Here is a 57671-nt window from a genome sequence, read left to right on the forward strand (position 1 = left end):
ATAATTATTTATCAGTGATATGTTGTGACATGAGGATAAGGACTCCACTAAACAATAAAAAAGATGATCTGATTTTCAATATCATTCAAGGAGACGAAAAAGCCTTTCGCCAACTTTTTGATATGTATTATCTCAGATTATACCATGTGGCTATCTACTATCTATCCTCCAAAGAATCAGCTGAAGAAGTTGTATCTGATGTTTTTTACACGATTTGGAATAGAAAAGAAACACTCCATGAAATAGAAAATATAGAAAGTTATCTCTACATTTCTACCAAAAACCAGGCTCTACATTATATAAGAAGATCTAATACTCCAGAGTGTTCACCCTTAGACTTATATAATATAGAGTTGATAGCAGACAATACCAATCCAGAATCTGTTTTACTGGACCAGGAGCAACAGGAACTGATACAGAAAGCAATCAACTCCTTGCCGGAAAAATGCAGGGAAGTATTCAGATTGTTCCTTTCCGACAAACTCAAGCAAAAAGAAATCGCCACTTTACTGAATATATCACAAAAGACAGTAGAAGCTCATATTGCAACGGCTTATAAGAAAATACATGCTTATCTGAAGAAAAGGTATTAACAAATTTCCCTTTAAATGAACCGAAATCTCGTTTAAAAGGAGTTTTTTCTCGTTTTAAACGAAGTGAGGGTCCGTTTTAAACGAATTTACACCTCGTTTTAAACGAACCCACCCTATTTTTAGAAAAGAATTATCCCATATTCTTTCAAAAGACTTTAAAGTAGTCGACATCGACAAAGCCTTTGCCGTCTGTTACGTCCGGGTTAATGCAGAAAAGTCCGACTTTAGCGCCGATCCACTGTCCTTTCGATATTTCGAAACGGTCATCCAATGTCGTAAAATGCATACCGTCCATGCTGTAAGAATACCGGCAAGTCGCATCTGGATAGACCTTTACCTGCAGCCAAACATCATTCGATGGACAGTCGGCATTCTTTATTTCATGAGGGATATAACCACAATTCTCTCCCTTTCCCTCGCTAAGGACAATTTGTTTCTTTCCGCCTTTTTGCTGTACAGACAGATAAGAGTAATTATTTCCCATCATGACCAGACCAGCCCTTTCGCCTTCCTGCAAATGACTGACATTCATCTTCACCGTCGAAGTAAACTCCGGAGCAGGTAATTTCTGAAGTAACAGATTCCCGGAATAATAAAGATTCCCGTCTTCTGTCGGAGATGAAACGGCATACAATCTCAATGCCCCTTCCGAAGCGGTCAGGGAATACCATTTAGACTGACCTGCGGCCTGCCATTGCCACTGTAAACCCAGTTTGCTGTCGTTGAATTCATCGGAAGTCTGTGGCGATTCGACCGGATATGTTTTACCGACATTCGGCTTTTTGTGAGACAGTACAGGCAACCCGCATCCTTCCCCTTTTTCATCTATACCCATAACAGGCCAGTCGTTTTTCCAGTCACCGGGTTGAAGATGGACAATACGGCCATACACCCCTTTGTCCTGAAAATGGATGAACCACCATTCACCGGTCTGTGTATCGACAAAACCTCCCTGGTGAGGTCCGTTTATGCCGTTGCCTTCCTGCAAAACTTTCTTCGATTCATACGGTCCTTCGATATTCCTTGAACGCAGTACTGTTTGCCAGCCAGTCGAAACACCGCCCGCCGGAGCCAGGATATAATACCAGCCATTCCTCTTCATCGTCTTCAATCCTTCGAGCACCGGATTTTCTTTTTCGTCCCAATAGATGATCTTCCCGTTATCGAGGATGCTCAAACCATCTTCCGACATACGGTGCAGATAGACCGGACCACCACAGAGCTTGCTTCTCACCAAATAAGCCTTTCCGTCTTCATCCCACAAAGGACAAGGGTCCTCCCACTGCGACACATGCAAAACATGCTTCAAGGTCCATTCTTTAGCAGGATCGGTCGTATAGGCAGCGAACAAACCCTCCTGCGGAGTGCAAAAATAGACATAATACTTTCCGTCGTGATAGCGGATTGCCGGAGCCCATGACCCTTGTCCGTGTGCCGGATAATCATAACGATCTAAAGGCAGACGCGGATAAACATGGTTGATGATCTTCCAGTTCACCAAATCTCTGGAATGCAGGACCGGAATACCGGGTGCACAGGTAAAACTGGATGCGACCATATAATAATCATCACCGACACGGATCACATCCGGATCAGAGTAATCGGCATGTATGATCGGGTTACGATAGGTTCCGTCGCCGTTATCGGCAACCCAAACCTGGGCTTTCAGACAGCATGCGGTTAACAGCATACCGATTAAGAGTAAGAATTTTCCTTTATTCATCTTCCTATTTATATATTAAACATTGTCCTGAATTGAAATACTTTTCACGATGAATCAGATGCACAAAGATAATATAAAAAGACGTACCTCTATATAATAATCGTTTGGGAACAGAGAGAAGCATCAACAGGCTCGTTTACCTAATCTATAAGGTTGTCTGAAAACTGTAAGTGGATACAACGTTATCCGACGTACGGATGGTCAGGACAAAATCGTATGTTTTTCCTTTCTCAAACTTTATTTTGTTGGTTAGTGTCACATTTGTTTTGCCATAAGGAGCCAGAGATGTTAATTCAGCTTGTCCTATTGCTTTCCTGTTGCCATCCTGCAGTTGCTCCAGTGTCAGAACAGCAGGTGCAGAAGCTATCTGTCCGAAATTCTCTACCACGACACTTATATCCGGGCTGTCTGATGCAAATACCGGCATCCGGGCAGAAAGAATCGGATCGTTATAGCTGATCCAAGGCAGACGGGCATATCCGTAGAGCAATTTACCGGAAGTCGTTTTTCCTATTAATTTAGGGGCGAACTCTTCGGCAGTTATGCCGTTACCTTTTGCATCGAAAGTAACAATCAGGTCTTTCCCGTCATTCTCCGTACTTTGAACTTTACAGCCTCTGCCATAATTGACCTCTGTAGATGCACCGAAACGCAAGGAATTGAGATCGATATCCGTCTGCGGGTTAAATCCTTTCTCGGCAGCAATCTTTACACGGATCGCTTTTGTTTTATCCGTAACAGGCTGAGTATCGAGAACGGTCAGCAGCAGACCCGGATTCAACGGGATACTTATATTCTTGGAGCTATGATTGTCATTCGGAAGGTCTTCATTTTTCAATGTATCAATCACGGCAAAATTAGCCTGGATAGCACGACCGTATTCATCCTGTAAAATCTTGATACGCTCATACTTGAACCAGTTTTCCACCTTTCCGTCCTCATGCACGGAAACACCCGGCAGATAAGCCTCTCCCGGATCGGTTACCCAGTTCACGCCGTCTTTTGAACGGAGATAGAAGGCGATACGTCCCAACCAGTCATTTACGATCAGGTGATACTGGACATGATCTCGCCAAACGACAGGGTCTTCAAATTCTCCTTTTACCGGAGGATATACCCGTTTGTCCGTAATCTGATTGTAAGGGGAAAGTCCGGTTTGGCTGATCCATACGCCACCTCCACGGCATACCATCAGGTAAGAGCCGTCCTCACGCTGTGCGAATGTCAGATTTGAAAGGCCCTCGATAATGCGGCGGTCGCGGTTGTCGAAGTCAAACTTCTTACGGGTCCACGGACCGTTCAGGTCGTCCGCCAGGTAATAGCCGTCGATAACATAAACGACCACACGTCCGTCTTTCAGGCGGAAAGCCTCCGGGTTATGTCCCGAACCGATGGTATCTTTGATTATGAACGGGCCGATAGAATTATCGCATACGGCATGATAGACCGTCGAGTTGGGCCAGAACATATGTCCTTTCGGAGAATTTTCCGGCCAACCGCAAACATACAGATGGTATTTATTATCCTCATCTTTCAGGATATTTCCTCCCCAATAGGAACGGACATTGTCTTCAATCCCGTTATCCACATAGCGCGGAACAACTTCTTTGGCTCCCCATACATCGGAGCTCAGTTTTCCGGCAGGCATAGGAAGAAAACGGTCTATGAACCGGGCACCTTCGACAAGATTATCCCACTCAGCGGGACGCGGCCTTTCTGTGATCTGTGCAGTCATACTCTGCGTTCCGATACAGAAAGCGACAGAGGTACACAATAATAAAGAATAGAGTTTCATAGTATTAATAATTAAGCTTTTAATGCTTCAAATGTATAACATTTACAGATTGGATACAGCCGGTTATATGAAAAAAAACTACGCAAAGGTTTGCGTAGTTCTGATAGTCCGGCACTATAAAGCTATGGAGGTGATATGGTTAAACCGGTCGCTTGACATAGTAATGGTAACCGGCTGATACAGTAGTGCCAGCCGGTTACCATTACTAATAAAGAGAAATTTCTCCCAAACCGGCACGTCCTTCGGAGACATTTTCTATTGTCAGACGAAGATATTTTATTTCACGGTCGACAGTCATCGGTTTGAACTCCCAGCCTGTACATTCCCGTTCATACAAAAGTTCCCAGCGTTCGCCATCCTGCGACGTCTCTACTTTGTGCTTATAGGAAGAGCTGTCTTTCTGGAAAAGAATACGGCTGGCTGCCACATAGCCCGGACGATCCAACGTCAGCGTGATTACCTGCGGAAGTTTATCTTCGCCTGCGATCCACCAGGTGTGATCATCATTATCTATGATATTCGAGGACGGATACCCGCTCTGACTGCTGCCTACCTGGACGGAAGCGATCTTCAGGCGGGGTCTTTCCAATATACGCTTCTGCCAGGAAGAGGGCTTCACGACTACATTATCTTCTTCCTGTCCTTTGAATGCCGCATGTTCTCCATCCGGCAAATAAGAGTTACGGAAAGGTTCCGTCATAACCTCTGCCCTACCGGCTGATAAACCGTCCGCGGTAACTTCCACAACGATCTTACCGGCCTTTTTCGTCGTACGTATAAAGGCAAAACCGATACCGCCTTCGACTTTTTGCGGATTGATACCGATACGGCTGATCGTATCTCCGATCAGTGTACCTTCTCCCGATACCTGTATCCGGATCTCCTGCCGGGAGTTGTAGACTAAAGTGCCATTCTTATCGCAAACCTTAAAATAGACAGGGATCATATCTGAACCGTCTGCCACGGGAATAATACCATTCGTTTTGATATCTACTACCAGATGATCCGGCTGTTCGGGTGTCGTCACATGATGTGTAGCCACTACTTTTCCATCCACAAGGGCTTCCGCTTTCAATGTCCCGGCTTCATATTCTCCGGCATTGAAGATGAATACGGGGCTGCCTCCTTTTTCAACGACCGGACGATACAGCGGTGTCCTTTCCTCGCGTGTCTGTTTTCCGATTAATTGATCGTTACGGTATAATTTTACTTCATCGCAATTGGAGAAGACCGTAATATCTGTTGTAGAAGAGGTAAAACCGGCAGATGCATTATAGGAAGCGATAAAGACCATCGGCCCATCGTACAATCCCGGCTGGGAGACAGACTTGTCGCGCATACTCTGCAACATGAAATAACTGAACTTCGGATAACGGTTGATGTCGACCACACCGCTGTACATCGTTTCATCCTGGCTTCCACGTGCATAATCGTTGTAACTCCATACAAAATGCCCTCCCATATGCGGATTGGCATCCAGCATGCACCAGTCGAAATACCCTTTGCCATTCAACTGTTCGATACGGCTGCGACACTGACGCATCTGTTCTTCTTCATTCTCTTTCAGACTGACACGGGGCTTCTCTCCTACACCGTCTCCCCACTCGCGGGTAAACAAGGGTTTGACCACGATGAAGTCTTCGGGATAATTACTCATCACATCGCCATCCTTCGGGAATTTGGATACCTGTTTGTAAAAGACATCGTAATAAGGTTCCATATCGGCATGCCCGAAGTAATCGCCAGCTGTGTACATCTGGTCACCCGGATATTCCGCATGGGACAGTTCCTGGATTTCTTTTGCCAATGAGACCGGATAACGGGATTCATTCAGCGCCGTTTCCCAAAGTACGACGGAAGGGTGATTCCGATCCCGGCGAATCATCCGGCGTCCAACATCATAAAGCCGTTTGATAAACGTGGAATCGGGATTATAAAACTGCCAGCCGGGAATACATTCGACAACCAACAGACCATACTTATCGCAGGCATCCAAAAAAGCCGGATCACTCGGATAATGGGCGGCACGGACGGCATTGTAGCCCCCCTGCTTCAGGTCGATCGCATCCCGTACCTGCATCGAATTGGAAGCGGCATCACCGACATTGGCAAAAGCCTGGTGACGGTTGGCTCCGCGCATATACAGTTTTTCTCCATTGATAAAGAACCCCTCCTCCGCTGTGTAACGGATTGTACGGATACCGACTTTTTCCTCTGTCTCATCCAGTACTTTTTCACCGGATAGGATTTGTGTCTGCAAGGTATAAAGATGGGGCGTGTAAGGATGCCATAAGGCGGGATTGTCGACAATCAAATCCTGCGCTACTGTTTCGTCCGACTGCTGCTGCAAATCGACCGGAGTCTTCACTTCGGCAACCACATACCCCGTAGAATCTTTTAACTGAGAGAATAAGGTCAACGTTTCATTCTTATCCGATTGATTACGGATATGTGTGGAGACATGGACTCTTGCCCTTTCTTTCGTCACCTCCGGAAAAGTGATGAACTGGCCGCCACCGGCAACTATCTCTACCTGCAAAGGATCGGTTATATATATTTTATCGGTAATAACCATCCTGACATCCCGGTATATACCGCTATAATAATAGAAGTCCATCTTATCCTGCGGCTTTCCCGGAGGAGTCAGCGGATCATGTTCAGCAGAAACACGGACTGCCAGTACATTATTACCGTTCCAGTCGACATGATCCGTCAGATCAGCCACAAATCCCATATAACCGCCATGATGTTCCGTTATCTTTTTTCCATTCAAATAAACATCACAGTTTGTCATAACTCCCTCAAAAGAAACAACGATTCGTTTATCCTTATCTGTTTCCGGGAGCTTAAAATAACGGCGATACCAACCGACACCGTCATATATTGAGTTTCCTCCGCAATGCTTTGTTTCCAGTTGCATGATATGCGGCAGGACGACAGGCATCCAGCCGGAATCATCCAAATCCATCCTGCTGCCGTCATTTACATCGCCCCGGAAGAAAGCCCAGTCAGTGTTCATATCCAATACCTGACGGCCGGAAGAGGCAGAGCTACAGCCATATCCCGAAAGCAGACCGGCAAGCAGGAAAAGGGAATAGAGTATGTTTATGTATTTCATGTCTTCAAGTCTTTTCGATACATTTTCGATACAAAAGAAGGGATATATCAGAAATAATCCAATATATCCCTCTACTTAATCCAAATATAGTTGTTAATACCTAATTAATAGCCAGTATTCTGTTTCAGATTTGGATTCTTATCCAGGTAATCCTGCTTGATAGGTAGATAACGGTTATGAACGGCAAACGAACGGTTTTCGATCAGAGCAGTTCCGGATATCGTTGCACGCATGAAAGGATTCGATTCGCTCGCATTCACAGTTCCTGTTACGCGGGTCAACGGGCCGTTCATCAGAGTTTCGGCCAACATTTTACCACTATCGTCTTTCCAACGCAGGATATCGGCACGGCGAAGACCTTCACCTGCCAGTTCAGAAGAACGCTCGCGGCGGATCAATTCACGCAATTTTGCTTGCGTAGCATATTTACCACGGTCTACTGCCGGCATACCGACACGGTTACGAACCTGATCCAACATACCGTATATTTCGGCAGACGGGCCATTCAATTCGTTTTCCGCTTCGGCATAACTTAGTAATACTTCGGCATACCGGAAGATAATTACGGAGGCATTCGTAGCCCACATATCAGCATATTGTGACTTATCCAACAGATATTTTCCCCAGGTTAATCCTGTCTTGGAAGCATTATCGGCGTCGTCCGGGTTATTCGGGTTTTTACTTCCGTCGATCGTAGCATCCAGTGTATTTAGGATACCGCCTTCCCAATCCATACCGGGAAAAAGAACGGTCATGGCCATACGCGGGTCACGATTTGCATACGGATGGGTAGCGTCGTAACCGCTTCCGGCTTCTTCCTTGGTCAAACCGTTACTCATTTCGTAGGCATCTACCAGGTTTTGAGTCGGAACCATCGACGACCAACCGCCGTCTGCATTGTTATACATTGTTCCGATCATCCAGTTATCATACAGGTTCTCGTCACGCTGGAAGGCCGCGATAATTTCTTTCGAACCTTGTCCTGCTACGGTGAAAAGATTGTTATAGTCAGGATCCAATTCATATTGTCCCAAGTCCATAATCGCCTTTGCCGCCTCTTTCGCACGCTGATAGTCACCATAATACAAGGCCGAACGCATCTTGAGAGCCATAGCTGTTCCTTTGGCGATATAACCTCTTGCCGCAGGTGCATCGTTTAACAGAGGAATGGCCGCATCGATTTCGTCGTAAATAAATTTCTTTACTTCTTCTTCCGTATTGCGGGCTACTTTAGCTTCCTCGGCTGTCTCATACGACTCGATGATAGGCACACCGCCATACCACCAGTTCTTCAAGAAATATTGGAAAGCACGGATCGTTTTTACCTGGCCGATCATATTACTCTTCTTACCGGCATCGGCAAATTCAAGAGGTTCGATGTTCTTCAGAAAATCGTTACAACGACGGATCAATGAGAAGCCGTAATAATCTGCCACCTGGTTACTGGCTGTCATACTGCCGTTACCGATGTTTTTCCAGTTTTCATGGATATGGTAGTTGAAACCGAAATCGGAACCGCAGTCCCAATACATGATACCGGTCTCATCGCCCCAACCGTCGTAACAGCCGATCAGGAACTTTTCTGCATCGGCTTCCGTCTGCCAGGTAGTGGCGGGCGAGAGTGCATCCTTGGGTACTGTATCCAAAAAGTCTGAACAGGACGTTCCGGCCAATGTCATTCCGGCCAGCATATATATAAATAAGCGTTTCATGTTATATTCTTTTATTTTATTCATAACTAATCGTTCCTATTAGAATGTTATATTCACACCGAAAGCATGTGTCTGAGTCAGCGGGAAGCTGGAAGCACGTTCGCTGGAGATTTCCGGATCAACGCTGACAAGCATGTTATGGATCGTAAACAGGTTTTCCACAGAATAATACACGCGCAGGTTCTCGATACCGGCCGATTTCAGGATATTCTTCGGAATCGTATAACCGAACTGAAGGTTCTTCAGACGCAGGTAACTTGAATTCTGTAACCAGAAAGTCGACATTACATTTGACGATAAGCTGGGAGAGGTAGTGGAATATGCGATACGAGGCATTTTCGCATCCATATTATCCGGCGTCCAGGCATCCAGCCATACGGTTGCAGGGTGAGAGTCGTCGCCATTGAAGTAACCGGTCACTTCCTGGTTAATCAAACGGTGTACACCGGCGGCACCGGCAAACATCATGGAAAGGTCGAAACCTTTATAACCGGCATTCAAACTCAAACCGAATGTAACGGAAGGGTCTGTCGATCCGCCCAGGATACGGTCGTCGGCAGTTATCTTACCATCATTATTCGTATCGTGGTAAATCAAATCACCGGCTTTAAACTTGCGGGTACCGAACGGATAACCGTCCTGTTTTGAATACTTATCCATCCAGGCCTGAGCTGCGTCATCCGATTGGAAGAAACCGTCGGCTTTATAGACGCGGTAAGAGTTCAGACGCTCACCTACACGGCGAAGTTTGTTTTCATTATTCGGGTCTACCATGTCAGTCACTCCTCCCAGGTTCAATACTTCGTTCTTGTTATAGGCAAAGTTACCGGTTGCACCGAATGACCAGTCACCCCATTTATTATTGTAGCTCAATACGATTTCGATACCTTTATTGACCATTTCGCCTACGTTGTCTTTATAGGCTTCCAAACCAAATTCCTGCGGAACAGGAACGTCCATAATGATACCGGTCGTCTTGCGGTCGTAGTAATCGATCGTGAAGTTGATCTTGTTATTGATCGTTGCATCTAGACCTAGCCCCCATGTACGTGCTTTTTCCCAGGTGATGGTAGACAATTTATAAGACTTCTGATAATAACCCGATTGCAGAGAGCCGCCCAACGGATACTTTGCATCCAGATTATAGGTATTCATCCAGGGATAATAATCCGTCAATGCATCCTGGTTACCCAGTTTACCCCATGAAGCACGAACTTTCAGGTTGTTCAACCAATCTTTCGTGTTTTCCATAAAACCTTCTTCACTGATACGCCATGCACCGGAGAAAGAGGGGAAATAGCCCCAACGATTACCGTCGGCAAAGCGGGAAGAAGCGTCTGCACGGATATTGGCTTCCAGGATATATTTACCCATAAAGTCGTAGTTGATACGTCCGAACCAGGAGATCATAGCCAGCTCGCGTGAGAAACCTTCATTCTTCTGAGTAGCTGCATCACCGGCATTCATGTCGGTCAGATCGTTGGTCGGGAAGTTCTTACGTTCCATCTTATGTTCCGTATAGTCGTACTTTTCAGTATGCCATCCGGCCATTGCTTTCAAGCCATGTTTACCGAACTGTTTGTCGTAATTCAATAAAGCGTCGAAAGAGGCACGATGCCAGCCGCGAAACTCTTCGTTCAGCTTGTTCGGCTCCGTCGCTTTGTTCGGGTTATACTGGATAAACTTTTGGAAAGCCTTATAATACTGCTGGTTATTCACATACGAGCCTGTCAGCGTGGCAACCAGTCCGTCGATAATCTTATAATCGGCAGCCAACGTTCCGGAGAAGTTCTGATTCTTACGGTCGACCGTCTGATCTGCATCCAGCCAGGCAATCGGGTTACCATCGGAGATAGTGCCGTATGTGCCATCATCGTAACGATTCACGATCCACGGAGCGATACGGTTCAACTGACGGATAATTTGGTCGGAACTACCGCTCGCATAGGATGAGTTCGGATCGGTATAGTCATTCTTGATATAAGCCAAATTGAGGCGTACATTCAGGCGCGAATTGAGCTTCATATCCATATTGGTACGACCGTTGAACTACTGCCGTTCGGCATGCGGCAGGATACCCGTCTGATGCAGGTAACCGACAGAGCCCATGTACTTGGCTGTTTCCGTACCACCTGTTATGCTCACGTTATGAGAGTGCTGAACACCTGTTTGATATGCTTCGTCATACCAGTCCGTATTCGGATAATCAGGATCTGTTCCGCTTTGGAACAAATTGATCTCTGCATCTGTGAAACGCGGGTTCAGGCCTTCGTTAATCAAGGATTGATTGTAAAGACGGGCATAATCGTAAGAGCTCATGCGGTCGATCGTTTCAGTCGCTTTCTGAACACCTACATAACCGTTATAAGAGATACGCGGCTTACCGGTCTTACCCCGTTTTGTCGTGATCAGGATAACCCCGTTAGAGGCTTTCGATCCGTAGATGGCAGCCGAAGCAGCATCCTTCAATACGGAGATACTTTCGATATCGTTCGGATCGACCGAGTTCATCGTACCGGTTTCGACACCGTCCACCAGGATATACGGGTCGGCGGTATTCAATGTACCGACACCACGCACACGGATCGTTGCCTGGTCCTGTCCCGGACGTCCTTGTCCGGAGGTTACCATCACACCGGGCATGATACCCTGAAGGGCTGATGATACGTTCTGCACGGGACGGCTTTCCAATACTTTGCTGTCGACTGTTGCAACGGCTCCCGACATATTGACTTTCTTCTGTACACCGTAACCTACAACGACAATTTCTTCCAGTTTCTGTGTATCTTCCACCAGATTAACCGATAATGTAGCTTGTCCGCTGTAAGGAACTTCCTGCGTCAGATAACCGATGAAAGAAACTTGGATCACATCACCGTTTTTGGCTTCCAGCATAAATTTGCCGTCGATGTCGGTGATACTACCGGTCGTAGTTCCTTTGATAATGACGTTCGCTCCGATAATAGGGTCTCCACTGGCATCAGTAACGACACCGCTTACCATCTTGTTCTGCTGTGCCACACCGGCAACACCATTCATCGCTTTCACCGAATTGTCTGCTTTTACCAGTACCTGACGGTCTATGATCTGATAATTATATCCGGTATTCTCGAATACTTGCTCAAGCACCTCTTCCAAAGAGGCGTTCTTGGCTTTCACACTAGCTTTCCTGTTGACGTTTACATTATTGTCGTTAAAGAAAAACGAGAACTCACTGTTCTTCTCGATATCCTTCAGGATTTCAATGATACTACTGTTCTTTTTGTTGATCGACACTTTGTAGTTCTGCGCGTAGGTAGAGGCAGAAATACAACAGGCCACACCAAGTGAAAATAAGGTTGTGATCTTCATAATACGAATTGTTTTTCTAAATAACGGGACACAACAATCCCTGTCATTGTTTTTTTTCATAACTTTGTATTGTTTTTGATGAATACTAAATGCAAGTCCTTGGCTTCGACTCCTTTGTGACATGCATTTTTCGAAAACTCACGGATTGGAAGGTACTTGCAGGTATCTTCCAATTTTTTTAGGTTAACCCCTCTATTTGTCCATAGGCTATAAATTTAAGTTATTAATTATTTGAGCTTTATTACAAAATTTCCATTAGTGGTCTTCTGATATCCAAGCGGAGAAGATTCTCCCATTATAAATAAGATACGTTCCAGCGATTCGTCCCTCACTTTGAATGTAAAACGGTATTTATCTGCCAGATCCTGCTGGCACATGACCTTGCGCCCGTACCATTGTTCAAGGCGCGGAATGATCATCGATAGTTTTTCATTCTCAAAGCTGAGTATTTTCTGCTTGCGCCAGGCGGTATATTTATCGGCATCGACAGGCTGGATGTAAGTCGAGTCGGCCCATCTATCATGTACGATCTTTTCATCCGGTGAGAGGATAAAGTCCTTCATATCTCCTTTCGGATGATTTAAATTGATTTTGACGCTACCGTTCAATAAAACAGTTTCCGATTTATTCTCTATTTCATAATCGAAAATTTCGAAGGCCGTACCCAGCGCCTCGATCTGCATATTAGAAGTATGTACGATGAATGGCTTGGCGGGATTTCTGTAGATATCAAAGAAAGCCTGTCCGTTTAACTGTATTTCGCGGGTTTCTCCGGTAAAGTCGGCGGGATAAGTCAACCGGCTACCGGGGCCCAGCTGTACAAACGTACCATCGGGCAAAGAAACCGACTGCATATTCTGAATACCGGAAGTTACGATATACATTGCAACTTCTTTTTTATTGCCGGCTATATAGAAAGCCATGCTTCCCGCTGCCAGCAATAACAGCAAGGAAGCTGCTATACTGTAAATTTTATAATATAAATATCTTCTGTCAGAGACTCTGGAGTAGAGTCTCTGACAGATATGGTACCATATCTGTCTACCGTCGGCGTGATCGGAGCTGACAGCGTCAGGTGCATTCTCCCATTGGCTGAACATTTGCCGCTTCACGGTCTTCCGATCGTTCAGGGCAGCCTGCTCTTCCTCCGCCAATGCATCCTGCATCAGTTTTTTCAATATATGTTTTGTATCCTTCTGATCCATCTCTATTACTCGCTTTATAATAAATACACCCGAACAGATAGGTTCCCCCTATCCGGTCACAACTTTTTTCAGAAAATAAAAAGGGGGATGGTTTTGTCTTATACGAACAGAGATAGTAAAACGATATTCTTCCTAAGATATTTGAGTGCCTCGCTTATTTGATTCTCAACGGTCTTCTCCGATATATTCAATAAAAGCGCTATTTCCTTATAAGCTTTATTCTCTTTTCTGCTCAGATTAAAGATTTCACGGCGACGTGGCGGCAACTCGGCAATCAATAGATCGATATATTCGCTCAGGTTCTTTGCTTCTATCTCTTCTTCTATATCATACGAACTTTCCATAGCGGAAAGGACGGTTATTTTATAGAAATCTTCATTTACATTCTTTCGATGGATATTAAAGATAAGATTACGGGTGATAATGAATAATAATCCTTTGAAATTCTCCTCCTCACGCAGGAAGTCGCGCGATTCCCATACCTTTATAAAAACCTCCTGTACAACTTCTTCCGCTACACTCTGACTCGTCAGGTAAAGCCGGCTGAAATTGTACACCTGCTTCCAGTACTTTTTATATAAAGTCGTGAAAGCCTCCTTGCTACTCTGTTTTAGTAATAAAATAAGTTCGTTTTCTTCCATCTGTTTCATTCAGAATAGTACAAAGATAAGAGAATTATTTTTATCGTTAATAAACAAAAATAAAATATACCCTCTTTATGGTATGTCCGGCAACCAATTCAATGCTTATCTTTGTTGTATAAATAAAGAACAACTAAAATTAAAAAGAATATGGCAAACGTAGCACAAAAACTAACTGACTTAGTGGGTAATACTCCCTTGTTAGAGTTCTCCAATTTCAATGCAAGCAAAGGTTTAAAAGCTAAACTGATCGGAAAGCTGGAATACTTCAACCCGGCAGGCAGTGTGAAAGACCGCATCGCCCTGGCAATGATTGAAGACGCCGAAGAAAAAGGTATCCTGAAACCGGGAGCCACCATTATCGAACCGACCAGTGGCAATACGGGTGTCGGCCTGGCCTTTGTCTCAGCTGCTAAAGGATACAAACTGGTACTTACCATGCCGGAGACGATGAGCCTGGAACGCCGTAACCTGCTGAAAGCGCTCGGTGCACACCTTGTCCTTACCTCCGGAGCAGAAGGTATGAAAGGTGCTATTGCCAAAGCGGAAGCCTTGCGTGATGAAACGCCGGGATCTGTTATCCTTCAACAATTCGAAAATCCGGCAAACCCAGCCGTGCACGTAAAGACAACGGCGCAGGAAATTTGGCGGGATACGGATGGTAAAGTCGACATCTTCGTTGCCGGCGTAGGCACAGGCGGTACGGTCAGTGGTGTCGGAGAAGGGTTGAAAGCACATAACCCGAATGTTAAGATCGTTGCCGTAGAACCCAGCGACTCGCCGGTGCTTTCGGGAGGAAAACCCGGTGCGCACAAGATACAGGGTATCGGTGCCGGCTTCGTCCCTAAAACATATAATGGCAAGTTTGTAGATGAAATCATACAGGTAGAAAATGACGATGCAATCCGTACCAGCCGTGAGTTGGCACAGACGGAAGGCTTACTCGTCGGAATCTCTTCCGGCGCAGCAGTATATGCAGCGTTGAAGCTGGCTGAACTGCCAGAGAATGCGGGCAAGACAATCGTGGCTTTATTACCCGATACAGGAGAACGGTATCTGTCAACGGTCTTGTATGCATTTGAGGAATATCCGCTATAAGTAATGTGCTAATGGAGATGTCAATAGAGGTGGCAATAAGCTTACTATTTATCTTGTTTGCGTCATTGTCTTGAAGGCTGTAAGCCTGACCCCAAATTAGCTCAGGGTTTTAACCCTGGGTAATAATAATCATACTCTCCCCCCTCTAGCCCTGTAAGGGCGTCACAAGGATATATATCTTCTTGTGGCGTCCTTACAGGACTTAAAAAATACACTTAACTTACTTATACCCAAGGTTAAAACCTTGGGCTATTTTGAAACGTCCTTACAGGACTCTCAGACACTCCATCCATTTTATATACTATCCATTTCATCTGCTTTATCCATCTGTGTTTAAAAAACATATTAGTCAAACATTAAACTAACATCAAAGAAATCCATATCTTTGTCCCCAAAAACAGCAAGTATGACGGATAGTGAAACAGCCCACGAACTAAACTTATTAATTTTAAAGACCCGGATGACATTCCGGCAAACGATACAACGACTGCTGAAAAGCAACAATGTCGATATGACCTTCGAAATGCTACAGGTCATGCACTGCCTGTGGAAAGAACAGGGAGTCAGCCAACAGACACTGGCGGAAAAGACAGCGAAGGATAAAGCATGCCTTACCAATCTGATCAACAACCTGGAGAAAAAAGGATGGGTCGTACGCCGGGAAGACACCAGCGACCGACGCAACAAACTCATCTTCCTCACCCCCGAAGGAATAACCGTGGCGGATAAGGTAAAATCCATCCTGAAAGACATGTACACCCTGGTAGGTGAACAGATGAACACCCGCCACATGGAAGCCTGCATAAAGCATTTAAAAAAACTGAATGAGATATTTGATAAGGTATAGTTTATTATTGTTACTGTTTATTTGTAAGCCTGTTGCGACTTATTCCCAACAGGCTTACATGCTTTCACCCGACGAGTTATTCCATTTGGGGATGGAAAAGTAGATTCAAATATAATACTCCGTCGTATCGACAATCCCGGCACGCAACGCATACTTGGTCGCTTCGTGCACATTATTGACTTCCAGTTTACGGAAGATATTCTTTCGGTGGGTGGTGATGGTGTGGATGCTGGAGAAACGTTCAGAGGCAATCTCTTTGGTCGTTTTTCCCAGGGCGATGGCTTTTAATATCTCTTTTTCGGTAGAGGTCAGTACAGGATGCTCTTTGGGTTCGCGAATGAGATTCTTATTCGAAAGCAGGTGGTGAATTTGCTGGCAGATGAAGCGCTCGGAACGCAGAGCCGATTGCAAGGCAGCCCGTATCTCATCCGATGAAGCATCTTTCAAAACGATGCTGAATGCTTCGCTGCTGAAAAGTATCCGGCGGATGAAATCCTCGCTCAGTTCGTCGCTGAAAAGTATCCAGGATACTTGCTTGAAACGTTCCTGTATGATAAGCAGTTCGTCGGCACCTGCCAGGTCGAAAAGCGTATAGTCGAGCAGTACGACAGCCTGCGGATATCGTTGCAGAAGCTGAAGCAGTTCCTGTTTATCGGCAGCTTCAGTCACAAGCGGGAAGTCCGGTATCCTATCAGTGAGATATAAGATACCGGCTTTCGTAATATCCTGATTGTCGGCTATGATCAGTGTTCGCATCAGCTGATTAGGGATAAAGCATGTTCAATATCATTGTACAAATGTATGATTCATTTACATACGAAGTATACAAAATGAGCTTTTTTTACCATCCGCCCGGTCTTCCGCCACCACCGATATTCCCTCCACCGCCCGGTCCGCTGGAATAAGAGCCGACAGTTGTGACCATCGAACTAACGGTAAAAAAAGAATCTGTAAACGGGAGCTTTTTATCAATGAAATAAATTTTATATCGCATTATTTCATTTATTATCAATAATGAGCCAATATGCCAATTTGTTCCCATATCAAGCACGGAAATAGGATAGCCCAATTCTTATACCGAATCGTTGTTAATTAACTTATTATCAATTGCTTTACACAATATAGCCAACTAGAGAGCCCAAATCTCGTTTAAAACGAGTGAAAACTTGTTTTAAACGGACTGTAAGCTCATTTAAAACGAAAAAAATCTCGTTTTAAACGAAGTGAGGGTTCGTTTTAAATGAGTTTTTAGGGAATCTATGTCATTTGTGTTCTCTAAAATAAATAGCTCGCATTTTTCTACTAATGAATCTTTCTCTCCTACTTATATCTCAAAAAATATTTTCATGGGATAAAATCCTCACTTCACTGATTATTTTTTCCTATCAATAAAAGCATCAGTCCCTATCCGCGAAATGACGTATCTCTTCATCATTATCGCCCTATCCGTTATCAATGCCTTGTCTGCACAGATCAGTTATGTCGAACTGATTGTGACAAACTGTATCTTTATTCTTGTCACCTGGCTGCTGGAAAGCGAACGCTGGCTAAAACATGTATCCTGCAAACTGATCCTGTATGATAAAATCCAGCTGATCGTTCCGGAAAAACGCGAAGAGCTGATAGCAGACCTCCGCCACCGTACCGGACTGAATATACAAAAGATTGAGATCGGGCATATCGATTTCCTGCACGATGCGGCACTCATCAAGGTATATTATGAATCCGAAGTGAGGGAGATCAATTCGGTCGATACAGTAACCCGCTTCCTCGGGAAATAGATATTATTTATCTGTAGATATAAGGCATCTTACAGAATTATCAAACAAATATTAGCAGATCCAAACGTTAAATCGTATCTTTGAATTCATATAAAAACGGACAAACAAACAGTTCATATGAAGATCATCACATACAATGTAAACGGTCTGCGTGCAGCCGTTGGAAAGGGATTGCCCGAATGGCTCGGTGAGCAGCAACCGGATGTACTTTGCCTGCAGGAAACCAAACTGCAACCGGACCAGTTTCCGGCAGAAGCATTCGAGGCTCTGGGCTATAAAGCCTATTTATTCAGTGCACAAAAGAAAGGATACAGCGGTGTCGCCATCCTGACCAAGCAGGAACCCGATCATGTGGAAACCGGCATGGGAATAGAGAAATACGATAATGAAGGACGCTTTATCCGTGCAGATTACGGCGATATCTCTGTCGTAAGCGTCTACCACCCTTCAGGAACCAGCGGCGATGAACGTCAGGCGTTTAAGATGGAATGGCTGGAAGATTTCCGGAACTATGTAGTGGAATTACAGAAAACACGCAAGCAACTGATCCTTTGCGGCGACTATAATATCTGCCATGAACCGATAGATATCCATGATCCTGTACGGAATGCGACCAATAGTGGTTTCCTTCCTGAAGAACGCGAATGGATGACACGGTTTCTCGATGCCGGATTTATCGACACGTTCCGTTTCCTGAATCCCGACAAGCAGCAATATACCTGGTGGAGCTACCGCTTCAATGCGCGCAAAAACAATAAAGGCTGGCGTATCGACTACTGCATGGTGAGCGAACCGGTAAAGCCGTTACTGAAAGAAGCCTACATATTGAACGATGCCATACACTCGGATCATTGCCCGGCGGTGTTGGAAATCAAATAAAAGACAAGAAGAAATTGTATCAAAAGACGATATTTACCGGACGCAGAATTCTAAGATATCTGCGTCCGGTTTATTTGTTTTGATATATCTACTTAAACCTACTCCCGCCAATACTCCGGCTTATCCAACGCTTCGGCACATTTAACTTTCCCTTTGGGGAAATCTTTCGTTTCCGGGATGAGGAACTGATACATCCAACAGTCTGCATAGATACTTTCGATCGGATAAGGAGGCGGATAACCGGCCTCTTCTGCCTTTCCTTTAAATCCGTGACGGGGATAATATTCTTTATGCCCCAGAACAAATACCAACTCCACACCCATCTCCTTCAATATCCGATGCCCTTCGCGGATCAATAAACCGCCAATTCCTTGCTTCTGATATGCTGGTTTTACAGCCAATGGAGCCAGGATATACACAGAAGGAGAAGGATTGGATCCCTCCAGTAAGGCCTTGGTGAAAAGAATATGCCCTATGGCTTCCCCCTGGTAACAGGCAAGTAGCGAAACAAATGGTTCGGCACTCGCATCTGCAAGCAGATCCTTCACCAGTCGAGCTTCGTCTTCCTCGCCGAAAGCAAGCCGTTCGACGTTCATTACGTCACTGAAATCGTCGGAAGTAGCCTTCCTGACATGTACGTCATTCAAATTCATGATTATTTATATTAATGGTTATTATGCTCCCTTATGGGAACACTTTATTCGTACAAAAAAGGAAATAAAAATAAAGTTCGGATAAAGATATATATCCGAAAAAGAAAAGTGGCCAGCCTATAAAGAGTTATAGGCTGTTATTACGCACTTATAGATGTAGAATGTAGTGTTTTCAAAAAACTGTTTTTATAATTCGGGAGCAAATATAATAAAATAATCCGGTCAATAACGTTTCAGTGCCGGAAGAAGTATTTCTTCCATTATTTTATATCCATCCAAAGTGGGATGTACACCGTCCTTTGAATATTTCTCGGGCAATCCTCCCCTTTCATCAGCCAGTCGGGAATGATAATCGATATAAGTCAGCTTGTTACGGTCGGCATAAGCCTTGATCATTTTATTCAGTTCGATAATCTTACCGGCAGGTTCCAAGCCTTTACGCCATCCGAATTCGTATGCGGGTAATACGGAACAAAGGATCGCATCTATATTATTAGCCTTTGCCAACTCAACCATAGAGATTATATTTCCGAGGATATTCTCCATTGCTATATATCCGTTATTCTGCGCGATATCATTCGTACCGGCCAGGATCACGACAGCCTTAGGTTTCAGGTTGATTACATCTGCACGGAATCTGACCAGCATTTCTGCCGTTGTCTGCCCGCTGATGCCTCTGCCTATAAAGCCATTTGTCTTAAAGAATAACGAATCGGTCGACCACCACCCATCTGTAATCGAGTTTCCCATGAAAACTACTTTGGAGGGAGTTTTCACTGTCTTGTTAGCCTCTGCGTAACGACCAAACTGTGCCCAATCTTTCTGCTGGCCGAAAAGAGACGATGCAGTGAATATACATACTGCCAGCATAAAACATTTCTTAATGTTCTTCATAATATGATTTTATTAAGTTCCAGAAGAAACAAAAATAACGCTTTTATCTTTATCTTTGCAAAGAATCTAAATCAAAAACACGTCATATTCTCATGAAAAACTATTTCAGAAGAAATCGTTTCTTTATTCTGTCTACTTTTTGGATACTTCTGTTTCATTCTTCCTTATATGCAATAGACGGAGCCGGTATGGCATTTAAGGTCAGTTTGTCGGGAAAGATTTATCATAAGTTTTCCTTTTTATTTGAAGAAGACATCCGCCCTAAATCCAATTTCAAGCAAGCAGAATGGTTTCTGACTACAGGGGAAGTCAACTATACATTCAATCCGTATGTAAAAGCCGGAGTGGCCTATATGCTGCTTTGCCAGTATAAAGTTTCGGAAGAATTACGCAATCGTTATTATGTGTATGCTTCGGCATCTTATCCGATCGGCAACCTTTCTTTCTCTTTACGGGAAAGATTTCAAAGTACTTTTAAGACGGGTGGCCAACATCCTAAAAATTATCTCAGGACTATGTTGACCGTTTCATACAAAATCGGTAAAACAGGCTTCTCCCCTTTCGTTTACGGAGAATTGTTCAATAACACCGGCCACCAAGGGAATATGTACACAGAGCGTATCCGCTTCTCTACCGGAAGCGATTATAAGATCAATAAGCAAAATACGTTACAGCTATATTATCGTTACCATATATTTAATGTATATGATCCTGTCAACTACAAACAAGCAATAGGGCTGACCTATTCGCACAGATTCTAAAAAAATAACTATCTTTGCAACCTGAATAAATAAAAAGACATGATACGGAAAGCCCGTGCTTTCCCGAGTGCTTGATAAACCTCGTAAAAAACAAGAATTATGCAGAGAACAACTGTCACAATCCCGTTCATGCTGCTGGGTATTCTTTTTAATATATGCCTGGTAGCTTCCAATCTTTTAGAGACAAAAGTCGTACAGGTATTCGGCATCACCGCCACTGCCGGACTGATTGTATTCCCTATTTCCTATATTATCAACGACTGTATAGCCGAAGTATGGGGATTCAAGAAAGCACGTTTGATCATCTGGAGCGGGTTCGCATCCAATTTCCTGGTTATCGGATTCGCCCAACTGGCTGTTATGTTGCCTGCCGCCCCTTTTTGGGAAGGCGAAGAAGGATTTAATTTCGTCTTCGGGATGGCGCCGCGCATAGCCATTGCCAGCCTGATCGCTTTCCTGGTCGGTTCTTTCCTGAATGCATACGTTATGAGTAAAATGAAAATTGCGTCGAACGGGAAACACTTTTCCGTACGGGCAATCGTCTCGACCTTAGTCGGCGAAAGTGCTGATTCGATGATCTTTTTCCCGATAGCTTTCGCCGGACTGATACCGGCTAAGGAACTACTGATCATGATCGGAACACAGGCAGTCCTGAAGTCTTTGTACGAAGTGATAATCCTGCCGGTAACCGTCCGTGTTGTGAAATACATAAAGAAAGTAGACGGCAACGATGTGTATGATATAGGAACGTCCTATAATATATTAAAAGTGAAGGATATATAATTGAATCAGGATGCCGAAGTAGAGAAATCTATATTTTCGGTCGTTTCCGTCCAGTTCTCCACTTCAAAACCATCGGAAGAGGTCTCTTCGGAATACAGTTCACCTAATGTTATATTGAGCGTTAAGCGGTTCCCGGCTACCAAAGCATTCGTCAACGGCTTACTGAAATGTTTCTCCTGCCCGTTCTTCAGAGTCAGGAGGATGGTCAACGGAGGATTGTCGGCGGAAGGGAATACCATTACTGTCGAATTGGCTGACATAGACAAGCTATCGGTAGACATAGACAGAGGGAACTCGATCGTCTTCGTGAAATCACTGGGTTCGGCTGTATAATAATCCAGCCGGGAAGCAATATTACCGATCAGAATACGGGCGGAAGCAATGCTCGAGTTCATTTTATCACCGTCTTTATTTGTCAAAGTGATCTTCAGACCTGCTACAACATGCTTCAAAGTCGCCTGCATCTTTTCTGTTCCGACCTTAATAGGATTGACCGCATGCAGGAAATCATATACCGGCATATAAGTCGTATCCTGATAATTATCTTTCTGTAAAGTCATATATAATCCCAACAAGTCCGCTCCCAACCGTAACCCCGGTTCCCGGATAGCAGCCTCATCATATACGGAATCGGTCTGGCTGTTTTTAGCCAGTCCCCAATATAAAAAATTATAATCGCCCAGGGGCAGCCTGACAGGAATGGATGCTTTATAAATGGAACCGTCTTTGATGGTATATGTTGCATTAAAAGGAACCAACGTTCCATTACCGGAATAATTTCCATGATACAAACTGGTATCTTCTATACAAGGATAGACCATCAGAACACCGGTAAAAGCGGTTGTAGAAGTTCCGGTCGAAACCATCATTTCGGCCAGTTCCGGACTTATTAAATCGTCATTGTTCACACAATGACAATCATCGTCTTTTGAACAGCTACCCAAAAACAGGGATAATAACAATGTAGAAAAAACTAACTTATTCATAATCACCAAATGTTTGTTTAGATTTATGCCTATAGAAACAGCATACAAACAGATTGGTTCTCTGAATCGGTCTTATTAACTTTTCGGTCAGCAGCTAAGATTTATTTAAACAGATGCGACCAGTCTTCTCTGGCCTGGGGTGTATACGTACGGATACCCAGCGATTCTGCAGTACGGCAGTTAGGGACGGAATCGTCCAGGAACAGGGTCTCTTCGGGTTTTATCACAGCGTCATTCAATACATATTCAAAGATATCAGCATTGGGTTTCAGCATATTCAGCTCGTAAGAAAGGTAGATCTTATTGAAAAAATCCCCGGCATGGTGACCCTGATAAGCAAAGCTGTTCTTTTCCGCCCATTGCCAATGGATCTCGTTCGTATTGCTGAGCAGCATCGTGTTGTATTTCTTACGAAGTTCCATCAGCAGTTCCAGCTTATAAGCAGGAATATCGTCGAGCATGGCGATCCAGGCGGCATCGATCTGTTCATCGGTCAGATGCTGACGGGTCAGGTGGCGGATCCCATCCCTGAACTCCGTCGATGTGATAGTGCCTATTTCTATCTGCATGAATAAGTCCTTACTGTTCAAAATACAGTCGCGGACATTGGGTACACCGAAACTTTCAAAGGCCTCCACACAACGGTTACGGGTCAGATTGATAATCACCCCACCAAAGTCTATAATCAAGTTTTTAATTCCATCCATACTTCATAATAATCTATTCACCAGCGTCTGCGACGTCTGTGATAACGCTTTTTCTGTTTATATTCACGTATTCTGCGGTAAAGTACCCAGACCAATAACAGGCCGAAGACGGCAAAGATCAACAAAACGATCCCCGTATTCAGGTTATCCCCTTTTACGCGGCTCCACATTTCCAGTACCAGTTCGGTCTCGTCGCCGAAATCACGGATCATGGCACACCGCTCCACCACCTTGTGGTCGGGATATTGCACCGGATTGATTTGGATACTATCGTTTCCGGGGCCAAAGAAATAGCTGAGGTTCGAGAACTCTTCAACCGTCGTGTCTATCTTTGCTTCCAGTATTTCGGGAGTAGCCACGGCACTCACATACCCATTGGCATCCATATTACGCAAAGCAATATCCGCACGACAAAGATAATCAAGAAAATAACTGGCAGCTTTTACATTACGGGCATATTTAGGGATCGCCCAGCCGTCATACCAGATATTACTGCCTTCCAGAGGGACTTCGTACCCCAGTTCGACACCGACAGCATCCGCCTCTTCCATAGCCCAAACGGCGTCACCGCTCCAGGTCAGGTTCAGCCATGCTTTGTTCTTGGTCATCATCTCCTTACCGAAGTCGGCTTCCCATCCGGCGATATTGGGTTTCATCCGTTTCAGATAATCTTCTGCGATGGCGATGGCTTCCGGCGAGTTGTCGTTCATCAGCTGTTCCACCGTAACGGTTCCGTCGGCCAACTCTTTGGCATGGGCGTAGATAATAGCCGTACCATAGGCATCGCGATAGCTGTCTTTCATCAGGATCTTGTTCTTATACCTAGGATTCCACAAACAATCCCAGGTCATTACTTCATCCTTCGATACAAACTTTTTATTATATAACAAACCGGCCGTTCCCCACATATAAGGAACCACATAGTCGGTCGTTTTCATGCCCGGCTGGCTCAGTTTATTCAATTGTTCCTGAATATAGGGAGATATGTTATCCAGATAATCGGGAGTCTTACCGAAATTACGGTCGATAGGAAGCAACAAGCCCTTTTTCAGCATTCGCTCGATAATATATTCGGAAGGACAAATCAGATCGAAATCTTCATGGCCCCGTTCGATCTTGGTCAACATGATCTCGTTGATATCGAAAACCTGGTAGATGATGCGGATGTCTTCACCTGTCTGTTCTTTATACCAGACCGGGAACTCGTCCAAGATATCTTCATCGATATAATCTGCCCAGTTGTATATCTTCAATATTTTGCTGCGTTCCTTCTCCGTGCGTGCACAGGAAGACAAAACACCCAGACAAGCAACCAGCACACATATTATTTTAATCAATCTATTCATTCTTCTATACCTGTTTTTGACGCTACTTAGCGGATGATTTATCGGCTCTCTTATTGATCACGATCAGCAATACCAGTACGGTGACAAAGATGATCGTCGACAACGGACGCAGTTCAGGGGTAAGCCCTCCCTTCCGGGCATCCGCATAGATAAAGGTGGAAAGTGTTTCCAGCCCTTCGTTGCCAATCGTAAAGATCGTAACGGCAAAATCATCGATCGAAAGAGTAAAAGCCAGGATAAAGCCACTGATCATTCCCGGACGAATCTCCGGCAGAATCACTTTACGGAGTGCCTGGAACGGGGTTGCTCCCAGATCGAGTGCCGCTTCATACACATTCTGGTTCATCTTTTTCAGACGCGGCATCACGCTCAATACCACATAAGGCGTACAAAAGGTGATATGCGCCAGCACGACAGTCGTGAATCCCTGGGAAACTCCCAGGCTGACAAACAGCAAAAACAGGGAAACACCGGTGATGATATCGGCATTCATCATCGGTATGGCATTCGTAAAATTCATTACCTGGCGCGGACGGGACCTCAGGTTAAAGATACCTACAGCCGCAATACTTCCCAAAATTGTCGAGATCGATGCTGCCAGCATAGCGATCGCAAATGTATTCCACAAAGCCCCTACCAGCGAGCGTTGCACACCTCCGGTAAACAGCGAACTATACAGTTTTGTTGAGAAACCGGTCCAGTTACCGAGCACCTTCGCCTCGGTAAAAGAAAAGATCATGATGATCAGGATCGGAGAATAAAGCAGGATAAGAAGCAGCCACAGGTAGGCTTTCGCCATTATTTTCGTCATCATATCACACCTCCTCCTTCATTTGAAGCATTATCTTCCTCATTGGTGAACAAGATCGTAATGCCGATCAGCAGCAACATGATCAGAGAAAGGGCGGCTCCATAGTTCCACATTCCGTTATTGATATTTTCCTGAACGGTCGTACCGAACAGCTTGATATTATTCATTGTCAACAACTCGGCAATGGCGAATGTCGATACAGTCGGCATAAAGACCATCACGATACCACTCATCACACCAGGCATCGACAAAGGAAAGATTGTCTTCATAAACACCTGAAAAGGATTAGCCCCCAGGTCCTGTGCCGCCTCGATCAGGTTACGGTCCATCTTCTGCAACGTATTGTAGATCGGATAGATCATAAACGGCAGGAAGTTATACACCATACCGAAGATCAAAGCTCCCTCGCCCAGCGGCAGGTTCAGAAAGTCGAACAGGGCGACCGTTGCCAGCGTACGGATCAGGATGTTCACCCACATCGGCAAGATAAACAGTACGACCATTGTACGGGAAGTATTGAACCGAGCCTGGCTCAATATATAAGCGGCGGGATATCCCAGTATCAGGCAAACCAGCGTGGTTATAATAGCAATCCCGATCGAATAGACAAAAGTATTCATCGCCTCGGGATGCATCATAAACTTACGGAAATTGGCAAAGGTAAAGGCTCCTTCCGTATCTGTAAACGCATACAGGACGATCAGGAGCAACGGCATGACTACGAATACTGCCAGAAATAGTGCGTAAGGAATTGTCCAGTTCCTGCGACGCATGAAAAAAGCTGCAACTTTATTTATCACTTCCTTCCCTTTTAGTTATGAATAATACGTATATTTTCAGGGGCAATCCGGATACCGACACGGTCACCGTCATCCCAGACATCTGTCGTATCGACGAAAATATCTTCGTCCCAGTCTGTAAACACAGTCAGATGATAATGGTTTCCTTTATAAAGGATAAACTTCACTTCACCCGTCAGTGTACCGTCTTCCTCATTGTCTTCCAGAATGACATGGCGGAAATCGACCTCGACTTTTACCGGAGTATCGCCTTCCACATCCGTCACTTCCTTACATTCAAAGGTTGTTCCCAGGAACTCGACATGCGTCGGATCGATCATTTTACCTTCAAACGTATTGCAGACGCGCTCTTTCTTCATGACATGAATATCGAAAGGTTTCACCAGTAATCCGACTTCCTGTCCCGCATCGAAACAATGATAGTCCTGCACCATGAATTCATAACCTTCGGGAGTCTGTACCATCATTTCATAATGGACTCCTTTAAAGATAGAAGATGTCACCGTACCGGTCAGCATCGCCGCTTCCGACGGATCGAAAATATAGATATCTTCCGGACGGATCACGACATCTACCGGTGTCTGCTCTCCAAAGCCTTCATCGACACACTCAAAGTCATGTCCGGCAAAAGAGACTTGTTTATCTTTGATCATCAATCCGTTCAGGATGTTACTTTCACCGATGAAGTCGGCAACGAACGAATTGATCGGTTCGTTATAAATATCGATGGGAGTTCCGATCTGCTGGATACGGCCTTCACTCATAACGACGATCGTATCGCTCAGAGTCAATGCCTCCTCCTGGTCGTGAGTTACGTAAACAAAAGTGATACCGAGCGATTTATGCATTTCCTTCAACTCCATCTGCATATCCTTGCGCATCTTCAGGTCGAGGGCAGCCAGCGGTTCGTCGAGCAGCAACACTTCCGGTTCGTTCACAATGGCACGGGCAATCGCCACACGCTGTTGCTGTCCGCCCGAAAGGGAATCCACATCGCGGTATTCGTAGTCGGTCATACCTACCATCTTCAACGCCTGTTTGACCTTTTTCTCGATCACGGCAGACGGTAGCTTCTTCAGTTTCAGACCGAAAGCAATATTATTAAAAACGTTCAGGTGAGGGAATAATGCATATTTCTGGAACACCGTGTTGACCGGACGTTTGTGCGGCGGCGTTTGCGTTATTTCTTTTCCTGCAATAGAGATCTCCCCTTCCGAAGCTGTCTGAAATCCGGCTATCAGACGTAACAAGGTTGTTTTTCCACAACCGGAAGGTCCTAAAATAGTAACAAACTCGCCCTTGCGGACAAACAAATTTACATCATTCAGCACGGCCTTGTCGCCAAAGAACTTGGAGACATGTTCCACACCAATAATGCAGTCGGACTTTTGCATAAATTTATCCCTTTTCCTTACAAGTTAAACATATAATCGCTTGCTTCCTTAAAAAGCGGCACAAAGGTATACAATTTAGGGGACATACAAAGGGTTTGGACCGTTAAGAGATGGATATATATAAAGAACAATATCCAACTTTATTGGCTTCCCTTGGGCAAGACCAGGTTCAGGATTACTCCCAGCAGAGCCGCCAGGCCGATCCCCGCCATCGTAAATTCACCAAACTCCAGGGAGGCTCCGCCGATACCAAAGGTGAGAATCAACGAGACTATGATCAAATTACGGGTATCTCCCAGATTTGTCCTGTTCTGTATCAGACTATTTATACCGACAGCAGCGATCGTTCCGAACAACAACAGCATAATTCCGCCCAGTACGGCAGGCGGGATCGATTTAAGGAAAGCACTGACCTTGCCGAAAACGGAAAAGACAATCCCTGCCACCGCTGCAATACGGATAACGGCCGGATCCGTGATCTTCGTTAGCGATATAGCTCCGGTCACCTCTGAATAAGTGGTTACAGGAGGTCCGCCGATCAGCCCGGCAGCCACGCAGGCCAGACCGTCGCCCAGCATAGTCCGATGCAATCCCGGATCTTTCACAAAATCTTTACCCGTCACTTCGTTAATGGCATATACATCTCCGATATGTTCTATGATCGGGGCGATCGTCACCGGGATCATAAAGATCACAGCTTCCCACGACAACTCCGGCTTGACGAACTGAGGCAACGCAAACCAGGGGGCCGCAATGATCGGCTCGAAGTCGATCACCTTAAAAAAGCATGCAGCAATATATCCGACGATAATCCCGCAGAAGATAGGAATCAGCTTGATCATCCCTCGTCCCAACAACGATGCCAGAACAGCAGTAAACAAAGCGATCAGAGCCAGCGGCCAGTTCTCTTTCGCCATATTCACACCCGAACCCGCCAACGACAGACCGATCAATATGATGACCGGCCCGATCACAACCGGCGGAAATAACCGCTTGATGAACCCGATGCCACGCCACTTCACCAACATGCTCATCAGTCCGTAGACAGCACCGACAGCCACCAGTCCCGACATTGTCCCCGGTAAACCATATAATTCAGTCGCTTTAATGATGGGTGCCACGAAAGCGAAGCTACTTCCCAGAAAAATCGGCACTTTCCCCTTTGTTACCAAATGAAAGATCAATGTTCCTAATCCGGCAGTGAAAAGGGCTGTCGAAGGATCTAAACCCACCAGTAGAGGGACTAAGACGGTGGCACCAAAGGCTACAAAGAGAAATTGAACGCCTACTACCGTCTTTTGAGCAGGGCCCAGTGATTTTTTGCTGTCCATTGCGAAATAAAAGATTATATTTGCACAAATATAATCAGAATAATCCAAACGCTAAGAAAGAATATGACACAGAATAATTTTCATAAGGAAACAGCTTATTTCGCTTCCGGCTGTTTTTGGGGAACACAATACCATCTCGAAAAAGTAAAAGGTGTAGACAGTACGCATGTCGGCTATATGGGTGGAACTATTGATAATCCGTCCTATCCCGAAGTGAAGACCGGTACTACCGGCCATGTGGAAACAGTGGAAGTGATCTTTGATCCGTCTCAAACCAGTTTCGAACAATTAGTACGTCTTTACTTCGAAACACATGATTTTACACAGGTTGGCGGACAAGGACCGGATGTCGGCAGTCAATACCGTTCGGTTATCTTCTATTGCAGCGAAGAACAGAAAGCGATCGCAGAAGAATATATCAGCAAATTATTCGGAATGGGATTTAAAGTGGCTACGGCATTAGAACCTGCCGGAAAGTTCTGGATCGGGGAAGATTATCACCAGCATTATTACGACAAAAAAGGAGAAACTCCTTACTGTCATATTTATCGAAAGATATTCCATGACTGATTCCATTCCCTTCGGAAGAAAATAAAATTCCTTTCGGATGAAATTGAATTTTCATCCGAAAGGAACTATAAGAATGTATTTATCAGAAATTCTTCTTTTCGTCGATAATATATTCGGGACGCGCCTTGATCTCATCAAAGAGAATCCCGACATACTGCCCCAGGACACCCACCGTCAGCAACTGAACGCCGCCAAAGAAAATAACCGATGTCATAATGGAAGTCCAGCCACTTTCCGCATTACTGAACCCGTATATCTTCCCGAGCGTAAACCAGGCAGCCAGAACGATACCGACCACGACGGCTATAAAACCTAAACTGGTGGCCAGACGAAGCGGTTTCTTGGAAAAATACAACATGGCTGTCGAAGCGAACTTCCACATCTTGCTGAAAGGATATTTTGTCTCACCGGCAATACGTGCTTCCCGTTCATAGTAAAACGGCACTTGCTTATAGCCGAGCCAACTTATCAGCCCTCTGATGTATTTACCCCGTTCCTGGAAACGATCGAACTGATCCATGATCTTCCGGTCGACCATACGGAAATCACCCGTATCCAACGGGAAACTGACATCACTCATATAATTGAGCAAACGGTAAAAGGCTTTTGCCGTAAACTTCTTGAAAAGACTCTCGCCTTCTCTCGACCTACGCACACAATACACGACATTGGCATTTTCCTTCTCCTGCAGTTCCAGTATGCCGGGGATCAACTCCGGAGGATCCTGCATATCGGCATCGAGTATAACGGCCAAATCCGCATCACAATTATTGATACCGGCAGTAACCGCCGGCTGATGTCCGAAATTTCTGGAAAAATGGATTACCTTCACATGCGGGTCGGAGGCGGCAATGCCATCCAGCAACTCCCGGGTTTTATCCCGGCTTCCGTCATTTATATAAATGATCTCAGTATCGATGGGCATGGACTGCAAAGCAGCTTTCGTACGGCGATAGGATTCACCGATGACTAACTCTTCGTTGTAACAGGGAACTATGACTGCGAGCTTCTTCATTTCCGTTAAGCCTTAAAGGTATAAAACTTGTTTATTAAAAAATTGATCGCTGTATAGAAAACCATTCCTATTAAATGGTTGTAGTAATGATCGATCGTTAACTGGGAATTTAATAGAAGTACCAGTCCATATTGCAGGACATAACATACCGCAAACGCAATACCGAAGCGGATTGCACCTTTCGTCCACCCGGTAGAACTTCCCTTGAAAGTCCATTGCTTGTTCCAGATGAAACTATTCAGCAATCCTGCTACATATCCCGTTAAATTAGATAAACCTTCCCGACATCCGAAGAGTTTCATCATCACCCAGATAACAGCCATTGTTATCAAGGTGTTACTCACCCCTACCACGCCATACTTAATGGCTTGTTTTACTGTTTCCATTCTTATTTATAATATCAGTAATCTCCTGCTGCGTAAGTTCTTTTACGTTCGTTATCGTAAAGATATCCGAAAGGAAATCACCGTACTGATTACATTCATTGATAACCCTGTCGAGAGTTAACTTGATGTCTGCACGCACCGGTATCAAAAACACCAGTTCCACATATTGTTCACCGATCGTCAACCGTTCTATCTCACAGTCTGCCTGCGGCAAAAAGTAAGCGAATTCACGTTCGATCACTTTACGCTGATAGTCCAGAAAAGGATTCCTGTCCTTGGACAACATCAATACGTAAAAGCGCAATTTTTCACCTTTGCCTCCCAGCCCTGTAGAAATATATATTTGTTTCTCATCCGACAATTCCGACTCCAACGAGATACGGCTTTCCATCAAAGCCATATATGCCCAATTGCTGACATCTTCATCGGGGTGCTGCACATAATCTTCCAGCATCCGATAGGCCTTCACTTCCTTTGAAGTGGCCAACATGGATAAAATATATTTCTTATAATCGGTTGTCGCCTCCGGATTAGACAGACTTTCGCGGAAGGCTGTATAATCCATATCATCCAAATCTTGCTTCACTTTGCCTTTACGAACCTGTTCGGAATATTTGAAATATTCCATCTGAAGTTCTACCGGAACACGCTGTTCTAAAATATGGAAATGTCCGTCCATCTTACTAAAAGAGTCACGGAACCTCTTGAATACATCGCCTTCTTCTTTCATAGACCTGTTTTTTTAGTTATATACTATACCCAATAAACAAGAAACTAAGACAAAAGTAAGGCTTTTTCCCGATATTTTTGGTATTATCGTACAAAAACGGGGATAAAGGCCCATAAAAAGCACTCTATCCCCGGATTTCTTTCAATTACAAAGTATCAGGCACCCGCGTAGATGAGGAAACCCAATCCTATGACGAAAAAGATAAACATACCCAGATTCAAATAATCGGAAGATTTAGGTGCTCCCCGGAACTCATGCCAAACCAGGATCCCCCATAAGGCGGAGACTAACGTCGCTCCCTGCCCTAAACCATAGGATATTGCCGCTCCTGCCTTTTCGGATGCGATCATACTGAATGATTGCCCGATACACCAGATAACGCCTCCCAATACTCCGACAAGATGAGTTCGGATATTGCCTTTGAAATAACCGCTTATGGAGACAGGCGCACCTTCCACCGGCTTCTTCATCGCGATCGTATTGAACAGGAAATTACTGGCAAAAACACCCAAAGCAAAAATGAATACAGCCGTATAAGGTGTCAGTTTTCCGGCTGCCGGAGAGGCAAAATTATCCAGGTCCATCGAAGCAGCTACAAAACGGTAGAAGAAAGCCATAATCACACCGGCGGCAACAGAAATAAAGATGCCTTTACCAGATACTTTCTTCGATCCGACCAGGGCTTTTTTATAAGCCAGACCGTTCAATATAATGGCAACCGTGATCAAAGCTACACCTGCAAAGATATAGGACGGTTCTCCTTTTGCCGCACCGAAATAATTGATCAGCACGCCCAGCACCAGGGCTAACCCAACTCCCACTGGAAAAGCGACGGACATTCCGCATATAGCGATTGCCGCCGAAAGCAGAATATTGGAAGCATTGAAGATAATACCTCCCAGGAAAGCACTGCCTATATTGTTCCAGTCCGCCTGCATCAGGTCGGGCAGGAAACTGCGCCCTTCCGAACCAAAACTACCCAGAGTGAAAGCGGAAAGGATGGAGAATAAAAGTACTCCGATCACATAATCCCAATAAAAGAACTCGTACCTCCATGTTCTGGAAGCCAACTTCTGTGTGTTTCCCCAGGAGCCCCAGCATAGCATGGTAACGACACAGAAAACGATTGCTAAAGTATAACTTTGTACGATAAACATAACTTTTCTATTTTAATACAGGTTGATGCATCATATAATTATCCAGCAAAGCTGCCATCTGGCTGGCCGGAACTTTTTCGATCAGCCGAAGGTCCCGGCCGTTCTCATCCGGGATCCAGGTGTTGCTACCTTCTTCATCGATTACCTTAAAGATTCCCCGTTCTACGTTATAGTACGGTTCATAACCTTTGATCGCAACCAGAACCGCCGTCAGGTCCCAGCTCATCCGACCGTCCGGATCGCCTTCTGCAAAACACTGTGCATAGGTGTCTTTGACAGGACTGTTATCTATATCGGATGCCACCAGTTTCTTCCCGGTAAAAATGACATTACCGATCTCAAAGCCACTGAAAACGATCTCTGTAGGCCATTGTTCGGCAACTACTTTCGATGCCGGTGTGTCACAAAGCACATTAAACTCACGTCCCTGCGGGAACAAGCCAGCCATCGCCACGACTCTTTTTACCTTTTTAGCAACCAGTTCCTTTCCTGATAACGGGCTGTATTCATCGCCGACAGAAAGCAGCAGATCCTTCAGATTCGTGAAAAAGCCGACAGTACAAATAACAACGCTGCCATCCGGTTGCGAACTTAATATTTTACGATATACCTGGACTGCATCCGGAGCGTCCGATGTCTTTTTGGTCTTATGCGGATATTTAGCCGGTAATATCTCCGTCCATTTTATTTTATGACCGGAAGTCATTGTTACACCACCTTCGCTTTTAGGTGCTCCCAACGGAATATCAGGGCGGTTGAAATATGTATTCAACACCTCTATACAAGGAATAACCAACTCATCGTGGTTAGAAGACAAGGTTGCGAGTATATTCACATAACCGCTGTCGGCTAGTGCATGCATAACAGCCATTGCCCCTACGTCGTCGTAATCAGGGCCCAGATCGGTATCCAGAATCAGATTCACAGGTTGCACGGCAGCTTCCTGCGTAGCTTTCTTCGCTGTTCCGTTACAGGCGGCCAGCAGGGATAATACACAGATTAACAAAAAGGATTGTTTCATGGTCTACTTTATTGATAAGATTATAATGTTTACTCAAATATATCGACTTCACTCCGGTAAGGGACAGAAGATTGTGCCCCGACCCGGGTTACCGAGATTGCCGAAGCCTTACAAGCAAAACGGACTGCCTCCAATTGACTCCGTCCTTCCGATAAAGCAACAGTCAGTGCACCGTTAAAGACATCACCGGCAGCGGTTGTATCCACGGCTTCCACTTTCAGAGCCGGTACAAAATCCGCTTCCTCAGCACCATACACCAATGCGCCTTTCGAACCCAGCGTAATGATAACATTCTCCACTCCCATTTCAGAAAGTATACAGGCTGCCTTAACTGCCGATTCCCGGTCGGTTATCTTCACACCGGAAATCATTTCAGCTTCCGTCTCATTTGGGGTGATCATGTAGAGATGTTTCAGTAATGACGGAGACAATGGATGCGCCGGAGCAGGATTCAGTATCACTTTTTTATGCTTGCGATAAGCTATTTCCGCAACATACTCGACTGTTTCCATCGGAACCTCCAACTGCATCAGGACAATATCCGCCTGGTCGATCGCCTCTTCCGCTTTTACCAGGTCGGCCGGTAATAAATTGGCATTTGCTCCCGAGGCAACAACGATACAGTTTTCGGCATGATCGTCCACAGTAATCAAAGCGACCCCGGAAGGATGCTCCGAATCAGAAAAGATATACGAGGTATTGATGCCTTCTTCCTCAAAAAGTTGTTGCGACTGATGACCGAAAATATCACTGCCCGTTTTACATATAAAAGTGACGGAAGCTCCCAAACGGGCAATAGTGACTGCCTGGTTGGCCCCTTTACCACCGGGGTTCATAAAGAATGTTCCTCCCACAATGGTTTCCCCCGGACGGGGAAGATGTCCGGCTTTGATAACCATATCCGTATTGCTGCTACCAACCACCAGGATATTATGCCGGTCTAATTGTTCAGTGTCCATATCTATAAAATTTAAAGTCTGCAATGAAGCGATACAAATATAACTTTATATTCTCTACCATTCTATGAATAATTCGAGTATACAGATAAACCCAAATCTAAGATTTATTTCTACTACAGAACAATAAATCACTAATAAACAAATGAATATAATTCACAAAACAAGTTATAAATATCCCTCTTTCCGAGAGTAAAACAAGAATAGAAAAAACATTTTTACAGTCCTCATATGAAAAAGTTTATTTAATTTCGTCGTGCAACAGGAACTAATATCCTGAAAGAACAATCCGATACAGATATGAAATACACAAATTCGGATCATCTGATCCTGCTTATCCAATCACTTACCAAAGCGGAAAAAAGATATTTCCGCCTGTACGCGAATTTGCAAAGCGGTGAAAAGAACTATCTCCTTCTGTTCGACCTGATCAATAAAGGGACCTCCTCCGAGGATATCTGTAAACTTTACTGTCAGGAACAGAGCAAAGGCAACTTTGAGATGGCAGCAAAACATCTTTACCGGGTGATCATGGATTGCCTGGCCCATCTACGAAAGAAAGAAGATGTACAGACAGCGATCTTCGACCATATCATCAAAGCCGAGATACTTTTTGAAAGGGAACTCTTCGATGCCGCTTTCAGCCAGTTGGATAAAGCCAAAAGCCTGGCAGTGACTTATGAGAACGACCCTCTTCTCCTTCTCATCCGGCGAACAGAACTGAAATATCTCAGTTCGCTTGGCTTTAAGGAGATTTCCGAAAGGGAGTTAGTCAGTAAGCAGATGAAAATAAACGACATTATGAAGTATTCAAGAAATACGAACCTTCATCTGCAACTATATGATATTCTAAAGCACCGCATCACCTATAAAGGATATATCCGGTCGGACAAACAGAAAGATAACCTGAACGATTTGGTATTGAGCGAACTCAATCTGATAGCCAATAGTTCATATAAAGGTTTTGAGGCCAAGAAACTACACCTGCTGTTCCAGGCAGCCTACTATCTGAATACAGGTAATTATAAATCAGCGATCCGCTTTTATCAGGAACTTATCGCTCTTTTTGAATCGAACCAGCATCTGATCCTGAATCCTCCGATCTATTATCTAAGTGCAATAAAGGGTGTACTGGACAGCCTCCATACGGCAGGTTTATATAAAGAAATGCCCTTCTTTATCGAACGATTGAAAAAGATACAACAAGGCGACTACGCTACCGAATTTCTTCTGGAAATAAGTGCTTGCATCTATCAATACGAACAGGCTGCTCTGATAAATACAGGGAAATTGGAAGAGGCACTCCACCTATCGGAAGAAAACGAAGACTGCTTATTCAAAAAGGTCGGTTTACTCAGGCCGGAGACACAACTTAAATTGTATCTGAATACTGCGATCCTTCATCTATGTCTAGGAAATCCCGGTAAAGCACGTAAAAGCATGAAGAAGATATTCAGTGCTGGCAAACAATTCTATGCATTACCATCCTATAAAACAGCACGTTTGATCAACCTCCTTATACAGGCGGAACTCGGGGATTACAGTTTCTTTGAGAATGAGATCAACTCCATCAAACGGAATATGCGTTATGAAAAGCAGACGTACCAAACAGAGAAACTTTTGTTCCGCTTTGTCATGGGGTATCCGTTGCCATCTTATGAGAAAGCCCGAAATAAATTGTGGATGCAATTTCAAAAAGAAACAACGAAGATCAGGCAGGATAAATACGAAAAACAGTTACTTAAAACATTCGATATCCTTTCCTGGATAGAAAGCAAACTGACCGACAGAGCGTTTGCTGAGATACTGGTGGAAAGGAATACGGAGTTACAATAGCCTGTAACTCCATATTTCAGAAACCCGAAAACATATCATTTCCCAATTATGTTCTATCTTTGTAACAACGATATGGGAAAATACTGGCAAATTCTTAAACGATATAAAGTGGGATTGTTGATCAGCCCGCTTCTTGTACTGATCACTGTGCTGTGCGAAACGGTTCAGCCGATGTTCATGGCTGAAATCATTGACAACGGGGTCATGCCGCGTGACCTGTCGGTTATTACCCGGATCGGGACCTATATGGTGTTGGTATCTGTCGGGGGATTATTAGTCAGTATTGTGAATACTTACATTTCCTCCCGCATCGGAATCGGCTTCGGTACAGATCTACGGGGAACACTCTTCAATAAAATACAACAACTATCCTTTTTCGATATCGACAAATTCAGTTCAGCTTCGCTTGTCACAAGGCTTACTAGCGATATATCCCGCATACAGCAGATCGTTCTGATGTCGATGAGACTTCTATTACGCTCTCCACTGATGCTCATCATGGCCGTTTTCTTTGTCGTCAGTATCAATAAACAACTGGCATTGGTTCTGATAGCTGCTATCCCGATCCTCGGAGGAAGTGTCTACCTGATCCTGAGTAAAGGATTTCCTTATTTCCTGAAAGTCCAGCAGAAAGTAGACCAACTGAATGGCGTGGTCAGGGAAAACCTCATCAATATCCGTGTCGTCAAATCTTTTGTCAGAGAAGATTTTGAGACGGATAAATTCGTCAAAAGCAGCGAAGAACTGCGCGATATGGTGATCCGTGCGTCCAACATCGTCGTTTCCATCTTTCCGGTCATGCAGTTAGTCATGAATTTATCCATACTGTTCATCCTTTGGCTGGGTGGGCAAAAGGTGATGGACGGCGAACTGAAGGTGGGCGAACTAATCTCATTCGTCAATTACGTTTTCCAGGTACTGATGTCATTGATGATGCTCTCAATGGTCATTATGTCGTACTCCCGCGCTTCCGCTTCCTCTAAACGGATCATGGAAGTGCTCGATACGGAACCCTCCCTGACAAACACCCGGGAAGGGCTTCAAAACAAACACCGGGTAAAGAAAGGAGAAGTGACATTTAATGATGTCAGTTTCCGTTACATCGGTGGAGAAAATGACATTCTACAGCATATCAGCTTCCGGGCCAAACCCGGCGAAACGATTGCGCTGGTCGGTGCTACCGGCTCTGCTAAAAGTTCCCTGGTACAACTGATACCACGGTTATACGATGTTACCGCCGGAGAAATCCGGATCGACAATATCCCGATAAAAGACTATAACCTGGATGAACTTCACCAGGGGATCGGTATGGTCCTTCAAAAGAACGAGCTATTCACCGGAACGATCGTCGAGAACCTCAAATGGGGAAAGCCCGACGCATCGATGGAAGAGATAGAAGAAGCCACCCGCGCCGCCGAAGCACACGATTTTATCCAGTCCTTCACGGATGGTTACAATACGTTACTGGGACGCGGAGGAATCAATCTTTCCGGCGGACAGAAACAGCGTATCTGCATCGCCCGTGCGTTGCTCCGTAAACCTAAGATACTGATCCTGGATGACAGTACGAGTGCTGTCGATACGGAAACAGAATTGAAAATACGGAACAACCTGAATGCGTTGTTACACGACACGACTGTATTTATTATCACCCAGCGGATCAATACGATGCAATCGGCCGATCGGGTGATCGTACTCGAAGACGGTGAGATCAACGCCATAGGAACTCCGGATGAATTGATCGAAACATCTACCGTTTATCAGGAAATCTATCATTCACAACAAGTATTATTATAGGATATGGCACACGGAGATCATTTAAAAGAGAATGCAAAGCCCCGGGAAGGAAAGAAAACTTTCTTCCGGCTGATTTCGTACCTGTCCTGCGACAAGCGGCTGTTGTTCGTGATCGGCTTCCTGATCATTGTCAGTATCGTGGCTAATCTATTGGGGTCATACATGTTGCGACCGATTATCAATGATTATATCCTTCCCGGAGACTTTCACGGATTGATCAGGGTCTTAGCTATCCTTGCCGCCATTTACCTGACAGGAGTCGCCGCCGTCTATATCCAATATATCCTGCTGAATAAAATAGGTCAGCGCACCGTTACCCGTATGCGTGCCGACCTTTTCCAAAAGATGGAACATCTGCCTGTCAAATATTTCGATACACACCAGCACGGCGACTTGATGAGCCGTTACACGAATGACATAGACAAGATCAGTGATGCACTGACCGACAGCCTGTCGGATATGTTGTCGAGCGCTCTTACCCTGATCGGTATCTTCTGCCTGATGTTATATATCAGTCCGATACTTACTCTGGTAACTCTGATCACCGTTCCACTTATGTTTCTCTTTGCCAAAGGGATCGTTCAGCGAAGCCGCAAATACTTCAAAGCCCAGCAGGAATCTATCGGTACCCTGAACGGTTATATCGAAGAAATGATAAGCGGCCAGAAGGTGATCAAAGTATTCGGACACGAAAAGAAAGTACAGTCCGACTTCGATACGCTCAACGACGACTTAAAAGGCAAATCAGAGAAAGCTCAGTTCTATTCCGGTATGATGATGCCCGTCATGCAAAACCTGAACACATTGAATTATGTCTTTATCACGATTGTTGGTGCCCTACTCGCCATCTTTCGTGGTTTCGATGTCGGTGGTCTCGCAGCCTTCCTGCAATATTCCCGCCAGTTCGGACGTCCGATCAATGAATTGGCCAGCCTTTACAACAGTATCCAGGCAGCCATCGCCGGAGCCGAACGTATCTTCGAAGTGATCGACGAAGCACCGGAAACACCGAACTCCCCCGAAGCCATCGCTTTACAGCAGGTACAGGGAGATGTTTCCATGAAAGACGTTTATTTCGGATACAAACCGGAGAAAACAATCCTGAAAGGTATCTCGCTCCATGCCTCTGCCGGTTGTAAAATAGCATTAGTCGGTGCCACCGGAGCCGGAAAAACAACCATCCTGAACATGCTCCCCCGTTTCTTCGATATCCAGTCGGGCGAAATTGCCATAGACGGTCACCCGATACAACTGATCAAACGAAACAGCCTGCGCCAATCCATGGCGATCGTTTTACAAGACACTCACCTGTTCACAGGAACTGTCCGCGAAAATATCCGCTTCGGACGTCTGGACGCGACCGATGAAGAAGTTGTACAAGCAGCCAAACTGACTGCCGCCCATTCTTTCATCAAACGTCTGCCCCAGGGATACGATACCTTGCTGGAAAACGACGGTGCCAACCTTAGCCAGGGACAACGTCAGTTGCTCAATATCGCCCGTGCCGCTATTGCCGACCCTCCTATCCTATTATTGGACGAAGCAACCAGCAATATTGACACCCGTAGCGAGATACTCATTCAGAAAGGTCTCGACCAACTGATGCAGGGACGCACCAGCCTGATCATCGCCCACCGCCTCTCTACCATCAGAAACGCAGACGTGATCCTGGTACTCGAACACGGACAGATCGTAGAACGAGGAAATCATGAAGAACTTCTCCGCTTAAAAGGGAAATATTACTCGCTAAATCAGGAGCAGTTCAAATAATTTAATTGTATTTACCTATATATCATCCCTAAAAAAAGTATATCTTTGTGAGAAGATTTATTTAATAGAAAGGAGTTATATATGACAGCAGTAGAATTAAGACTTACCCTCTTACAGGAAATTGCCACTATCCTCGATGATGAAGCACTTGTCAAAAAAGCTTTAACTTCTATCCGCCGTATGAAACAAGCGGCCTCCAATGTTGACCAGGAAGACCGGGAGCCAACCAAGGAAGAGATGCTGGATAGTATAAAAAATGGATTATTAGCCATTAAAGCTCGCAAGGATGGAAAAGAGACTAAGGGTATGTTCAAAGATGTAAATGAGTTACTCAATGAAATATAGGATAGACACATATATAGAGTTTGACAAAGAATTCAAACGCTTGAGTAAAAAATACCATTCACTAAAAAGCGATCTGGCAGCACTAGTAAAAGAGCTTGAGCAAAATCCCACCCTCGGTGCCGACTTAGGAAACGGACTTCACAAAGTCCGTATGTCTATTGCCTCCAAAGGAAAAGGTAAAAGCCATGGAGCCAGAGTGATTACCCACACAGCAATTGTCAGTGTAGAAGACGGAGTAATCACTTTACTCTATATTTACGATAAAGCCGATCAGGATACTATATCAGATAAAGAATTAATAGATCTTATGAAGCGTTTTTTGTTATGACAAGACGAAGACTATCCATTCAACGAATAAGACAGTCTCCATCAAGTATTTATTTAGAAATAAAAAGGTTTATCAGTAAACGAGCAACCTCAAACCCTCCGATAAACATCCTCAAACGGCAGCCTGCATCGTTCTCCCCAGATTCCTTTATTTCCGTCTCGTATTCCGCAGGGAATAGCCATATTTATTTCAGCCCCGTGAGGTAACTTCAGTGCCTTTTTCAGCCGCCGGCTGTCCAGCCCTTCTAAAGGACAAGTATCATACCCTTCGTTTGCCATCGCAATCATAAACGTCTGGGCGGCAAGTGCACACGATTTATGGGCAACCACACGCACATCATTCTCGGATACTTCGAGCATCATCGGACGAAAGAGACTGATGGTATTAGCCAGCAGTTTCCTAAACAACCCCAAAAGCCCGAAGAACCGGGCATAAACAAACGGCATCAATTTCCCGTAGTATAATTCCCGGTCTTTGATACGTTTATCCTGACGTCCTTTCGGACTGTTTCGACGAATATTCTCCCGTTCGAAATCGAGAACGAATCGGGCATGTTTCTTGTACAAGTCTCGCCGTACAACGAAAACAACGATTTGCGAAGCAGTCGAAGCCGCTTTCTGATCGAGACAAGCTCTTGAAACTTCCGCCAACAATTCAGGCTCCGTAATATGGTAAAACTCCCACAACTGCATATTCGAACTGTTGGGAGCCAATGTTGCCAGTTCCAAACAATGCTTCACCCTTTCCGGATCTATCGGTTTTTCTTTATCATATGCCCGTACCGAACGGCGGTAATCGAGGACTTCTTCTAAATTCATAATGCTGATTTATTTAATTAAAACACTTTTCTATATCACTACAAAATTAAAACATTCCCGCAATATGTTTGTTTACCAGTACAACATCTCCATCCTTTACTTTATGTTTCTTTAGCGAATAACCCTCAGGACTGAATATCGCTTTTGCCTCTATCAGCCGATTTAACTGATTTGCAGACAACCCTAAACAAGTTCGAATGACAGAAGACAACTTTAATCCAAACTCAAAACGGGTTTGAATCTTGAATGTTACAAACTCATCATCCGCATTCAAGATATCATTTATCGAAATATCGTCATGCAATATCTCATATTCAACACTGCTATAATCTAACTCAACACTATTTTTTCGCCCTGTTTCAGAAGAAAAAGCATACTCCCACGCAAGTTCTTCATCGTTTTCCGAAAACTTACGAAATAACTCTTTCTTTATCTGTTCAGGTTTTGTGCGTGACAAAATCGTTAGGTTATATGTACTATCACATTCTACGCATCTATAAATCAACCAGACATCGATATTCCTTTTTTGCGCATTCATTCTGAATTTGTTACTACAATAAAACCGGTCGCAATTACAATGATTACATTTTCTTTTTAAGGCAGGAGTATTTTTAGGCTTTATCTCCCATATATATTCAGTTTCCATTCTTTATACTGTGCTTGATATTCTTTGAAATATTTGATTATGATCCACAGCATTACAGTTATAGCAAACTCAGAAGTCGCCATAAACAACCACATCAAAGACCTATGCCCTTAAAGTTCAACGCTGCGAATAAAAAAATTAAATAAGAAACCTGTTCAAGTAGGACTACTCGAACGAAAGAATTATCAGCCTGCGGTTTATAAGGCTAATATTAAGCCAGTATAAATTTAAGAATTGCTCCCAAAACGTGAATATTTATAATTTCGGAGCAAAGATAATGATTTATTGCTTATTTCATCCATATCACTCCATTTCTATATTAGCCTTTATATTCTCCGCACATTATGCGGTAAATACAGATATTAATACCCGCAAAACTCCACAATCGTCATCTTCCCCACCAACACCAATGCCTCTTCATAGGCAATCTCCCCTTTGCCAAGATGTCCGGCAAGTGTACCGATCTTGCCACAAATCTGGAAGCAGATCAGGACGGACATTGCGATATGGTTTACAGAGGTTTGTGCTGTGCGTTCGACAATTTCGGTTAGGTGGAGCATTCGAATAAACAAAACAGGGTAACGGAGAGGACAACGGAGGCAGGACATGACGGTTCTTTGTTGGATGAAGTCGACGTATGACTGGCGGTCGTGGATGATTACTTCCCGGATGAATTTCTGGTGCTTTTTGGGTAAGGTGGACCAGACGGTGAAAGCTATTTTGTAGATTTTTTCAAGGAAATGGTTACGACCTTCTTTCGACATTTTGTCGAGGCTTCGGTTAAAGACCTTTGCGTCCGGCACTTTTCCGTTGGGGAATAGTGCTTCTAATTTGTTTTGCTTCTTCATGATATTATGATAGGCGTTGAATAATTAATTGAGGGAAAGTCAAAAACAGACATTTAGGGACACAGAATAAAACCCATTATATGAAGATATCTGTGCCCCTATATTATCTATTTACTGGGGTTCAACTCTTCGAGTAAAAACTTTCCGGGTTTGAACTTGACACTTGTACGTGCCGGTATCATACATCCTTTGCCTGTTCGAGGATTTCGCCCCTCCCGTTCTTTTTGTTTCCAGGGAGTAAAAGCGCCAAAGCCTTGTAACATCACGGAAGTATCCTGTTTTATAACCTCTGTCAACACCTCCTGAAAGATATTGAGAAATTGTCGCGACTGGCATTGCGTAATTTGCATTTTCTCGGCCAGTTCATTTACTAAATCTGCTTTGTTCATAATTTTATTGTCTTTAATCATTATATTCACGTGAGAGCATAAAAAAAGCCCTCAATATCTCTATTGTTCGAGACATTGAGGGTTTAAAGAAAAATATTCTTACAAAATAAATGTATTACAGCTTCGCTATTTCTTCGGAAGTCAAACCGGTCGCCTGCGAGATAAGCCGAATATCCAAACCTAACTTCTTCATATTGGCTGCAATTCCATAACGTTCTTCCATACGACCTTCCAGCTTGGCTCCGTCCAACGCATCATTCTGTATCATGATATCGCTGAGGTGTTCGTCGTAGGCGCGGCGTTCCTCATCGCTCATATTGTGATAGAGCAGCTTTTCGCGAGCCTCCTTCAAACCGGGAGCGGTGGTATCGGCACGAATCGTTCCGTCTTTCAGATATTCTATCCATTCCTCCAACGGAGTGACGGCTACCTGGTTGAACTCGTTCACACGAATCAGAAAGTACTCCGGAAAAATCTCCGCAGGTAGTTTATGCACCAGGACATCTTTCTCCTTTACGCTCACCTCCAGACGATCCCCGGTATGTACGCCGGTGAAGATATTTTGACCGTGATACAGATAATCGTTTCCCTTGCCGATATCGAAGTAAAGAATATTTACGGAGTAGATTTTCTTCACCTCGTAATAACTTTCACCCAAAGAGATATGCTCGGTAATGGCTTTCGCCACCCCATAGAGGATACGTTCCAGGAAAGTCAGTTCACGAGTGTTCTGTACTTCCACGATGATGATCTCCCCTTTACTGTTTTTAGCCTTGATATCTACCCGGTTGAATTTGTCGTCAAAGGTTTGCTGGTTGCCTTCGCTTTCCAGCAGTTCGATGATCTCCACCTTTTCATCCAACAAGACCGTCAGTAATCCTTCCAGCACCCCGAAATTGGCTTTTTGCCGCAGAAGCCTCTTTATGGCCCAATCAAATCGGATATAATTATCTTTCATAAGGCGATACGATTTATACATTATATATATACATGCAAATGTAATCAATTCAAGGCAATATAGCCTGTAACCGCCATATTATTTTTCTTCAAACCCTCAATATGTCAAAGATCGTTGTCTTGAAGGCTGTAAGCCTGATCTCAAATTAGCCCTGGATTTTAACCCTGGGTAATGATAATCACATTCCTCCCTCTCTAGCCCTGTAAGGGCGTCACAAGGATATATATTCCTGTGACGTCCCTACAGGACTTGAAAAATAAACTTAACTTACTTATACCCAAGATTAAAACCTTGGACTAATTTATCCTGCCCTTACAGGGCTATTAGGCGCTAAATCTATATTGGAATCAATATAAATAGCCTCAATTATTTCTATATTCGAGCGCAAAGCCTACCTGTTACCTGAAAGTGGTTTGGTAAATGGGGTTGATCGCTCTTTACCGATGGACCATTCTAGTACTCTCTGTCATAAGAGTATTCTAACGCCCTCCAAACCTCAGATCGCAGACCATCATCATTTATTGAATTGACTGGACATTACGGACACAGCGAACGCTTTTGATATTTGCATCATTGTCATAACCAAGAGAGCCACCAGGGAGAGTTACTATATTGTGTACGTTCGAACTTCTTAAGGTTCCACTCCAATACCAAGCGCTAGCGAATGCTGTGAAGCCTATTATTTTGTTCAAATCTCCAGAGGCTTTAGCCATGGAAAGCATCTCCGAAGATGTAGGTAAACGCCAATCACTATAGCCTTCCGTATTCAATTCGTCACAATACTGGTTTACTTCATCCCATTTACCATATAATAAAGGATCTGATTTCTGAATCTGAATATTTCCAAGAATAGCAGGTATCACAGCATCCGAAGTTTCTTGGGTGACATCTATATTTGTTATACGTGCAGGGTTTGCCCCCGTTACAGATACGTTAAACGTTCCTACACGCTTACCACCACTATTTGTAGAAGCGGTAAAAGTTAATATAGCGTCACCACTTCCACTGACAGGATCTACCTTTATTTCATTATCTGTTTCGGGATTTATAGTCCACGGCAAACCTTCAGTTGCTATAATCGAACCATTAACACTACCACCTGCTTTTCCGATCTGTGTAGTCGGAGCGATAACATTAAAAGAAGAAGCTTCTTGTGCAACCATAACATTTGTTGTCATTTCTCCAGCTGTCACTGATATATTTCCGGATTTCTCCGTTTCATCCAAATTTACGCCATTTGTTTTATAATCAAAAGTCTGCTCATTTCCATCCGTAGTGCCTGATATTGTACCTGTAAGGGTTAACCAATCAGGCTTGGTTATGGATAAAGGAAGTCCCTTGGTTGCCTGAAACGTGAGTGTACCCTTGTCGTCAGCTGTTGCCGCCAAGATGGTTTTATCACCGGAAGCTGTCAGCGATGAAGCCTTTTGGTTTATCACTATCACGCCTGTCGGACCACCCGTTTCGTTACCTGCCCGGACAGTGATCTCACCGCTTCGCAGGGAGGCCGTCGGATTTACTGTTGCCGCAAAGGTGATATCCTGCGCACTTCCGGTCGTTGGGCTACCCGAAGTCGAACATGTCAGGGTGAGCCAATCCCCTCGCGTTACTTTCGCTGCCCATGCCAAACCGGGCGTTGCGGTAAAGGAAGATGACTGATTACTGGCTGCTACCGGTTCAAGCTCTACTGTCGAGCCTTCAACCGTTGAACCTGCCTGTTTGACTATTATTTCCCCTTTCAGGCCCGGATAAGTCGGATCACTAAACGATGCACCTGCCGCAACCATAATCTTTCCCGTACGTTCCTGTGCCAGCGGATTGGAAGACAATGATTTTACTTTTAACGGAGACTCAGCCCCGTCGGATTCATCTCCCGAGCTGACCGGATTACTATCCGACCAACCCCACCAGTCTTCACAGCTCATTACTGCCTGCCACGGCAAACCTTTGGTTACTTTACATGTGGAACTACCCTCCGAACCGGATGCCGCACCCAAAGAAATATCGTTTCCTTTGGTCAGGGTCGAACCCTCCTGCGTAATGGTTATTGTCTGAGGATCGTTGTTTACATTCACAGAAAAGGATACGCTTCTCTCTTCTGCTTTCGGATTGCTCGATACAGCCTGAAAAGAGACTTTCGCCGGACCTTGGTGAGAAACCGTAACACCCGTACCTGCTTCCTTACCCTCTATCATAGCCGACAACCATTCCTCCAGGTCGAACGACCATGCCTGACCCGGACGGGCAGTGATCTGTACCTCCTTCGTGCTTCCTTTTTCAGCAGGCATATTTCCTTCCGTTACTTCAATAGGCGGTATCTTACCTACCGTGATACGTTCGTCGGATACATCTATCCCTACCAACGTCACATTCATCGTATAATGCGAATTACGCACAATATCGTAATTGTTTTCATTGCTACCCGGATAAAAGCAGAAAGTGACGTTCTCGTAAGTCACCTCTCCCTGCACAGCAGTCCCGGTCAGTTCAATAAAAGTAGCATGGGTTACCCCCTTGCCTGTTTTCTTCTTTTCCAAATCCACCGCATACTCAGTCTTTACCGTACCCGCCATATTCTCCGGCAAATACCAGTACATCGTGGCTCCGTTCTTATCGGCAGTACCAGCATAACTCGTATATGTCATATCAGCCAACTGGCTTTCCGGGGCATCGACCTGCGATTTCTGAGGGACGGATTTCAAGCTGACAGAAGTAGGAGTAAAAGAAAAACCATTTCCACCTATCGCATAGGTAAACGAGATTTTTGCCAGCAGGCGCGTCAATTCAACCGTAATGTTTTTCTCACCTTCTTCCTGTACTACCCCTTCCCACATACCTGTCATTCCACACAGGTTATTTTCCGGCCAGCCGTTTTCCGTCGAAGCATACGACAGGACATGTTCCTTCAATTTCTTTTCATTCCCGATCTCTCCCAGGTCGCCGGCATTCGCAATGAACCAGACATGGCTTTGTGCTCCTTCCCGGCTTTGTTTCAATTTTATATTCACCGTATTATCGGTCAAGGAAGCGAAATATTTATTAAATAGAAGCGTCCCGGTCGAAGCATCATACTGTCCTACCCAAAGCCCGGAAATCTTACTTTCCTGCACTTCGTCCACCGATGGGGCGCGGGTGCCGATACGTTCCCTGTCGCCGACGACCAGTGAATCGGTATCTACTGTTCCTTCCGGAGTAAACATTATACTTCGTGTTACCGGCGCACGGTTCGCCAGGACATTCAAATGAAAACCCACATCCACATCCTTTAATAAATGCGGCGATATGCCGCCATTCTCCACATCGGCCTGTGTGCAGCTGCCGACAAAAAGCAAAAACAACCAGGCAGACATACAAATCCAATATTTATATCTTATTCCATTCATTTGTTCCCTTGTCTCTCTTCTTTGTTCCATATCTCATTCTTCTTATTGTCGTACCGGCACATTTTCCCATCGGCATATTATGCACCTCCTCCAGCTTCCCCGTTTCCGCTCCATATGATCTCTTTCCACCGGGCAACCGTCAATTCCGTCCCGACTCCTTGGTTGATATCCGGATCGGGATAAGGCTGGTCGGGCGCCCCAACATGTGCATCGGTAAAAGGAACTGTATTCCATGCCAGTACACGCATCTGCAAACGGCTTTCATTATTCTTTACCTCCAATGTAAAAACATACCTTTGCCCTTCGTCGAAAGAAATGCTTTTTTCGACAATCGCTTTCAGGGTCGCCGTTTTCTCATCCCGCTGCACATCGATCTCCACCTCGAAAGGCTCCGCCGTTTTGGGCAGAAGCACTCCTTTCGTCTTGTTCAGTCCGCTATGGTCCGGATCAGCTCCCTCTTCCACCGGTTCAAACTCACCTGTTTCAAATACGACCTCCCCCGTTTCACCGGCAACGCCGCCCGTAGCCGGAATGCCCGTATCCTCGCCGGCTATAAGAACGGCACCGGATGAGGATATTTTACTTATTTTCAAACGGGTGGCATACAGTCGGCTGAACGGAAGCACGTTTTCTTTCGATGGAGCGACATTGAAGACCACCAGGGCACATTTACGGCGGAAAGTGCCCAACCTTACCTGCCGTGAACTTTCCGAAACCGTTACGCTGCGGGCAGACGAGGTCATCACATCTTCTTTGTGGGGAATATCCGTTATCTGATAAGAACCGCCGTTGCCTTTCTGCAACGACCGCGCCGGGGAAACGGCATAAAAGTCGTATATACCGCTACGGACAACCGTCTTTTCCGTTTCTCCGGCAATCTTTTTCCCAGCATCATCCACCAGGCACGGCGACAGGCTCCCATCGGCCAGCACTTCATACGTGGATTCAAAGGTGGCAGCCGTTGTAGAAAAAGCTGCCGGTGTGGTCTGCTCTCCCACATTTCCCTGCAAATAGCCGCAGACGCGTATGGTAGCTCCTTCCGGCAACGGTGTAGGCTCCGGCATAACAGCTTCATCCGATCGCGTCAGGATCACCGGGATACCCAGGTCGGGCTTCCCGAAACTGATCGCCACCAGCTGCGCCTTTTCCAGCATCTCTTCCACAGAACCGGAAGTACAACCAGTGAGCAGTCCCACCAATAGACATATCAAATATCGTTTCATACCGTACTGTTTTTATTCCACCGGAATATCATGCGCTCCGCCATCATTCCAACCGGCAACCCGGATATCCGCCAGTTCGATTCCCTGAGGTTGCAGGCGGATATTGTAGATATAATTGTATCCCTTTTCCCAGTTCACCGTAAATGTTCCGGGAACATTCCCGTTTCCTTCTGCCGGTTTCATATTGAACGTACGCCCATCTTCGAGTGTGAGTACCAGTGTGACACCCACATCCGTCACCGGAATAACCAGGCCGAATGCCTGTACCGCAACTTTGGATGCATCGGTCACGCCGGACCCCACTTCACGCAGATCGCCGTCCGCTATAAACGCCAGTTCACCGACATCTGTCATGGTTCCCTCCAGAGCGCCTGTCGAAAGGTTGAGTTTGGCAGAAGTGGATTTTTTCAGCCCCGCATCACTTTTCAACGTTACCCTGGCTATCCGGCAACCGGAAAATGCCGTTCCTCCTTCTGCTTCCGATACACGAAAACTCACCTTTGCCAGCGCATGCTCCATCAAAAGCGACACCTCCGGGTACCAGCGGTCTACCTGGTCCGCCGCCGTACAGTAGAGGTAATCGTCCTGGTCGGTTTCCCATTGCACATCGGCCGCGGCATCCACCGGGGTACCGCCGTCATTGAAGGAAAACTTCTGCTTATCCAACACCTTAATACCGCTTATCGACGGCACTTTCGGAGTTCCCGAAAGCGACACGCTTTTCCCGGACGGGGCATAGGCATAAACAGTCCCTTTTTCCGTATACAGGCAGAGCGGCTCTTCTCCTTCCGCCAACTCCCAGGCGGGCGGCACGGCTGTAGCATTGTAGGTGAACAGCTGACTTTTGACACTGCTTGCGTAGAAACTGACTGTACCGCTGCCGTTCCGTTTGGTGACGCATACACCGACAGAGGTAAGCGGGTTCGGATTTTTCTCTTCCGCACCCGGACCCCCCGTAACGATGCTTCGCGATTCCACCTCCATCCACATGCCCAGACTTTTCACACTCAGAGGTACACTCTCTTCCGGCTGTTTCCCTCCGTCGGGATGCATTACCTCCGCCTCCGTACAGGCTGTACATAGGTAAAGGAAGAAGACAGCCGAAAGTATATATAGGAACCGTTTCATGGGCTTTGTTTTTAATGGTTTTTATAGCGGAATATCCGGCTGGTCGTCATCCTGCCACTCCTGAACGGTTACATCCATCAGCGTCAGTTTGTTACGACCGGCAGAGAAGGTGTACACGCAGTTCGTTCCGGCAGTCCAATCATATCCGGGCAATGTCACTGTATAATCGACTGTCGGCTTGCTCTGCTCCTGAAGTGTGATTACCACATCGATCTGATTATCACCGAAAGTAACAGGATACACAAGGCAGCTGACCGACCGCGAAACAATCTGCCCCGTCACCTGGGAACCGCTTGCTATAAAAGCGTTTTCGCCCTGAGAACCTCCTTCATCGATCTGTCTCATCAGCGTATAGTTGGAAATCGTACGCGTCACGGAGCCGGTTGTTGTATTTTCCGTTATCGCTCCATTCGAAAGGGCCATTTTTCCGTCTCCGGTCTTTAAAACGTTGCTTACCGCATGGTTCTGTATCACGAACTTATTAAATGTCACTGCATTATCACTCAAATGACCGCCATCGTATACACGGAAAGAAACCATTGCCAAGCCGTGGTTCATATCCAGGTTGATCAGGTAGCCGGGGTTCTTTGTATCGTTATTCGTCGGTCCGCCCTCAGGGTCGAAAGGAGGTTGACCTTTCGCACGGCCGTTGTTCACATAACGTCCTTCCGATGCGAAAAAATACAGGTAGTCTTTTTCCGTTGTCTCGGACAGCTTGACATCGTTAACCGTTAATCGCGAAGTCCAAGATCCACTTCCATCTGCACCTGTACTCTTCCAGTATTTTTTCGCATTGTTCGTAGAGGCATCTATACTACCGGTAGCAAGAACCTTTACAGGGATTTTCAAATCAGATTCGTTACCTATAGAGGTAAAAGAATTTGTCTTATCATAAGGATAATAAGCATACACTTTACCGATTGTCTCCGTCAGGTAATAAGGGGCTTCTTTCGTTTCCAAAAAAGTACTGCCCTTTTCTGTGATCGAAATCCAGCCTTTTCCCTTTTCGTCTCCCATATACCAGACATGATGGATATCAGCACCGTCGGGTACATACCAGCCGGTTGCATCGCTGTTGGTCACCACGACTCCCAGGCCGGGGGCAGCAGTGCTATACAGGGCTTTGTCATACGTGATCGCATCACCGTTTACCATCGATTTCGTTGCCGCTTTGGTTCCGGCTTCCACTTTCAGGTTAGGGGTGATACCCAAAGATACCTGACCACCACTACCCGGTTCGGGGTCGATTTCTGTTTCTGTTTCCGAACAGCTTGTCGCTGCCAGAAGGGCTATCGATATAGCCCACATTGTCTTAGTTGTTTTCATTTTCGTTTGTTTTAAAGTATTCATTGCATATTATTTAATCGCTTTATATCGGCATATCATTTTGTTCACGGTCTGTCCAGCCTTCTACACTGACGGAGGTAGTCTGTATCTGACTTTTATCTGTAAAGAAGAGGGTTACAACATGGCTTTTGCCTGTCTGAAAGCCACCTTCGATATGGAAGGAGACTTCCGAAACTGTTTCTGATTCGGTTCCCCTGCCGTCTTTCGTCGTTGTTATCCGAAGGTGCAACGGGTGTTCCGCTGTTCCGTCCACCGGAGAAACCGGGAGCAGGAGATATCCTTGCGGTTCGGGAAGGTCTTCGCCGGATGTCACATCCGGGACCAGTAAGTTTGTTATATCCTGCACCGGGATATTTTTTATTCCATCATTCGACGATATATCGTTTAAACAGGGAGTTTCCTGCCCCAAATCCAGTCTCTGACGCGTATGTACGTCTAGCGCTTCGATCGTTTTTATTGTTCCCCAACCATCAGCACGGTCACTGTAACAAACCAAACGGACCTGTGTCAGTAAATGACGGAACGTACAGGTTTGTACCGGAACATATCCACTAGCCGTCAGGATTCCCGTTGACATAATATCCGTCGTTCCGTCAACAGTAAAGGCGACTTTGCCCGTTCCTGCAACAGCTTCCGACTCACCCTTTGCCGGATAATAGCCGTGCAGGCGGATACGGCGACCGTCCTCCGGGTATGACTGGGACTGGGCAAACACGATCGGACGGTTTCCCTTCCCGCCTCTTCGTACTGCTTCATATATACCCCATGTGCCATAACCTTCTCCTGGGACGGTCGTTTCATCCTGCCGGGCAAAGCAAACCTTTAAATCCTGTTCATAGCCGGAACCGATCACTCCGCGCGTTGACTCTCCGATCGCACCTTCCAGGCACACCGCGGTTTCCGGGACTGGCTCCGGAGTAGGATTGCTGTCTGAACAGGCGGCGAAGCCCGGAAGGATCGTGATGGAGATTGATATTGTGACTATGAAGTTGTTCATAACTTTGATGGTTGTCTTGTTTTTTTAATTTACACACCCCCTGCCCCCTCTCGAAGAGGGGAAAGGTTACTCTTTGGGGGTAATGATAGTACTGCCGTTATTACCCGGTTGCCACTCAGCAATGCCGGTTTCTACTGCTATTTTGCCGTCTTCTGTAAAGGTGAGCGTGATGAGGTGCGAATAACCGGCTTTCACGCCTTCGCTGATATTGGAGACGGCGACGTTCAGTGTTTTAGCATTTCCGTCATAAGTTCCTTTAACCTCCAAACTGATTGGTAAATCCTCCGTTCCCCAATTGACCGTCGGGTAAAGCAACAGATAGCCGGTCGATGGGTTTTCGGCATCGGGAAGCGAAACTTCAGACGGATAGTTTTTAACAGTCAGCGTTTGGTTGGCTTCACCCGTTGCAGTCAGTTGAGCACCCTTGCTTTTATCGAGCGATAGCTTCAAAGCAGTATAGGTGTTTTTCACTTTGATGGAAGTAACCGACGTCCATTTTGCGATCGCTCCGGCAGAACCCGTACATTTGAACTGCAATTGGGTAAGCAGATGGTTGAAGGTGAAAGTCTCGAACTTATCCACCAGTGAACCGGTCTGCACTCCTGTTGCCATTATATCCTCCTCACCCGTGATAGTGTAAGTCACACTGACCGGGTTAGTCGTTCCGTCATCCAACAACTCACGGGGATAATAGCCGATCAGGGCTGTTGTTTTGTTCTCCGGCAGATAGCTTTGCTCCGGATCGAAGGTGAGGACCGTAGTGCCTACACCGCCCGTACGGACCGCTTTGATAGCCGGGCTGTTCCATCCGGCAGCCGTTTCCGGGTTATCCATGCGGGCAAATGCAACATCCAGATTACTTGCATAACCGCCGGCTATCACCGCGCGGGTTGTCTCCGCTATTCCGGCATTCACCCGGATTTCCTCACTCCGACCGAATAACGGTTCTTCCACGCTGCTGCAACTATTCAGAAAAGAGATAAGCAGTAACCCCGTTATTGAAAGTGAAATTAAAAATGTTTTTGATCTCATATTGTACTAATGTTTATTGGTTGTTAGCTCTTTTCTTGTCAGGGAACAATCGTACCAGAACCCCCATTCCCTTTTTTCCAGTCCGTCAGCGTAATCGTTAAACCGCTTATTTCATCATAGCGGACAACCAGATCCAGTATCACATGTGTCGTGACAGTTGCGGTGAACGCATCCCTCACCTCTTCCGTTATATCCGTAGATGAAGTGATTTCCTTCCCGTCCGCCAGTGTCATTGTAAGGCTCAAGTCGACGGGTTCTTCGCCTTCCTCTTTCTCACCCGGAGATAAACCGAACAGGCTTAGTGAAGAAGCATACACACCCGGACTGACCTCTTCCGGCTCGAACGTCATAAAAGCAGGCGTATCGAACAGCGGCTTGCCGGAAGGGATATGAACCCGTGACGAAACACCGGTCAACCTTCCCGACAATACCGCTGCAGCGACATCCCCCTTATCCCCTCCTGTGACCTTTATATTCATTTCCAATGTACGGACAAGGTTTGCCGGGGTCAATTCCTTTGCTACCGTTTCACCCCCGACTACCTCGATCTGCTCCAGACCCGCACCGTACAAGCTACCCGGACAGGCGATCTGTACGGAGCTGGATTTTAACGAAGAAAGTTGTTGCGCCCTTCCGCAGGCTTCCTCATACCCCTTCTCCATTTCAAGCGTGACACCCGTACAACCGGTGTTACAGACGGCTACCCGGTAACGCCCCAAAGGCAACGTACCCTCATATCCCGAAACGTCCCCCGTACGCATGAGCGGACTTTCCGAATCTTCCGGGTAGAAGTACCAGGTCATATTATCCGGGCAACCACTATTTGGCTTGCGAAGCAGCAGACGTACTTTTCCGTTCTTCTCCCAATCCTCATCAGGACTGTGATAGGCACAAGATGAAATCACCATAATCCATACGGTACTGGTCACCCAAATGACTGCCTGCATCATCCTATATCCTTTATATCTTATGCCTTTCTTATTTTTATATCTTTCCATATCCTCACCTCCTTTTATCTGATTTGAAAACGATAGGATAAACTGACCTTTAAACCGACCATAAAACCTGTCGAAGCAAAACACGTTTCCAGATAATTACGGTTATCAAGCGGATCATAACGGTATTTCTTCCCACTGAAAACTGAGCGGTAACCGGCACGGATACGCATATCTACTCCAAAGCCACCGACCGGAGAGAAGCGATAACCCATCGACAAACCTGCCGACCAGAAACAACCTGTCCGTCCGTAAAGCATATCTTCCGACAGGTCGATCGCGCTTCCACGTACATCGAAATCTCCGTACTCAGCAAACAAGCCGGTATTCAAGCCGGTAAATTTTCCTAAAGAGGATAGCCAGACGCTGGGTTCGAGGGAGATTTCGGACACAGCCCAACAGTCACGCGTCTTGTCTTTATAGGCAAAGTCGGAATACATGCCCGACAAGGCTACCGACCAACGACCGGCGAAACTGCACTCCACTTCCAGGTTCGGCATAAATGTACCCGTTTCTATTTTCGTTTCACCGGTTCCTAAACGAATCGACGGGGCTACGCCACACCAGGGAAGAAGGTTTGTTTTCACGGCCAGATATACAGGGCTTTGTTTCATCGGAGTTTCTTCCGTCCTTACAGATTCGGTTGGTTGTCTTTTCCGGTCTTTCTCCGTCTGTTCTTTATTATCTGCTTGCAATCCGGTTTTCTCGGAAACAACTGTTTTCCCGGTTGTCTCTTTATACTTTGTCACCTTCCGTACTGTTTCCCTGGTTGTTACGGTGGTGGCTAAAGCAATGTCCGGCTCTTCTATCCGTTTACAATGGCGTACCGTATCCATTACGGAAGCCAGACGGTAATCTTCCAGTTCCGTGCGGTCAAAAAGAGGATCGTCGATACGATACACTTCACGGTCGTAACCTCCTGTCTCACCACGACGGTACAAGTCTACATAAGGGACTGCACCATATTCACCCACGGCAGCCGCTACCGCTACCGGATAACGGCTTTCACTGTAATGAATCGAAATGTTCGCAAACCACGGAAGTGGTTTATACACCTTATAGACATGCACCTGATCACGATAGTTTCCGCTACGGTCGATATAGAAGGCTACACAATCATGGGGAATATCGAAACGGGTTTTCAGGTAGGCGCGGATACGACCCGCACGCAATGAGGCTTCGTTCACGACCTCTTTATCTTCATATTCATAGGCACTCACATGAGAAACGATCAACAAATGGCAATCGCCTTTCAGGATTTGGTCGCGGGATGCGTCGAGTAAACCGCCCATCCGTTCCAGTTGATAAGCGTTGTCTCCGTAATCGGCAAGGAACAGGTCGTTATCCTGACGGAAAGAGAATAGGAATGATTCAGCCTTGTAATAGGTCGTAGTCTGGGCATCCGCTCCTATCCCCAAAAGGAAGCAAAGCAGCAACAGGAAGATTGTTCTTACCTGTATTTTCCGGTGTGGACCTTTTATCCTATACATATTAATATATAATACCAGTTTGTTCAATATTGAACAGTAACTATGATTATCACTAACTCTCTGTAAATGTTCACCTTATTTATATAATAAGGGTAGAGGGTGGAAAAAGCCCTCCCCGAAAGTGTCTGCCTAGGGAGTTTTTAGGGTAAAATATGAAGGATTGATGTCTTTTTGAGTCTTTTTGGAGGAAGAAACGGTACTGCAGAAATAGCAGTTTTCTCTTAACAGATTTAAAAACGATGGCAGTCCGGGCCTGTTTTATACCATCTTGTAATGAAATTCATATTATATGGCTAAAAAATAGGTTAACTTGTGAAATTTAGTAAAATTGATATGCGTTTTTTAAGAAAACACCCTACACTCCTTGTTTTTTCATTTTTTTATTCTTACGTTTGCCACGTATTTCATTACAATTCAGGATTTTTATTATTTATAAGACACTGATTGTAAGATAGAAAGAGGATGTTTACCCTTATTATATAAATAAGGTTTACCCCACCCGCAAACAGCCTCCGACCGCTTCGGAAACCTGCCGGTTTGCTTTGGCTATTTCCGATACGTCAAACTTCTGCAAATAGATACGGGTCGTTTTTTCCGATGTATGCCCCAGTGCCTGGCTGATCACACCGATAGCTACATGCAGGCGGTACGCCTCCGAAGCCCAGGCATGACGGAACGAATAGGTCGTCAACGTTTCCGGCAAATCCAGCATCACACTGATTTCTTTCAGGTAACGATTTTCCGTCGCCAGACAGCTTTTATACTGTTCGTGGGTCGCATCTTCCGGCAATACAGGAAAAAGGTAACGCCTCTCTTCGTCTTTATACCGGTCGATCAGCATCTGCATCCCCGAAGTCACTTCCATCTGGATAAAGGCTCCCGTCTTCTGCCGGTGGTATTGTAGTACCGTACCGTTCTCCACCAGATTCTCACCCGTCAGATGCACGATATCCACAAAAGGAATGCCACAAGCCATAAACGAAAACAGTGCCAAATCAATAGCAAGCTGTTTCTTCGGCTCACTTTTCAAATCCAGAGCGGCTATTTCCTTTATCACTTCCACCGGCACAGCACGTTTACGCGTCTCCTCCTGTCTGAGGTGAATCCCGGCAAAAGGCGACTCTCCCCTTTTCTCCTTCGACTCCCGACGGGCTCGGTTATACATAGCACGAAGGTTACTCATGTAACTGTTCACCGTATTCACACGCAGCCCTTTTTCACGCAACCATTTCAGAAACGCCTCAACCAAAGTCGGTGTCACTTCTTTCAGGCACAACTCCTTACCACCCGAGAAACA

At 45.3% G+C, this 57671-nt stretch carries 50 protein-coding genes and 1 pseudogene (1 of these 51 cut by a window edge); 13 read left to right on the top strand and 38 right to left on the bottom strand.

The genetic code is table 11. The features are described 5' to 3' along the window. Window positions 1-29 precede the first annotated feature (29 nt). Window positions 30-593 carry an RNA polymerase sigma-70 factor gene (locus DXD68_RS15830; RefSeq protein ID WP_122362511.1) on the top strand — a complete coding sequence of 188 codons (564 nt, stop codon included), beginning with the start codon at window positions 30-32 and terminating at the stop codon, window positions 591-593. A gap of 145 nt (window positions 594-738) precedes the next feature. On the opposite strand, the gene DXD68_RS15835 is transcribed toward DXD68_RS15830, so the two are convergent. From DXD68_RS15835 to DXD68_RS15865, 7 genes and pseudogenes are all read right to left on the bottom strand, one after another. Continuing rightward, window positions 739-2316, bottom strand: a complete 1578-nt coding sequence (locus DXD68_RS15835) for a glycoside hydrolase 43 family protein (protein WP_122362512.1) — start codon at window positions 2314-2316, stop codon at window positions 739-741. Window positions 2317-2461: 145 nt separating this feature from the next. Beyond that, window positions 2462-4111 carry a glycoside hydrolase family protein gene (locus DXD68_RS15840; protein ID WP_122362513.1) on the bottom strand — a complete coding sequence of 550 codons (1650 nt, stop codon included), beginning with the start codon at window positions 4109-4111 and terminating at the stop codon, window positions 2462-2464. Window positions 4112-4316: 205 nt separating this feature from the next. Further along, window positions 4317-7229: a glycoside hydrolase family 2 TIM barrel-domain containing protein gene (locus DXD68_RS15845; protein WP_122362514.1), complete on the bottom strand. Its 2913-nt coding sequence runs from the start codon at window positions 7227-7229 to the stop codon at window positions 4317-4319. A gap of 104 nt (window positions 7230-7333) precedes the next feature. After that, window positions 7334-8941 carry a RagB/SusD family nutrient uptake outer membrane protein gene (locus tag DXD68_RS15850; protein ID WP_122362704.1) on the bottom strand — a complete coding sequence of 536 codons (1608 nt, stop codon included), beginning with the start codon at window positions 8939-8941 and terminating at the stop codon, window positions 7334-7336. A 39-nt stretch (window positions 8942-8980) separates the two neighbouring features. Further along, window positions 8981-12292, bottom strand: a pseudogene (locus tag DXD68_RS15855) (TonB-dependent receptor). 227 nt (window positions 12293-12519) lie between these two features. Further along, the gene (locus DXD68_RS15860; RefSeq protein ID WP_122362515.1) at window positions 12520-13497 is read right to left on the bottom strand and encodes a FecR family protein; all 978 of its coding nucleotides are present in this window, start codon (window positions 13495-13497) and stop codon (window positions 12520-12522) included. Window positions 13498-13595: 98 nt separating this feature from the next. Further along, window positions 13596-14138 carry an RNA polymerase sigma-70 factor gene (locus tag DXD68_RS15865; RefSeq protein WP_075559945.1) on the bottom strand — a complete coding sequence of 181 codons (543 nt, stop codon included), beginning with the start codon at window positions 14136-14138 and terminating at the stop codon, window positions 13596-13598. Between the two features lie 150 nt (window positions 14139-14288). Here DXD68_RS15865 and cysK point away from each other — a divergent pair, with 150 nt between their 5' ends. Beyond that, entirely contained in the window at window positions 14289-15236 is a 948-nt protein-coding gene (gene cysK, locus DXD68_RS15870) for a cysteine synthase A (RefSeq protein ID WP_122362516.1), read from the top strand. Between the two features lie 406 nt (window positions 15237-15642). Beyond that, complete coding sequence (locus DXD68_RS15875; RefSeq protein WP_122362517.1) at window positions 15643-16083, top strand: MarR family winged helix-turn-helix transcriptional regulator; 441 nt, start codon at window positions 15643-15645, stop codon at window positions 16081-16083. Between the two features lie 105 nt (window positions 16084-16188). Here DXD68_RS15875 and DXD68_RS15880 read toward each other — a convergent pair whose 3' ends face one another. Together DXD68_RS15880 and DXD68_RS24135 are read right to left on the bottom strand one after the other, a co-directional pair. Next, window positions 16189-16839 (bottom strand): LuxR C-terminal-related transcriptional regulator, encoded by a 651-nt coding sequence (locus DXD68_RS15880; RefSeq protein ID WP_122362518.1) that lies wholly within the window; start codon window positions 16837-16839, stop codon window positions 16189-16191. Window positions 16840-16924: 85 nt separating this feature from the next. After that, window positions 16925-17077, bottom strand: coding sequence for a hypothetical protein (locus DXD68_RS24135; protein WP_158585901.1), 153 nt, complete (start codon window positions 17075-17077; stop codon window positions 16925-16927). Between the two features lie 412 nt (window positions 17078-17489). Here DXD68_RS24135 and DXD68_RS15885 point away from each other — a divergent pair, with 412 nt between their 5' ends. Together DXD68_RS15885 and DXD68_RS15890 are read left to right on the top strand one after the other, a co-directional pair. After that, window positions 17490-17864, top strand: a complete 375-nt coding sequence (locus tag DXD68_RS15885) for a DUF4956 domain-containing protein (protein WP_317127525.1) — start codon at window positions 17490-17492, stop codon at window positions 17862-17864. Window positions 17865-17981: 117 nt separating this feature from the next. After that, a complete protein-coding gene (locus DXD68_RS15890) occupies window positions 17982-18743 on the top strand; it encodes an exodeoxyribonuclease III (RefSeq protein WP_122354893.1) in 762 nt (253 codons plus the stop codon). Window positions 18744-18841: 98 nt separating this feature from the next. Here the strand turns inward: DXD68_RS15890 and DXD68_RS15895 are convergent, their stop codons facing one another. Both DXD68_RS15895 and DXD68_RS15900 read right to left on the bottom strand, forming a co-directional pair. Next, window positions 18842-19396 carry a GNAT family N-acetyltransferase gene (locus DXD68_RS15895; protein WP_122362520.1) on the bottom strand — a complete coding sequence of 185 codons (555 nt, stop codon included), beginning with the start codon at window positions 19394-19396 and terminating at the stop codon, window positions 18842-18844. A 222-nt stretch (window positions 19397-19618) separates the two neighbouring features. Then, on the bottom strand, window positions 19619-20290 hold the full coding sequence (locus DXD68_RS15900) for an SGNH/GDSL hydrolase family protein (RefSeq protein WP_122362521.1): 672 nt from the start codon (window positions 20288-20290) through the stop codon (window positions 19619-19621). 92 nt (window positions 20291-20382) lie between these two features. On the opposite strand from DXD68_RS15900, the gene DXD68_RS15905 reads away from it, so the two are divergent. Together DXD68_RS15905 and DXD68_RS15910 are read left to right on the top strand one after the other, a co-directional pair. Continuing rightward, a complete protein-coding gene (locus DXD68_RS15905) occupies window positions 20383-21051 on the top strand; it encodes a DUF2490 domain-containing protein (RefSeq protein ID WP_122362522.1) in 669 nt (222 codons plus the stop codon). Window positions 21052-21150: 99 nt separating this feature from the next. Next, window positions 21151-21834 carry a queuosine precursor transporter gene (locus tag DXD68_RS15910; RefSeq protein ID WP_122354901.1) on the top strand — a complete coding sequence of 228 codons (684 nt, stop codon included), beginning with the start codon at window positions 21151-21153 and terminating at the stop codon, window positions 21832-21834. A 5-nt stretch (window positions 21835-21839) separates the two neighbouring features. On the opposite strand, the gene DXD68_RS15915 is transcribed toward DXD68_RS15910, so the two are convergent. The 7 genes from DXD68_RS15915 to DXD68_RS15945 all read right to left on the bottom strand — a co-directional run bounded on the left by DXD68_RS15915 (window position 21840) and on the right by DXD68_RS15945 (window position 29209). Then, on the bottom strand, window positions 21840-22820 hold the full coding sequence (locus tag DXD68_RS15915) for a FimB/Mfa2 family fimbrial subunit (protein ID WP_122362523.1): 981 nt from the start codon (window positions 22818-22820) through the stop codon (window positions 21840-21842). A gap of 101 nt (window positions 22821-22921) precedes the next feature. Beyond that, the gene (locus tag DXD68_RS15920) at window positions 22922-23527 is read right to left on the bottom strand and encodes an HAD family hydrolase (RefSeq protein ID WP_122362524.1); all 606 of its coding nucleotides are present in this window, start codon (window positions 23525-23527) and stop codon (window positions 22922-22924) included. A 17-nt stretch (window positions 23528-23544) separates the two neighbouring features. Then, the gene (locus DXD68_RS15925) at window positions 23545-24873 is read right to left on the bottom strand and encodes an ABC transporter substrate-binding protein (protein WP_122354909.1); all 1329 of its coding nucleotides are present in this window, start codon (window positions 24871-24873) and stop codon (window positions 23545-23547) included. A 22-nt stretch (window positions 24874-24895) separates the two neighbouring features. Beyond that, window positions 24896-25687, bottom strand: a complete 792-nt coding sequence (locus DXD68_RS15930; protein WP_122354911.1) for an ABC transporter permease — start codon at window positions 25685-25687, stop codon at window positions 24896-24898. Then, window positions 25684-26457, bottom strand: coding sequence for an ABC transporter permease (locus DXD68_RS15935; RefSeq protein ID WP_122362525.1), 774 nt, complete (start codon window positions 26455-26457; stop codon window positions 25684-25686). The genes DXD68_RS15930 and DXD68_RS15935 overlap by 4 nt, the downstream gene beginning before the upstream one ends. Window positions 26458-26495: 38 nt before the next feature. Then, a complete protein-coding gene (gene potA, locus DXD68_RS15940; RefSeq protein ID WP_122362526.1) occupies window positions 26496-27878 on the bottom strand; it encodes a polyamine ABC transporter ATP-binding protein in 1383 nt (460 codons plus the stop codon). Between the two features lie 140 nt (window positions 27879-28018). Continuing rightward, the gene (locus DXD68_RS15945) at window positions 28019-29209 is read right to left on the bottom strand and encodes a uracil-xanthine permease family protein (protein WP_122362527.1); all 1191 of its coding nucleotides are present in this window, start codon (window positions 29207-29209) and stop codon (window positions 28019-28021) included. A gap of 63 nt (window positions 29210-29272) precedes the next feature. Here DXD68_RS15945 and msrA point away from each other — a divergent pair, with 63 nt between their 5' ends. After that, complete coding sequence (gene msrA / locus DXD68_RS15950; RefSeq protein ID WP_122362528.1) at window positions 29273-29779, top strand: peptide-methionine (S)-S-oxide reductase MsrA; 507 nt, start codon at window positions 29273-29275, stop codon at window positions 29777-29779. Between the two features lie 82 nt (window positions 29780-29861). Here the strand turns inward: msrA and DXD68_RS15955 are convergent, their stop codons facing one another. From DXD68_RS15955 to rbsK, 6 genes are all read right to left on the bottom strand, one after another. Then, window positions 29862-30794, bottom strand: coding sequence for a glycosyltransferase family 2 protein (locus tag DXD68_RS15955; RefSeq protein WP_122354921.1), 933 nt, complete (start codon window positions 30792-30794; stop codon window positions 29862-29864). A 5-nt stretch (window positions 30795-30799) separates the two neighbouring features. Continuing rightward, the gene (locus tag DXD68_RS15960) at window positions 30800-31180 is read right to left on the bottom strand and encodes a GtrA family protein (protein WP_075557103.1); all 381 of its coding nucleotides are present in this window, start codon (window positions 31178-31180) and stop codon (window positions 30800-30802) included. Then, entirely contained in the window at window positions 31155-31910 is a 756-nt protein-coding gene (locus DXD68_RS15965; protein WP_122354923.1) for a hypothetical protein, read from the bottom strand. The genes DXD68_RS15960 and DXD68_RS15965 overlap by 26 nt, the downstream gene beginning before the upstream one ends. A gap of 155 nt (window positions 31911-32065) precedes the next feature. Continuing rightward, window positions 32066-33067 carry a GRP family sugar transporter gene (locus tag DXD68_RS15970; RefSeq protein WP_122354925.1) on the bottom strand — a complete coding sequence of 334 codons (1002 nt, stop codon included), beginning with the start codon at window positions 33065-33067 and terminating at the stop codon, window positions 32066-32068. Window positions 33068-33074: 7 nt separating this feature from the next. Then, window positions 33075-34088: a nucleoside hydrolase gene (locus tag DXD68_RS15975; RefSeq protein WP_122362529.1), complete on the bottom strand. Its 1014-nt coding sequence runs from the start codon at window positions 34086-34088 to the stop codon at window positions 33075-33077. A gap of 29 nt (window positions 34089-34117) precedes the next feature. Beyond that, entirely contained in the window at window positions 34118-35047 is a 930-nt protein-coding gene (gene rbsK, locus DXD68_RS15980) for a ribokinase (RefSeq protein WP_122362530.1), read from the bottom strand. A gap of 297 nt (window positions 35048-35344) precedes the next feature. On the opposite strand from rbsK, the gene DXD68_RS15985 reads away from it, so the two are divergent. From DXD68_RS15985 to DXD68_RS16005, 5 genes are all read left to right on the top strand, one after another. Then, a complete protein-coding gene (locus DXD68_RS15985) occupies window positions 35345-36880 on the top strand; it encodes a hypothetical protein (RefSeq protein ID WP_122362531.1) in 1536 nt (511 codons plus the stop codon). 72 nt (window positions 36881-36952) lie between these two features. Next, the gene (locus tag DXD68_RS15990) at window positions 36953-38677 is read left to right on the top strand and encodes an ABC transporter ATP-binding protein (protein WP_122362705.1); all 1725 of its coding nucleotides are present in this window, start codon (window positions 36953-36955) and stop codon (window positions 38675-38677) included. 3 nt (window positions 38678-38680) lie between these two features. Then, window positions 38681-40447 carry an ABC transporter ATP-binding protein gene (locus DXD68_RS15995; RefSeq protein WP_122362532.1) on the top strand — a complete coding sequence of 589 codons (1767 nt, stop codon included), beginning with the start codon at window positions 38681-38683 and terminating at the stop codon, window positions 40445-40447. A gap of 81 nt (window positions 40448-40528) precedes the next feature. Next, a complete protein-coding gene (locus DXD68_RS16000; protein ID WP_075559932.1) occupies window positions 40529-40792 on the top strand; it encodes a hypothetical protein in 264 nt (87 codons plus the stop codon). Then, window positions 40782-41120 (top strand): type II toxin-antitoxin system RelE/ParE family toxin, encoded by a 339-nt coding sequence (locus DXD68_RS16005; protein ID WP_075557049.1) that lies wholly within the window; start codon window positions 40782-40784, stop codon window positions 41118-41120. Before DXD68_RS16000 ends, DXD68_RS16005 begins: the two co-directional genes overlap by 11 nt. Before the next feature lie 89 nt (window positions 41121-41209). Here the strand turns inward: DXD68_RS16005 and DXD68_RS16010 are convergent, their stop codons facing one another. From DXD68_RS16010 to DXD68_RS16075, 14 genes are all read right to left on the bottom strand, one after another. After that, a complete protein-coding gene (locus DXD68_RS16010; protein WP_122362533.1) occupies window positions 41210-41938 on the bottom strand; it encodes a nitroreductase family protein in 729 nt (242 codons plus the stop codon). Window positions 41939-41984: 46 nt separating this feature from the next. Continuing rightward, entirely contained in the window at window positions 41985-42584 is a 600-nt protein-coding gene (locus tag DXD68_RS16015) for a DUF1062 domain-containing protein (RefSeq protein WP_122362534.1), read from the bottom strand. A 362-nt stretch (window positions 42585-42946) separates the two neighbouring features. Continuing rightward, window positions 42947-43432, bottom strand: coding sequence for a hypothetical protein (locus tag DXD68_RS16020; RefSeq protein ID WP_122362535.1), 486 nt, complete (start codon window positions 43430-43432; stop codon window positions 42947-42949). Window positions 43433-43539: 107 nt separating this feature from the next. Then, a complete protein-coding gene (locus DXD68_RS16025) occupies window positions 43540-43821 on the bottom strand; it encodes an HU family DNA-binding protein (protein ID WP_122362706.1) in 282 nt (93 codons plus the stop codon). 115 nt (window positions 43822-43936) lie between these two features. Then, on the bottom strand, window positions 43937-44779 hold the full coding sequence (locus DXD68_RS16030) for an Rpn family recombination-promoting nuclease/putative transposase (RefSeq protein ID WP_122362536.1): 843 nt from the start codon (window positions 44777-44779) through the stop codon (window positions 43937-43939). 518 nt (window positions 44780-45297) lie between these two features. Next, the gene (locus tag DXD68_RS16035) at window positions 45298-48192 is read right to left on the bottom strand and encodes a BACON domain-containing protein (RefSeq protein ID WP_122362537.1); all 2895 of its coding nucleotides are present in this window, start codon (window positions 48190-48192) and stop codon (window positions 45298-45300) included. 47 nt (window positions 48193-48239) lie between these two features. Then, the gene (locus DXD68_RS16040) at window positions 48240-49385 is read right to left on the bottom strand and encodes a BF2992 family fimbrillin-A clan protein (RefSeq protein WP_122362538.1); all 1146 of its coding nucleotides are present in this window, start codon (window positions 49383-49385) and stop codon (window positions 48240-48242) included. A 12-nt stretch (window positions 49386-49397) separates the two neighbouring features. Beyond that, a complete protein-coding gene (locus DXD68_RS16045; protein ID WP_122362539.1) occupies window positions 49398-50513 on the bottom strand; it encodes a fimbrillin family protein in 1116 nt (371 codons plus the stop codon). A gap of 21 nt (window positions 50514-50534) precedes the next feature. Beyond that, window positions 50535-51839 (bottom strand): fimbrillin family protein, encoded by a 1305-nt coding sequence (locus DXD68_RS16050; RefSeq protein WP_122362707.1) that lies wholly within the window; start codon window positions 51837-51839, stop codon window positions 50535-50537. Between the two features lie 43 nt (window positions 51840-51882). Next, a complete protein-coding gene (locus DXD68_RS16055) occupies window positions 51883-52857 on the bottom strand; it encodes a fimbrillin family protein (protein WP_122362540.1) in 975 nt (324 codons plus the stop codon). Between the two features lie 66 nt (window positions 52858-52923). After that, window positions 52924-53889 carry a fimbrillin family protein gene (locus DXD68_RS16060; RefSeq protein WP_122362541.1) on the bottom strand — a complete coding sequence of 322 codons (966 nt, stop codon included), beginning with the start codon at window positions 53887-53889 and terminating at the stop codon, window positions 52924-52926. A 38-nt stretch (window positions 53890-53927) separates the two neighbouring features. Next, window positions 53928-54887, bottom strand: a complete 960-nt coding sequence (locus DXD68_RS16065; protein WP_233577187.1) for a DUF5119 domain-containing protein — start codon at window positions 54885-54887, stop codon at window positions 53928-53930. Window positions 54888-54901: 14 nt separating this feature from the next. Further along, window positions 54902-56374, bottom strand: coding sequence for a DUF3575 domain-containing protein (locus DXD68_RS16070; RefSeq protein WP_122362542.1), 1473 nt, complete (start codon window positions 56372-56374; stop codon window positions 54902-54904). A gap of 490 nt (window positions 56375-56864) precedes the next feature. Beyond that, window positions 56865-57671, bottom strand: partial view of a tyrosine-type recombinase/integrase gene (locus tag DXD68_RS16075; protein ID WP_122362543.1) — the 3' portion only. The gene runs 111 nt beyond the window's last position; the window shows 807 of its 918 coding nt (coding positions 112-918); its start codon lies beyond the right edge, outside the window; its stop codon occupies window positions 56865-56867.

Origin of the sequence: Parabacteroides sp. TM07-1AC (genome assembly GCF_003480915.1) — a bacterium.
Classification (GTDB): domain Bacteria; phylum Bacteroidota; class Bacteroidia; order Bacteroidales; family Tannerellaceae; genus Parabacteroides; species Parabacteroides chongii.

What these genes read in the sequence shown, in the direction of transcription:
- DXD68_RS15830 (WP_122362511.1), top strand. Translation starts at nt 30, where the DNA reads ATGAGGATAAGGACTCCACTAAACAATAAAAAAGATGATCTGATTTTC.
- DXD68_RS15835 (WP_122362512.1), bottom strand. Translation starts at nt 2,316, where the DNA reads ATGAATAAAGGAAAATTCTTACTCTTAATCGGTATGCTGTTAACCGCA.
- DXD68_RS15840 (WP_122362513.1), bottom strand. Translation starts at nt 4,111, where the DNA reads ATGAAACTCTATTCTTTATTATTGTGTACCTCTGTCGCTTTCTGTATC.
- DXD68_RS15845 (WP_122362514.1), bottom strand. Translation starts at nt 7,229, where the DNA reads ATGAAATACATAAACATACTCTATTCCCTTTTCCTGCTTGCCGGTCTG.
- DXD68_RS15850 (WP_122362704.1), bottom strand. Translation starts at nt 8,941, where the DNA reads ATGAAACGCTTATTTATATATATGCTGGCCGGAATGACATTGGCCGGA.
- DXD68_RS15860 (WP_122362515.1), bottom strand. Translation starts at nt 13,497, where the DNA reads ATGGATCAGAAGGATACAAAACATATATTGAAAAAACTGATGCAGGAT.
- DXD68_RS15865 (WP_075559945.1), bottom strand. Translation starts at nt 14,138, where the DNA reads ATGGAAGAAAACGAACTTATTTTATTACTAAAACAGAGTAGCAAGGAG.
- cysK (WP_122362516.1), top strand. Translation starts at nt 14,289, where the DNA reads ATGGCAAACGTAGCACAAAAACTAACTGACTTAGTGGGTAATACTCCC.
- DXD68_RS15875 (WP_122362517.1), top strand. Translation starts at nt 15,643, where the DNA reads ATGACGGATAGTGAAACAGCCCACGAACTAAACTTATTAATTTTAAAG.
- DXD68_RS15880 (WP_122362518.1), bottom strand. Translation starts at nt 16,839, where the DNA reads ATGCGAACACTGATCATAGCCGACAATCAGGATATTACGAAAGCCGGT.
- DXD68_RS24135 (WP_158585901.1), bottom strand. Translation starts at nt 17,077, where the DNA reads ATGCGATATAAAATTTATTTCATTGATAAAAAGCTCCCGTTTACAGAT.
- DXD68_RS15890 (WP_122354893.1), top strand. Translation starts at nt 17,982, where the DNA reads ATGAAGATCATCACATACAATGTAAACGGTCTGCGTGCAGCCGTTGGA.
- DXD68_RS15895 (WP_122362520.1), bottom strand. Translation starts at nt 19,396, where the DNA reads ATGAATTTGAATGACGTACATGTCAGGAAGGCTACTTCCGACGATTTC.
- DXD68_RS15900 (WP_122362521.1), bottom strand. Translation starts at nt 20,290, where the DNA reads ATGAAGAACATTAAGAAATGTTTTATGCTGGCAGTATGTATATTCACT.
- DXD68_RS15905 (WP_122362522.1), top strand. Translation starts at nt 20,383, where the DNA reads ATGAAAAACTATTTCAGAAGAAATCGTTTCTTTATTCTGTCTACTTTT.
- DXD68_RS15910 (WP_122354901.1), top strand. Translation starts at nt 21,151, where the DNA reads ATGCAGAGAACAACTGTCACAATCCCGTTCATGCTGCTGGGTATTCTT.
- DXD68_RS15915 (WP_122362523.1), bottom strand. Translation starts at nt 22,820, where the DNA reads ATGAATAAGTTAGTTTTTTCTACATTGTTATTATCCCTGTTTTTGGGT.
- DXD68_RS15920 (WP_122362524.1), bottom strand. Translation starts at nt 23,527, where the DNA reads ATGGATGGAATTAAAAACTTGATTATAGACTTTGGTGGGGTGATTATC.
- DXD68_RS15925 (WP_122354909.1), bottom strand. Translation starts at nt 24,873, where the DNA reads ATGAATAGATTGATTAAAATAATATGTGTGCTGGTTGCTTGTCTGGGT.
- DXD68_RS15930 (WP_122354911.1), bottom strand. Translation starts at nt 25,687, where the DNA reads ATGATGACGAAAATAATGGCGAAAGCCTACCTGTGGCTGCTTCTTATC.
- DXD68_RS15935 (WP_122362525.1), bottom strand. Translation starts at nt 26,457, where the DNA reads ATGCGTCGCAGGAACTGGACAATTCCTTACGCACTATTTCTGGCAGTA.
- potA (WP_122362526.1), bottom strand. Translation starts at nt 27,878, where the DNA reads ATGCAAAAGTCCGACTGCATTATTGGTGTGGAACATGTCTCCAAGTTC.
- DXD68_RS15945 (WP_122362527.1), bottom strand. Translation starts at nt 29,209, where the DNA reads ATGGACAGCAAAAAATCACTGGGCCCTGCTCAAAAGACGGTAGTAGGC.
- msrA (WP_122362528.1), top strand. Translation starts at nt 29,273, where the DNA reads ATGACACAGAATAATTTTCATAAGGAAACAGCTTATTTCGCTTCCGGC.
- DXD68_RS15955 (WP_122354921.1), bottom strand. Translation starts at nt 30,794, where the DNA reads ATGAAGAAGCTCGCAGTCATAGTTCCCTGTTACAACGAAGAGTTAGTC.
- DXD68_RS15960 (WP_075557103.1), bottom strand. Translation starts at nt 31,180, where the DNA reads ATGGAAACAGTAAAACAAGCCATTAAGTATGGCGTGGTAGGGGTGAGT.
- DXD68_RS15965 (WP_122354923.1), bottom strand. Translation starts at nt 31,910, where the DNA reads ATGAAAGAAGAAGGCGATGTATTCAAGAGGTTCCGTGACTCTTTTAGT.
- DXD68_RS15970 (WP_122354925.1), bottom strand. Translation starts at nt 33,067, where the DNA reads ATGTTTATCGTACAAAGTTATACTTTAGCAATCGTTTTCTGTGTCGTT.
- DXD68_RS15975 (WP_122362529.1), bottom strand. Translation starts at nt 34,088, where the DNA reads ATGAAACAATCCTTTTTGTTAATCTGTGTATTATCCCTGCTGGCCGCC.
- rbsK (WP_122362530.1), bottom strand. Translation starts at nt 35,047, where the DNA reads ATGGACACTGAACAATTAGACCGGCATAATATCCTGGTGGTTGGTAGC.
- DXD68_RS15985 (WP_122362531.1), top strand. Translation starts at nt 35,345, where the DNA reads ATGAAATACACAAATTCGGATCATCTGATCCTGCTTATCCAATCACTT.
- DXD68_RS15990 (WP_122362705.1), top strand. Translation starts at nt 36,953, where the DNA reads ATGGGAAAATACTGGCAAATTCTTAAACGATATAAAGTGGGATTGTTG.
- DXD68_RS15995 (WP_122362532.1), top strand. Translation starts at nt 38,681, where the DNA reads ATGGCACACGGAGATCATTTAAAAGAGAATGCAAAGCCCCGGGAAGGA.
- DXD68_RS16000 (WP_075559932.1), top strand. Translation starts at nt 40,529, where the DNA reads ATGACAGCAGTAGAATTAAGACTTACCCTCTTACAGGAAATTGCCACT.
- DXD68_RS16005 (WP_075557049.1), top strand. Translation starts at nt 40,782, where the DNA reads ATGAAATATAGGATAGACACATATATAGAGTTTGACAAAGAATTCAAA.
- DXD68_RS16010 (WP_122362533.1), bottom strand. Translation starts at nt 41,938, where the DNA reads ATGAATTTAGAAGAAGTCCTCGATTACCGCCGTTCGGTACGGGCATAT.
- DXD68_RS16015 (WP_122362534.1), bottom strand. Translation starts at nt 42,584, where the DNA reads ATGGAAACTGAATATATATGGGAGATAAAGCCTAAAAATACTCCTGCC.
- DXD68_RS16020 (WP_122362535.1), bottom strand. Translation starts at nt 43,432, where the DNA reads ATGAAGAAGCAAAACAAATTAGAAGCACTATTCCCCAACGGAAAAGTG.
- DXD68_RS16025 (WP_122362706.1), bottom strand. Translation starts at nt 43,821, where the DNA reads ATGAACAAAGCAGATTTAGTAAATGAACTGGCCGAGAAAATGCAAATT.
- DXD68_RS16030 (WP_122362536.1), bottom strand. Translation starts at nt 44,779, where the DNA reads ATGAAAGATAATTATATCCGATTTGATTGGGCCATAAAGAGGCTTCTG.
- DXD68_RS16035 (WP_122362537.1), bottom strand. Translation starts at nt 48,192, where the DNA reads ATGGAACAAAGAAGAGAGACAAGGGAACAAATGAATGGAATAAGATAT.
- DXD68_RS16040 (WP_122362538.1), bottom strand. Translation starts at nt 49,385, where the DNA reads ATGAAACGATATTTGATATGTCTATTGGTGGGACTGCTCACTGGTTGT.
- DXD68_RS16045 (WP_122362539.1), bottom strand. Translation starts at nt 50,513, where the DNA reads ATGAAACGGTTCCTATATATACTTTCGGCTGTCTTCTTCCTTTACCTA.
- DXD68_RS16050 (WP_122362707.1), bottom strand. Translation starts at nt 51,839, where the DNA reads ATGAAAACAACTAAGACAATGTGGGCTATATCGATAGCCCTTCTGGCA.
- DXD68_RS16055 (WP_122362540.1), bottom strand. Translation starts at nt 52,857, where the DNA reads ATGAACAACTTCATAGTCACAATATCAATCTCCATCACGATCCTTCCG.
- DXD68_RS16060 (WP_122362541.1), bottom strand. Translation starts at nt 53,889, where the DNA reads ATGAGATCAAAAACATTTTTAATTTCACTTTCAATAACGGGGTTACTG.
- DXD68_RS16065 (WP_233577187.1), bottom strand. Translation starts at nt 54,887, where the DNA reads ATGGAAAGATATAAAAATAAGAAAGGCATAAGATATAAAGGATATAGG.
- DXD68_RS16070 (WP_122362542.1), bottom strand. Translation starts at nt 56,374, where the DNA reads ATGTATAGGATAAAAGGTCCACACCGGAAAATACAGGTAAGAACAATC.